At 62.1% G+C, this 57671-nt stretch carries 39 protein-coding genes, 1 tRNA gene and 1 CRISPR repeat array (1 of these 41 running past the window's edge); of the genes, 11 read left to right on the top strand and 29 right to left on the bottom strand.

Translation table 11 applies throughout. The annotated features are described in order from the left end of the window. Positions 1–29 precede the first annotated feature (29 nt). Positions 30–1766: direct repeats of the CRISPR family, unit length 29 nt; unit sequence CGGATCATCCCCGCACATGCGGGGCAAAC. Between the two features lie 142 nt (positions 1767–1908). Genes cas2e through OU02_RS06155 form a run of 8 tightly spaced genes read right to left on the bottom strand, consistent with a single transcriptional unit; the run spans position 1909 to position 11377 of the window. After that, a complete protein-coding gene (gene cas2e, locus OU02_RS08585) occupies positions 1909–2268 on the bottom strand; it encodes a type I-E CRISPR-associated endoribonuclease Cas2e (RefSeq protein WP_080720579.1) in 360 nt (119 codons plus the stop codon). Further along, a complete protein-coding gene (gene cas1e / locus OU02_RS08590; RefSeq protein WP_080720578.1) occupies positions 2268–3242 on the bottom strand; it encodes a type I-E CRISPR-associated endonuclease Cas1e in 975 nt (324 codons plus the stop codon). Before cas1e ends, cas2e begins: the two co-directional genes overlap by 1 nt. A 32-nt stretch (positions 3243–3274) precedes the next feature. Next, positions 3275–3961 (bottom strand): type I-E CRISPR-associated protein Cas6/Cse3/CasE, encoded by a 687-nt coding sequence (gene cas6e, locus OU02_RS06130; protein WP_033489392.1) that lies wholly within the window; start codon positions 3959–3961, stop codon positions 3275–3277. Beyond that, positions 3958–4713, bottom strand: coding sequence for a type I-E CRISPR-associated protein Cas5/CasD (gene cas5e, locus OU02_RS06135; RefSeq protein ID WP_051918387.1), 756 nt, complete (start codon positions 4711–4713; stop codon positions 3958–3960). The genes cas6e and cas5e overlap by 4 nt, the downstream gene beginning before the upstream one ends. 2 nt (positions 4714–4715) lie before the next feature. Next, complete coding sequence (gene cas7e / locus OU02_RS06140) at positions 4716–5897, bottom strand: type I-E CRISPR-associated protein Cas7/Cse4/CasC (RefSeq protein ID WP_033489394.1); 1182 nt, start codon at positions 5895–5897, stop codon at positions 4716–4718. 50 nt (positions 5898–5947) lie between these two features. Continuing rightward, positions 5948–6604 carry a type I-E CRISPR-associated protein Cse2/CasB gene (casB, locus tag OU02_RS06145; RefSeq protein ID WP_033489395.1) on the bottom strand — a complete coding sequence of 219 codons (657 nt, stop codon included), beginning with the start codon at positions 6602–6604 and terminating at the stop codon, positions 5948–5950. Beyond that, positions 6601–8286 (bottom strand): type I-E CRISPR-associated protein Cse1/CasA, encoded by a 1686-nt coding sequence (casA, locus tag OU02_RS06150; RefSeq protein WP_033489396.1) that lies wholly within the window; start codon positions 8284–8286, stop codon positions 6601–6603. Before casA ends, casB begins: the two co-directional genes overlap by 4 nt. Continuing rightward, a complete protein-coding gene (locus tag OU02_RS06155; RefSeq protein ID WP_033489398.1) occupies positions 8273–11377 on the bottom strand; it encodes a CRISPR-associated helicase/endonuclease Cas3 in 3105 nt (1034 codons plus the stop codon). The genes casA and OU02_RS06155 overlap by 14 nt, the downstream gene beginning before the upstream one ends. Before the next feature lie 367 nt (positions 11378–11744). Between OU02_RS06155 and OU02_RS09215 the strand changes: the two genes are divergently transcribed. Further along, a complete protein-coding gene (locus tag OU02_RS09215) occupies positions 11745–11915 on the top strand; it encodes a hypothetical protein (RefSeq protein WP_155270064.1) in 171 nt (56 codons plus the stop codon). 96 nt (positions 11916–12011) lie between these two features. Continuing rightward, positions 12012–12620 carry a Fic family protein gene (locus OU02_RS06160; protein ID WP_420796581.1) on the top strand — a complete coding sequence of 203 codons (609 nt, stop codon included), beginning with the start codon at positions 12012–12014 and terminating at the stop codon, positions 12618–12620. Between the two features lie 84 nt (positions 12621–12704). On the opposite strand, the gene OU02_RS06165 is transcribed toward OU02_RS06160, so the two are convergent. Both OU02_RS06165 and OU02_RS06170 read right to left on the bottom strand, forming a co-directional pair. Then, positions 12705–13976 carry a glutamate-cysteine ligase family protein gene (locus OU02_RS06165; RefSeq protein WP_033489399.1) on the bottom strand — a complete coding sequence of 424 codons (1272 nt, stop codon included), beginning with the start codon at positions 13974–13976 and terminating at the stop codon, positions 12705–12707. A 73-nt stretch (positions 13977–14049) separates the two neighbouring features. Then, positions 14050–18726: an acyl-CoA dehydratase activase-related protein gene (locus OU02_RS06170; RefSeq protein WP_033489435.1), complete on the bottom strand. Its 4677-nt coding sequence runs from the start codon at positions 18724–18726 to the stop codon at positions 14050–14052. A gap of 276 nt (positions 18727–19002) precedes the next feature. Here OU02_RS06170 and OU02_RS09065 point away from each other — a divergent pair, with 276 nt between their 5' ends. The 3 genes from OU02_RS09065 to OU02_RS06185 all read left to right on the top strand — a co-directional run bounded on the left by OU02_RS09065 (position 19003) and on the right by OU02_RS06185 (position 21093). Further along, the gene (locus OU02_RS09065) at positions 19003–19734 is read left to right on the top strand and encodes a TMEM175 family protein (protein WP_034883802.1); all 732 of its coding nucleotides are present in this window, start codon (positions 19003–19005) and stop codon (positions 19732–19734) included. Beyond that, entirely contained in the window at positions 19731–20132 is a 402-nt protein-coding gene (locus tag OU02_RS06180) for a DUF1304 domain-containing protein (RefSeq protein WP_004218228.1), read from the top strand. The genes OU02_RS09065 and OU02_RS06180 overlap by 4 nt, the downstream gene beginning before the upstream one ends. 262 nt (positions 20133–20394) lie before the next feature. Further along, positions 20395–21093, top strand: coding sequence for a hypothetical protein (locus OU02_RS06185; RefSeq protein WP_033489400.1), 699 nt, complete (start codon positions 20395–20397; stop codon positions 21091–21093). Here the strand turns inward: OU02_RS06185 and nrdG are convergent. Together nrdG and nrdD are read right to left on the bottom strand one after the other, a co-directional pair. Then, positions 21090–21791 carry an anaerobic ribonucleoside-triphosphate reductase activating protein gene (gene nrdG / locus OU02_RS06190; protein ID WP_080720576.1) on the bottom strand — a complete coding sequence of 234 codons (702 nt, stop codon included), beginning with the start codon at positions 21789–21791 and terminating at the stop codon, positions 21090–21092. The genes OU02_RS06185 and nrdG overlap by 4 nt on opposite strands. Positions 21792–21899: 108 nt before the next feature. Beyond that, complete coding sequence (gene nrdD, locus OU02_RS06195; protein ID WP_033489401.1) at positions 21900–24293, bottom strand: anaerobic ribonucleoside-triphosphate reductase; 2394 nt, start codon at positions 24291–24293, stop codon at positions 21900–21902. Positions 24294–24649: 356 nt separating this feature from the next. Here nrdD and xseA point away from each other — a divergent pair, with 356 nt between their 5' ends. After that, complete coding sequence (xseA, locus tag OU02_RS06200) at positions 24650–25939, top strand: exodeoxyribonuclease VII large subunit (protein WP_033489403.1); 1290 nt, start codon at positions 24650–24652, stop codon at positions 25937–25939. 67 nt (positions 25940–26006) lie between these two features. Further along, positions 26007–26357, top strand: coding sequence for an exodeoxyribonuclease VII small subunit (locus tag OU02_RS06205; RefSeq protein WP_051918385.1), 351 nt, complete (start codon positions 26007–26009; stop codon positions 26355–26357). A gap of 9 nt (positions 26358–26366) precedes the next feature. On the opposite strand, the gene OU02_RS06210 is transcribed toward OU02_RS06205, so the two are convergent. Then, positions 26367–27386: an endonuclease/exonuclease/phosphatase family protein gene (locus tag OU02_RS06210; RefSeq protein WP_033489405.1), complete on the bottom strand. Its 1020-nt coding sequence runs from the start codon at positions 27384–27386 to the stop codon at positions 26367–26369. 187 nt (positions 27387–27573) lie between these two features. Here OU02_RS06210 and OU02_RS06215 point away from each other — a divergent pair. After that, positions 27574–27649: transfer RNA gene (locus tag OU02_RS06215), tRNA-Arg, on the top strand. A gap of 393 nt (positions 27650–28042) precedes the next feature. Then, entirely contained in the window at positions 28043–28756 is a 714-nt protein-coding gene (locus OU02_RS06220) for a DUF4391 domain-containing protein (protein ID WP_033489407.1), read from the top strand. 8 nt (positions 28757–28764) lie between these two features. Here OU02_RS06220 and OU02_RS06225 read toward each other — a convergent pair whose 3' ends face one another. Then, positions 28765–29733, bottom strand: coding sequence for a Ppx/GppA phosphatase family protein (locus OU02_RS06225; protein WP_033489408.1), 969 nt, complete (start codon positions 29731–29733; stop codon positions 28765–28767). A 27-nt stretch (positions 29734–29760) separates the two neighbouring features. Continuing rightward, complete coding sequence (locus OU02_RS06230) at positions 29761–30984, bottom strand: pyridoxal phosphate-dependent aminotransferase (protein ID WP_033489409.1); 1224 nt, start codon at positions 30982–30984, stop codon at positions 29761–29763. Between the two features lie 164 nt (positions 30985–31148). Here OU02_RS06230 and OU02_RS06235 point away from each other — a divergent pair, with 164 nt between their 5' ends. Continuing rightward, a complete protein-coding gene (locus tag OU02_RS06235; protein WP_257467478.1) occupies positions 31149–32216 on the top strand; it encodes a Gfo/Idh/MocA family protein in 1068 nt (355 codons plus the stop codon). Positions 32217–32423: 207 nt separating this feature from the next. Beyond that, complete coding sequence (locus OU02_RS06240; RefSeq protein WP_033489410.1) at positions 32424–33872, top strand: hypothetical protein; 1449 nt, start codon at positions 32424–32426, stop codon at positions 33870–33872. Positions 33873–33887: 15 nt separating this feature from the next. On the opposite strand, the gene OU02_RS06245 is transcribed toward OU02_RS06240, so the two are convergent. From OU02_RS06245 to OU02_RS06310, 14 genes are all read right to left on the bottom strand, one after another. Continuing rightward, a complete protein-coding gene (locus OU02_RS06245) occupies positions 33888–35369 on the bottom strand; it encodes a S10 family peptidase (protein WP_033489411.1) in 1482 nt (493 codons plus the stop codon). Between the two features lie 29 nt (positions 35370–35398). Continuing rightward, the gene (locus OU02_RS06250; protein WP_033489412.1) at positions 35399–37507 is read right to left on the bottom strand and encodes an APC family permease; all 2109 of its coding nucleotides are present in this window, start codon (positions 37505–37507) and stop codon (positions 35399–35401) included. Between the two features lie 56 nt (positions 37508–37563). Continuing rightward, complete coding sequence (locus OU02_RS06255; protein WP_033489440.1) at positions 37564–38922, bottom strand: C1 family peptidase; 1359 nt, start codon at positions 38920–38922, stop codon at positions 37564–37566. Positions 38923–38969: 47 nt separating this feature from the next. Beyond that, positions 38970–40328 carry a C45 family autoproteolytic acyltransferase/hydrolase gene (locus tag OU02_RS06260; RefSeq protein ID WP_033489413.1) on the bottom strand — a complete coding sequence of 453 codons (1359 nt, stop codon included), beginning with the start codon at positions 40326–40328 and terminating at the stop codon, positions 38970–38972. 318 nt (positions 40329–40646) lie between these two features. After that, on the bottom strand, positions 40647–41294 hold the full coding sequence (locus OU02_RS06265; protein ID WP_033489414.1) for a peptide deformylase: 648 nt from the start codon (positions 41292–41294) through the stop codon (positions 40647–40649). 43 nt (positions 41295–41337) lie between these two features. Next, a complete protein-coding gene (gene glmM / locus OU02_RS06270) occupies positions 41338–42717 on the bottom strand; it encodes a phosphoglucosamine mutase (protein ID WP_033489415.1) in 1380 nt (459 codons plus the stop codon). Positions 42718–42903: 186 nt separating this feature from the next. Beyond that, positions 42904–45531: an aminopeptidase N gene (gene pepN / locus OU02_RS06275; RefSeq protein ID WP_033489417.1), complete on the bottom strand. Its 2628-nt coding sequence runs from the start codon at positions 45529–45531 to the stop codon at positions 42904–42906. Positions 45532–45651: 120 nt separating this feature from the next. Next, a complete protein-coding gene (locus tag OU02_RS06280) occupies positions 45652–47580 on the bottom strand; it encodes a ribonuclease J (RefSeq protein WP_033489418.1) in 1929 nt (642 codons plus the stop codon). Positions 47581–47665: 85 nt separating this feature from the next. Next, positions 47666–48571: a 4-hydroxy-tetrahydrodipicolinate synthase gene (gene dapA, locus OU02_RS06285; protein WP_033489421.1), complete on the bottom strand. Its 906-nt coding sequence runs from the start codon at positions 48569–48571 to the stop codon at positions 47666–47668. Between the two features lie 115 nt (positions 48572–48686). Continuing rightward, on the bottom strand, positions 48687–49439 hold the full coding sequence (gene dapB / locus OU02_RS06290; RefSeq protein ID WP_033489422.1) for a 4-hydroxy-tetrahydrodipicolinate reductase: 753 nt from the start codon (positions 49437–49439) through the stop codon (positions 48687–48689). Then, positions 49436–50839: an MFS transporter gene (locus OU02_RS06295; protein ID WP_051918383.1), complete on the bottom strand. Its 1404-nt coding sequence runs from the start codon at positions 50837–50839 to the stop codon at positions 49436–49438. The genes dapB and OU02_RS06295 overlap by 4 nt, the downstream gene beginning before the upstream one ends. Next, on the bottom strand, positions 50836–51600 hold the full coding sequence (locus OU02_RS06300) for a GNAT family N-acetyltransferase (protein ID WP_051918382.1): 765 nt from the start codon (positions 51598–51600) through the stop codon (positions 50836–50838). Before OU02_RS06300 ends, OU02_RS06295 begins: the two co-directional genes overlap by 4 nt. A 209-nt stretch (positions 51601–51809) precedes the next feature. After that, positions 51810–56300, bottom strand: a complete 4491-nt coding sequence (locus OU02_RS08370) for an ATP-dependent helicase (protein ID WP_051918381.1) — start codon at positions 56298–56300, stop codon at positions 51810–51812. Between the two features lie 2 nt (positions 56301–56302). Then, positions 56303–57671, bottom strand: the end of a protein-coding gene (locus OU02_RS06310; protein WP_033489424.1) for a PD-(D/E)XK nuclease family protein. Its footprint extends 3053 nt past the window's final position; 1369 of the gene's 4422 nt are visible here — the last part of the coding sequence; the start codon falls outside the window, past its right edge; it ends in the stop codon at positions 56303–56305.

Here is a 57671-nt window from a genome sequence, read left to right on the forward strand (position 1 = left end):
CACACACACCCAGTGACCACCTCATGCATCGGATTATCCCCGCACATGCGGGGCAAACCCAGTACGTAAAATTGCTCATACACATGAGATTGGATCATCCCCGCACATGCGGGGCAAACGCCGCCCGTGGCGCCGGCGTGGACTTCGAGGACGGATCATCCCCGCACATGCGGGGCAAACAAGAGGAACTCGACGCGAAGGCCGACGAGATCCGGATCATCCCCGCACATGCGGGGCAAACGCCTTGGGTCTGATGGCGCCCACCATCGAGGACGGATCATCCCCGCACATGCGGGGCAAACACAGTTGCTGGTCCATTTGCTAATTTCAATGCCGGATCATCCCCGCACATGCGGGGCAAACTCAATGGTGACAGTGCGCGCCGAGTAGAGGATCGGATCATCCCCGCACATGCGGGGCAAACAGGTCCTTGAGCCACGCGGCCGCATCCTGCGCCGGATCATCCCCGCACATGCGGGGCAAACATATTGACTACGGGCATACCGTGTTCGACGGCCGGATCATCCCCGCACATGCGGGGCAAACTTGTTATTATTATTGACCGCTTTACGCTTAGGCGGATCATCCCCGCACATGCGGGGCAAACCTGCTATACTAAAAATATCCAACAAGGAACAACGGATCATCCCCGCACATGCGGGGCAAACTGGCGCGTGCCTTTACGCGCAACGTGTCCGCGCGGATCATCCCCGCACATGCGGGGCAAACTCTTCCTTGGCTGCTCCGAGGATCTCGTCGGCCGGATCATCCCCGCACATGCGGGGCAAACCGTGTCGTCGCACATGCTGCTGGCTTGGTCGTCGGATCATCCCCGCACATGCGGGGCAAACCATTCAATAACGCATTATTGGAATTAGAGCGCCGGATCATCCCCGCACATGCGGGGCAAACGAACACGTTTGTTTTTTCATTGCCCGCCTGCACGGATCATCCCCGCACATGCGGGGCAAACGGCCCGTTCTGGTATGTGGTCATGTTCGTGTCCGGATCATCCCCGCACATGCGGGGCAAACTTGTGGTTCGCTCTGCCATCATCACTTCCCTGCGGATCATCCCCGCACATGCGGGGCAAACGCCGAACGCGTCCTTGAGGAGGTTCCAACCGACGGATCATCCCCGCACATGCGGGGCAAACCCCTCCATCGTCGCCGTGCTCGCGGCGGCCTCCGGATCATCCCCGCACATGCGGGGCAAACTTGCTTCCTGTCACTACGATGTCACGTTTCGCCGGATCATCCCCGCACATGCGGGGCAAACCGGGGGTAGGGTGCTGGGAGTGTTGACGGCCCCGGATCATCCCCGCACATGCGGGGCAAACGCGTCGCCGGTCACGTCGCGCGTGAACAGCGCCGGATCATCCCCGCACATGCGGGGCAAACCGCTTCCTCGAGATCCCCGGCAAGGGCCACTTCGGATCATCCCCGCACATGCGGGGCAAACTACGTGTTTTTGCGGTGACAGTGACTTGCATAAGGATCATCCCCGCACATGCGGGGCAAACAGCGAGACACAGAAACTGACCGTGCAAAATATCGGATCATCCCCGCACATGCGGGGCAAACATGCCGTCAGCATTATCCCACATGTCTGCGAACGGATCATCCCCGCACATGCGGGGCAAACCCCATAACGGTAGCGATTTTTTCACGCTGAGCCGGATCATCCCCGCACATGCGGGGCAAACCCACTACTCCCACTGCATATAAGTGTGACACTTGGATCATCCCCGCACATGCGGGGCAAACAGTCTGATTCCATTAGCAAAACGCACTCCGACAATACTCGAAAAATTCGATTTGCACAGTCGGTCACATTTCGCTAACGTCATCATGGTTCCAAACTTCCTCACGTCGGCACGCAATCCCCAGTTTAACATCGCAGCAACAACTATCTACCAAAACGACGATATCGCGATGCATTGCTCCAACCTTTTCTACGAGATGCGCCCTGAGATCTCCCGCTGGATTCGCCTTGATCATGAGGCCTCATAATCAGCTCAAGGCCCTCAAAATCAACAGGCGACCACTCCTGTCCGTAGGTTTTGAACTCCAGTCCCTGTTCATTATTCTCCGAATACACCATTACGGCGCGCCCATCTCGGATATTGTCAAGAATTTGCTCCCAAATCAACTCTCTAACACAGGCTGATACTTTTCCCACATACACACCTGGAGATATCTCAAACAACCATCGTGTGAGATGACCTCGTATCTTGGGAGGCGCAGCCGTCAGCACGATGACAATCATCACACATCATCTCCGTAATGGTCATTGGCAGAACCAGCGGAGAAGTTATGTCCGGCCTGCGAATAGTCTGCAGCACCAGCCCAGATTTGTGTGGTGATATCACAAGCTTCGGTCACAATATCATCTTCCTCTTCTTCAGAAAAAAGAAAACGGATATCATGCACACAGCGCGCAAGAAATTTACCATCTTTCATTTTATCCCGCAGTGCTTTTCGAGCCGCAGATGAGATATCTGCCACCTCAAGCGCCGCAAGATCAAATGCAAGAGGAATGGTGATGTCCACTTTGTATAAGTCCGCGATATCGTAGACGAAACTGCGTTCATCACGAGCGTGAACAAAACCCAATCCAGGAGAGCACCCTAGCGATACAATGACCGAATGGACCACTCCGTACAATGACGTATTCACCGCAGACAATGCTTTATTCACCAAATCCGCATCATCAAAATCTGTAGTCTTGTATGACCTGCCAGACCATGCCACCCCTGTTCGGGCAGATTCTCGTTCGTACGCCCTACGCACACGAGTTCCCTCTTTCCCAAGCAGCTGCTGCATGGTCAATCCGTCCGTCTTCTCTCCCGGAAAACGCATGGCATACATCTTCCGTGCGACTTTCAGGCGGCTTCGTTCCGAGGAAACGAGTCTAGCTTGTTTTTCCAACAATCTCGTGGAGTTGGCGAGCGAGGCGCCATGGCAATAGTAACGCACGCCTCGCTCTCCTACCCAGATACATGTGGATCGCGATTCCGCCAACAGACTGATGGCCGCATGCGTGACATTGCTGCCCGGGCCAAGCATCAGGACACTTAATGCGGCAGCGGGAACGTGCACGGTACCTCGTTTGTCGGTGATGGTGATCGCATTATCGGCACGGTTCACCACACAATGTTCTACGTACAGAAATGTCAATCTGTCTTGGATTCGGACCAAAGATTGCAATTCTGGCGGTTTCACCCCCGGTACGTTACCCATGCACGTCCTCCTTCTGCCCTGGCTTTCAGTTGTCAGATTGCGTCCATTGAACGCACCTGCAACGGTGCGAGCGTGAGCAATCCGCATCCGTATGCCTTCGCGGAACCTATTCCGTCCACGAGGGCTTGACGCAGGGTATTGGGATCATCCACGGAAAGGATGCCTTCAAACGTGACCTGAGTCAACACAACGGTAGTACCACGTTTGCGGAATGAGATTTGCTGCGTTCCACGAATGGCGACCTCAGGTTGATCCAACCTGTTGATGGTCATATGACAGCCAATTTTTCGGAACTTCCTGAACAGCCATTCAGCCTGCTCATCTCGCCGAACAATCGGTTGGCGTCGCCCTCGTGAAGCAAATCCTTCAGAGGGGACGGAATGCGTCGGATTGACTGTGACTCTGAAAGCCCATTCCTGTCCACTTTCCAAGTGCTCCAGAAATGGACCATAATCACAGCTCGAGCAATCCCTATCCGCATTCACACCCAGCTCCTCTTCGAAAACAGAGCGATCTGGTTCGGATGGCGATACAATATACAGACGCTGCATGGCACCATGGGATGCTTTGTCGAGTCGCCAAAGTACCCGATGCTGGTCACCCGACGCATCGGAATTTGTCGCACGAGCAACCACGGCGTGCAAACGCTCCAATGAACCGAAGACATACATCGCGCGTCTGTCCCTTGAATCAATCAGTATTCTGGAGAATACCGTCATTGTTGACCTCCCGCCTGGCTCACCGCACTGAACCAATCCTCATGTCCATAGCGATCATCGAATGCGGCTGGCACAATCCGTCGATAGCGTCGGCTCGCCCATTGTCGGTCATATGGACTGAAACTCCGCGGCTCATCATTGAGGGTTTCCGAGAACCCCTGATTTGTGTCATCGTCCGCCAATGGTTCCACAATGATTTCCGCAACATCCGGATGTGTGGGGGCCGTATCGCTCTTGCGAGCTCCCTCCCTGCTGCGAAGAATGCGTCGTTGATACCATTCCTCAGCTTGCCAGGGGGTGCTTTGCAGCGTCTCCTCCAACGTCAGGTCTGTCAGGAATGTGATGATCGGCCCATCCGGCACACAGGTGCGACGCCCGAGGAACAACGGATAATACGGCGCACGGAGTGCGTTCTGGAATTCCGCCAATCGTACCGGGTCCTCACTCTCCAGAGCAGCGAGAAAAACCGCATCCTGCAGGTAGAACCTGTGCGAGAGGGGAAGCATATCGCCTTTTTCCGTTTTCGCGGTCTGATAATCGTCGAGTAGGACACCCGGCTGATCCGCACGGACGCCGAAACGCAGCCCCTCAAAACGAGAAAGGGAATCTTCGCGCCCAATGCCCAAAGCCGCGGCAATCATGCCAATGACCCCGCTTTTCGTGGGTACTGGATTGGTGTCCCTTCGCGCGAACCGGCTGGACGATCCCCATGACTGCATGGGGCCTTTCAATACCATGGTCAAGACAGGCATTGTCACTCCTGACTCAAGCGGGACGAGACAGCCTCTTCCACACCATCGACGAGTTCGCGCAACGAAACCGCCTCCGCAAGCGCATCAGCGTCCTTCGTTGCGTCGCCGATACGGACGACCCATGTTTTCACAGGTGTCACACCGTAGACGTCATCCATATCCTTTGAGCGTCGCACCAAGGCCTTCGTCGCATTCTCCACATAATTCGGCTTGACCGGTGTGAGGAACGCACCACTCATATTCACTGCCTGTGTATCGCGAATATTCACAACAACCAAATCAGGCAAAGTTCCTTGCGCGAAGGTCGAGCTTTTCCCTTGCGGCATGCTCATGACGAATGCCTTCACCAATGCACCTATCGCCTTTGCGGTGGCTTCCACATCGCCCAACGTGTCATAAAGGCGATTCGCGTCGACATCCGCGAAACGGTAGTATGTGGCGGCATTGAATTCGATTTCGCCGAGCATGGCCGCCCCGCTGTCACCGCCGTTCTCGTCATCAGCGTCACCCGCATTACGTATATCATCCACTGCCGTGAAGAAGTCGGATTCCGTGTCCACCGCCTGTACACTGAACGCATTGGCGAACTGGGACGCGGCATCGATGTTCAGATCCGTGTCATCCGCAACCATGCGTCCAAACAGTGCAACATCAATCGACTTGTCATCTTTGATGATTTGTTTGATTTGCTTCTTCATCTTGCCGATGGCCGTCTGCGCTTCTTTGAGGCCCGAAGATTCCCTGCGTGCATCAACGGCAAGCTGGGCAAGCGCATCGTACTGTCGGTTGCCGAGGAACAACAGATACTGAGACTGGTTCAGGCGCTTGTCTTCCTGATCTTCGGCACCTTTTTTCTTTCGCGGTGCAGTGAGCTTGATTCCAGCGCCCTTGCTGAGCACCGCTTCGGCAAGATCTGGGGCTTCATCCGCAAAGGAATCGTCCAACGCCGCGATACGCTTGCTGAGGATTTCAACGACTTTTTTGCTGCGAATGCCGAGTTCCTGCGGATCGAGCAAATCATCGAACATCTGGCGGATTGGCCGTTTCCATGCTTGGCTTGAAACACGTGCGCGCGTGACCCCGCCATATTCCATGGTTTTCGGGCTGCCTGTATCATCGCGGTTCAGATTCGCCGCCGCCGTGGTCTCCAGTGCGTGCATTTCGACAATGGTTCGAGTGGACATTGTTGTTCCTTTCGATTGATGTTGGTTGTTGGTTGTTGATATTGGGATTGTCATGCGTTTTCTGGCTCGTTCTTCCCAGATGCATATGCGCTCAGATAGTCGCGTCCCCACCGGAGCCGAACGGCGTTCGCCTTGGTGCGGCTTTGTTGCAGCTGCATGAGATCTTGGGCGAACAGACCGTAGTTGATTGGTAGATCCTCTCGCTTGAGCAGAGCAATGAGGTGCCGTGCATGCCGGACCATCTCCGTCCAGCTTGAGGCTGTTTGCAGTTTGTCAAATGTCGAACGGATTCCTTTCTCGTTGAAATTGCCAACGGCCATACCTCCGACCGCCCTTCCCAGCGAGATATACGCATCCACGTGCATCGGCTGGTTGCGTTGGGATTGTTGATGGACCGCGAAAAGCGTAACTGCCGCATGGGCTGCGCGCTCTTCATCGGTGGGTCCGTCTGAGGGGCGAACACCATGGGGATAAATGTTGGTGTCATGCATATTCGGCACCGTCCATGCAATGATGGCGGGATCGGCACCAACTTCATGACCCACCGCATGCGCCAACTGCGCTATGGCCGCCACGGCTTGAGCATTGTCGTCAAGATATCCGTCTTTCCTGCCCTCGTGACCGTTGACAAGTAACCGCACTGTGTGCGAAACCCATTGTCCAAATGGACTGAGTTGCGATTCCTGTTCCTTGGTTGTCTGACTCACATTTCCTCCTTTGGAATTCGTTTGTTGAGTGATGCCTTGAACCAAATCTCTGCAAGCGCAACGCTGTAATGCTTCGCTTCCGCTTCCGGATTTTCCTTCACGTCACGCCCCACGATGGCGCGGGTGGATGCCTGTTGGGCGAGTTCGAACTCCAATGCGAGGAGAGTTTCCCTTGTACGCCACCTCCATTCGCGGAGCTTCGCTTCGCAGTTGTCAATAGTGACGCCTCGAAGCCATTCGCGAAATTCCCTGTCGAATGTCGAATACGCCAATTCACGTGCTTTCCGGCGAGGTGCCGTTGGATCAAGTCCTGCGGATTTCGCGACATTGCCTGCGAAATTCGCCAATATGGTGATGCCCTCATCGGTTATGTTGATGGCATCAGTGATGGACTGGCCAATGCGGGGGTCCTCCGCGGTCAATATGCATAGGTTCAAATCGAGTGAATCATCTACCGTGGCGTCGATGACGGCGTCATTGTTGCCATAGACAACCCCGTAGGCGTGAAGTCGTATCGGTTGATCCTGGACATGCATTTGTTCAAGCCAATCAAGGACGCGTGGACGCATGTTTTCGGGGGTAGTATTCGTCTCGTGTTCTTCCTGTGGCACCGTAAGCATTGGCAGGTTACGCCACAACGCCCGTGACGGATCATGTTTCCTCGGCATATACACCAACGGCATCTTCAAGGTTTTTTCTTGGTTGGGGCTGCGCCGCCACGCAGTCATCATCTCGTACCCTTGGGTGTTTTGGGGCTTGAGACGGTCGCCGTTACAGAGGAGTACGCCCGTCACCACCTCACCATCGTGTTGGAACAGGATGCGGCGGGATTGCCATGTGAGCAGCGCTGCAGGGCCATGGCAATATGATGCGATTCCAGTCGCATCTTCCGGTTGATTGTAGCCCTCTTCGGGCCGTTCGTTTGTTATGGGCCGCTCCCAGATCGGAGAATCATCGGACCAATCTACATCGGGTTCGCTGGTTCCCAACACATCGCGTCCAACATATTGGAACATCAGCGTTTTCCATAGATTGTCACCTTCAGCGATGACGATACCCAGATGCCCACTCCATGCAATACCCAAGGGATAGCCTTTACCTCCCTTGACACGTGGATCGCCCACAGCACCGGATTTGATTCCGGAGGGGTCGAACGCCTGCGTGGACACAAGCCAACGGGTCGCTTCAGCAGCGCTCATATGCTTTAAGGATTGCACACCTCGAATGGAGAAGAGTCGTGACCCCTCGTTCGAGGGAATGTCGGAGACTATCTTTTCCAGACCGGCGAATTCATTTTTAGCGGTGTGGAGTCCAGCGACTTGATAGAACGGAGCTTGTTCATCAAAGAGATCGAACCTCTCATGATACTTATCAAAATACTGTTCAAACAGGTTCCAAATCGCTGTGTCGCTTGACCCTAGTTTCAGTATCTGGCTCCACTGGTGTTGTGGGCAATCATTGCCGAATACCCCATACAACACCCCTACGGCCATACGCAGTATAGCTGCATCCTGTATTGGGTTGCCGGTTGAGATTCTGGCGATGTCCTCTGCTTGACAGAACAGGTCCCTCAATGAGACCTCACCGTCGGAACCGTTCTTCATGGAAACGGGTATCCAAGGCCGGTCAAGCAGATTGAAGGACGCTTGTTCCCTGCCATCTGATGATTCACTCTTCGACATGCGCTTCCCATCCTTTCTCCATTGAATAATGAATAAATATTTTTACAATTTTATTATATTTTTTATCGTAAACTTGTATTGTGGTATTTCCTGCAGCATCCAACACAATCGGCAGCTGCCCACTGAGTTCGCGATGCTGCTGCATGAGCGTGAACCATTCCTCGGGAACGTTCTGTGGGGATTCCAGAAAAGCTATAACAGCATCCAGATTCTGCCAGCATAACGAACTGGCGCCCAACGTAATAGAACAGGCCAGCGCTGCACGAACCTGTTCCGCAGTCATCGGCTCAAATCCGTTTGCAAGCATCCGCCGCGGGGAATCATCCACCCATGCCGGTAAGCACAGATTCCCTTCGTTGTCTTTTTGCAACAGCAAGACCTCGAATGAGTCATCACTGTCACGCACGGATGCGCGAGCCTGCCGGCTTGTGCAATCATGAGCCGTATCGGAATCGGGCATGCACTTCTTCAGCCAGTCACCGAGCGAATAAGGAGACCGCGCTTCATCCGGTCTGAAAATGCGGAACTGCGCAGCTTTTTTCTCGCTGTCCCACACATGCTTACGCAATTCCCCACGTGCATCCCGCTCATTTGGATGCCATGCATCCGGACAGCAATCACGATCCACGTCATACACGCCTTGCACTAATTGCGGTATGTCCTGCGGAAGACGCAGCATGACCGGTTCGCTATCGCATAACCCCATAAGTGCAGCGGTGCGCATCAAGAAAAACCGTTCATACACCGATTCGATGCTTTTGGCGAATACCGGTGGCTGCTCGATATCACAGGATTCCATGCCGCTGATATACAACTGGGCCTGACGCAATGGTTCCGGACGATTGCACTCGTCCTCTCCCCTGCAATGTCTATGCAGTCGTCCGGCGCGTTGCAGGATAAGATCAACCGGCGCGATATCAGTAACCATCAGATCGAAGTCGACGTCCAGCGACTGCTCCACGACTTGGGTGGCGACCACAATGCCCTGCCGGGTGGCGGGGGTGCTGTCTTTGCCAAAACGCTCCAGCAACCGAGTATCGATGGCAGAACGATCACACGCCATGTATCGCGCATGATCCAGCGACACATCCATCACATCACCGAACACCTTCTTGAGCACATCATAAGTGCGTTGGGCGCGCTGCACCGTATCCCTCACCACAACGGCGCAGCCACCAGCCGCGAGCTTGTCACGCAACAGCTGGACCAACGTCTCGTCATCGTCTGCAATTCGTTGGACCAGCACACTAGATTCACGCCCGGATGGCTTCGGCGCAATGGAACGAGGCTCCTCTCCGCCTGACGCATATGAGATGAGCGGGTATCGCGTATCCAGCACCTTGCCACAACGTCGTACGGCCTCCGAACCGGTATCGGAGCTTTGACGTCTGCTGCTGGATTCGGTTTGTATGACGGACTTGCGAGCAGTGAGAAAATCCATGAGGCTCTGTTCTGGCTCATGCTGCGCATCCGTTCGCGCGGCAGCGCCACGACGATATGCCTCAAGAAACGCCTCGCGTCTTGCCTGCGGAAGTGTTGCACTGAGCATGATGACGGGTGCTCCATAGGATCCCAGCCACGAAAGAGTGGTTTCCAAGTACACATTCATATACGCAGTATTCGAGTGCACTTCGTCAAGAATGACCACTTTGCCGGCAAACGCAAAATGACGCAAAACGAGATGCTTGCACTGCAAGGACATCATCAGAATCTGGTCAATGGTTCCAAGCACAAAATCAGAGAGGTTCCCCCGCTTGCGCCCAGAAAGCCACGAATTCACAACCGCTTCGATACTTGGTTCAAACCCATTCGACGCACCATCACCGCCAGTTCGATTTTCATCATCCACAATATATTCGCCATTACGCATCTCGAACACATTGGCAGCAGAGGTTCGCGCCGTCAAATTGAAGTATTCTTCGTTCTGCTCACGTTTTCCATGGGACAGGAACACTGATCCCAAGGTACCCTGTTCGGGGGCAGGTAAACGACCTATCCAACCCAAGGTACGATGAAACATGGCATTCGCTGTTGTCTGGGTGGGCAGGCCATAGTATACGCCGCCGCATCCAAAACGGCCGGCCAAGACCTCGGCTGACAACAAAGCGGCTTCGGTCTTCCCTTCGCCCATGTTCGCCTCGATGATCATGAGACCCGGTGATGGCATGGTCTGCGCGAGACGCACAGCCTCCCGCTGAACGGGGCGAAGGTGTGCCCCCGGAATGTCGAACCGCTCAGCGAACAATGCATCCGGCGTGGATTCCTCAAGGGAAACCTGCCATGGTCGAGGCAGATTTAGCTGCCACCATGCCTGGCGCGCACGTTCGAAAGCATCGAAGCATTGCTCATCGACCTCGCTCGAATTCAGCGGAAACAGCCAGCTATCGCTCGCGATCCAATCAGAGATGATAACAATGGCCGTCAGCAATATCTGTGTTCGGCACCGCAATGGACGATCGTCCAACAAATGTAGTGTCGTTTCGAAGTCGGTCTCCTCGGCAGCCCAGTTGATGATGTCCTGCCGGACATCATCCCAAGCTTGCCCACCAAGATAGTGTTTTGCCTCCGCTTTGCCGAGCAAGCGCTTCTTATCGGCTGTGACACATGTGCCATGATGGCCACCGACGACGTAGGCGACACCATTGGCCATACTCCCCTCATCGGTCTGGTACCCCCTACGGCTGAACCACTGGCATACAGACTGGTAGCCGACCAGCTCATGCCGGTACCCGGCACGTTCCTCCTTGTGGCATGCGAAAAACTGCTCATCCACCCTCAGACCGTGTTCTCGCACGCGGTCGCAAAGATAGTCACATTGCACTTCAAAAGCCGGCGATGCTTTGCCAACGTCATGAATCATCGCAAGGAAAGATATGAGCCCCACCGTCGCCCGTTCGCTTCCCAGATCGGCAACAAGTTCTTCTTTCACAGCGTCAGGGAGGAAGTCATTCCAGACGCGACGCGCCACAGCAGCACAATCCTGCAGATGCTGCCACAATAGGAGGTAACGATGGTCATTGGGGTCACCACGAAAGACACTCTTAGCCCAGATGGATTTGGACGCATTGGTGAGTTTCGTATTGATGCTCATTGCCCCCTCCCTCTTTGGCTGGTAAGAGACACATTAACCCCTTGTTTTTTATTTGTCAAATTGCGGCCCCAGACATGAATCCCCGCACATGCAGGGCACTTGTGAAGTACCACATAAACCCTGGATCACTCCCGCAATTGCAGGACACAGTAAGTATAACGGGAAGGCCATCACTCCAGCAAACAACTTAGAGCATTGAAATACTATGCGGGGGACTTTCGCTACCCATCTGTATCATGGTGAACTATCGACCTGCAGTCTGCGGGATTTTCCATCCAACCCAACGCCAAGACCCTCCTTCAAGATGGCTTGGCTTATCACCTCTATGTCGACTTATTCGGCATGAGCAAATCGGAGAACAGACTACATGGCCGAACATGCATCCCGTGCGGGATCGATGACACCCAACCCGCAACTGCTGCAGCGCATCCAGGACCTCCCCCTCACGCTGGACCGGTTGAAGCAAGAACATGGTATCCGCCAAATGCTGTCAACCATCGACAACACGAAAAAAGAACTTGAAGCCACACTCCCCTAGGACGGCATCGAGGAATCAGCCATCGATGACCACAGGCGCGACTGGCTGAGCCGCTACGTATACAACTCCAACGCGATTGAGGGATCAACGCTCACTTTGCTGGACACCGAGCTGGTACTCGAAGGAGAATTCGTCCCGTCCGATGGGCCGGCCAGAGACATCTTCGCAGCCAAAGGCGTTGGCGACGGCATGGATTACGTGCGCCGCTGGGCACAGGAACACGCACCCCTGAACGTGGATTTGATCAAGCGTCTGCATGAAGTCACCACACTGGATGCGCAGCGGGTCATGCGCGGACAATTCCGGCCATATGGCTACATCGCCCGCATCACCGCGACCACAGTGAAGACGGCGGATCCTTTGGAGATATACGAGGATGTTGAAGCGCTCATTGAGTCTCTCCGCTCCTCTACGGCGCATACCATATTGAAAGCCGCCGGATTCCATACGTTCTTCGAGAACATCCACCCCTTCGCCAACGGAAATGGGCGCACCGGGCGCCAGCTGCTCAATCTCATGCTGCTGGAGGCAGGCTACCCACCTGTGGCGATCAAACATGACGCCGGCAGGAACTACAGCCGCATCCTCGAACAATGGCAAATCCACGACAATGCCCACCCATTCCTGGAGATACTGGGATCGAGCATCCAGGACGAACAAAACGCCATGGCCACTATCATCATCAATCTCCGCAACCATAGGTAATCATTCCCGCACATGCGGGGCAAACGCCAACAATGATGATGCAGACGGTATCGTTCACGGAACTTCCAGCCGGTAATTACAGCCTTACCCCTGCCGCACCTCCGGCCACTTCGCGTCGCCCGGCACGTCGGCGAGCGCATCGCCCACACCCAGCACTTCGGCCCAGTAGTCCATCGGCTGGTCGTAGGGCTTCGCGTCTCCCCCGCGCGCCTGCAGCACGGCTTTTGCGGCGTGCACGTCTTCGCCGGTCAGTCCGCTGAAGTACGATTCGAGGCGTCCGCGGCGCTCCACATCGTAGAACAGGTTGCTCACGATCTGCGTGAGCAGTTCCGCGCGCTCGATCGGCAGTGAGTCCCAGTGCCGCATCTCGATGAAGTTCTTCAGGCGCACATCGTTGAAGTGCGTGGAGAGCACATGGTTGATCTCGTACGCGTTGAGCTCGCGGTCCGGGTATAGGTCGGCGGCCGTCGTGTAGAACGCCGTGAACTCAGTGCCGTGCACAGACGCTCCTTCCGCTTCCGGCGTGTGGGTCAGGTCGGCGAACATGAGCGGGGTGCTCAGCACGTCGGCTGCGTAATCCTCCCAGCTGAACCGCTCGTCGTACAGGCCCGGCGTCACGTTGGTGCGCTGCACGTCGAGGTAATCCCACATGCGCTGGCGGCACAACGGCCACGGGTTCGGCGCACCTTCGAAATACGGCGTATTGCGGAAGAACCATGCGAGGATCGGGCCGATCGCGGTGCCGAGGCGCATCTTGTCGATCGCGTCGCGCTCGCTCGTATAGTCGATGCTCACCTGCGTGGAGGCGGATGCGCGCATCATGCACGGTCCGAACTGCCCGATGCGCCCCAAGTACTCGTTCATCGCGGCGTAACGCAATTTGGGGTTGAGTGGAATGTCCGCGTACGAGCTCTTCGGCTGATAGCCGTAGTTCACCAAGCGAAAATCGAGTTCGTCGAGGATCGGCGTGGCTTCGCGCATGAACTGCCCGTGCAGTTCGAGCAGATCCTCGGGTTTGCGCAAAATGCCGATCGACGTCTCGATCTGCCCGCCCGGTTCGAGCGAGATGGCGATTCCCTCACGCGCGAGCCCGACGAGATGATCGTCCTGCCAGTACTCCTGCGCGGAGTCGTAGTACGGGCGCAGACGGCGCAGCAGTTCCTCCACGCCGTTCGGCTCACCGTACGTGACCGCCGTGTCGTCGGCGTTGTGCACGGGCAGATGTTCGATCTCCACGCCGAACCCCCCGGTCCCCGGCGCGGAGCACCCCTCCTCGAAGAAGCGGACAAGGCTGCGCACGTGCCGCGGGTTCGGCTGAACCAGCAGGTGCGCGTAGGAAACTCGTGGTGCTGTCATAAGTGCCCATACTAACGCGCGCGCATATGGACACGGCGCGCTTGTTCTAAAAAATCCCTATAACGTGCACAATTCACACACTGCTGCGTCCGGCTGCGGCGTTCTTCTTCGCCGCGGCGATCATCAGTTTGATGCGATTGAGCTGGTTCGCCTCACTCGCGCCGGGGTCGTAGTCGATCGAGACGATGTTCGCCTGCGGGTAGAGCCGGCGGATCTTGCCGAACATGCCACGGCCCGTGACATGGTTCGGCAGGCATGCGAACGGCTGTGCACAGATGATGTTGGGGCAGCCCGATTCGATGAGCTCCACGATCTCGCCCGTGAGCAGCCAGCCTTCGCCGGCTTGCACGCCGATCGAGGTGACGGTCTGCGCCTTGGCCACGAGCTGGTCCATCGGCAGGTCTTTCTCGAATTTGCCGCCGCTCGATTCAAGCGCATCGTTCACAGGTTTCATGTAAGTGTGGATCACACCTTTGAACGCCGTGTACAACGCTTTGTTGCGCCCCGTGCCCAGATTGTGCTCATTCCAGTCGTTGATGTACGGGCGCATCGTCATGAAGTCGATGATGCCGGGCACCACGGCCTCGCAATCCTGTGACTCGATCACTTCGACAACGTGGTTGTTGGCATCGGGCTGGTATTTCACCAGGATCTCGCCCACCACGCCGACGCGCACCTTGCGTTCGACGTCCCGCAGCGGCAGCGCGTCGAAGCTCTCCACGATCTTCGCCACGAGTTTCGCGTACGGCCAGTACGCGCGCCCGTACAGCATCTTCGCGGTCTTCGACATGCCGTGGTTGAGCAGTGTCTCGCGCACGATCACGTTCCACCGCTCGTACAGGCGGTTCGCGGAACCCGGATTCGCCTCATACGGGCGCACGCGGTACAGGCACTTCATGAGCAAGTCGCCGATGATGAGTGATTTCGCCGCACGGTGCAGCAGCGGGACGGTGGGGGTGAACCCGGGATTGTCCACGAATCCCTGCGTGGAGATCGCGATCACCGGGATCTGCGGATAGCCCGCGTCCACGAGCGCCTTGCGGATCAGGGCGAAGTAGTTCGTGGCGCGGCACATGCCGCCGGTCTGCGAAATCGCGAGCGCCGTGCTGTCGGGATCATACCGCCCTGATTTGATGGCTTCCACGAGCTGGCCCACGGTCATGATCGCCGGGTAGCAGGCGTCGTTGTTCACGTATTTGAGGCCGGTTTCCACGTCGGTTTTGCTGGCGTGTTCGAGCACGTCGAATTTGTATCCGGAGGCGCGTATGGCCGCTTCGACGAGCCGGAAGTGGATGGGGCTCATCTGCGGGGCCACGATGGTGTAGTCGCGGCGCATGTCCTTGCCGAAGGGCACGCGGTTGGCGTAGGCGCTCATGGTGGCGCTTTGCCGGTTCTGCTGGGCGCCGCCGGCTTGCCTCCCCATGACGGCGTCGAGCAGGATTTGCCGGCCGGGTGTGGGCGCTGCGGTGCCGGTGTGCCGGAAGGTGCCGGCGCTAGCTGCGGGCGTAGCGGCGCGCTGGGCGTTGCGTTCGCGTTCCTCGACGGCGGCTTTGAGTGAGCGCAGGCGGATTTTGGCGGCGCCGAGGTTGGAGACTTCGTCGATTTTGAGCATCGTGTAGACGTCCGCTTTGTCGGCGAGGATCTCGGACACCTGGTCGGTCGTCACGGCGTCAAGGCCGCAGCCGAACGAGTTGAGTTGCACGAGTTCGAGTCCGGGCCAGGAGGCCACGAACTGCGCGGCGCGGTAGAGGCGCGCGTGATAGGCCCATTGGTTCATCACGCGCAGTGGCATGGTGGTGAGCTTGCGGTCGTTGACGTGCCGGAACCCTTCGCTCGTGTGGGCGGCCGGGTCGGTTTCGTCTTCGGCGAGATATGCGGTGAGCGCGGGCACGTCGTTGGGGTCGAGCCAGCTGACGGAGTCTTCGGAGAGCACGACCATGCCGAGCGAGCAGATCGTCTCGGGGATGCCGTGGTTGACTTCGGGGTCCACGTGGTAGGGGCGCCCGGCGAGCACGATGCCGCGACAGTTGTGCTCCTTCATGTAGGCGAGCGCGCGCACGCCTTCCTGCTGCACGTCGTGTTTGAACACGGTGTCTTCGGCGTAGGCGGCGGCGACGGCTGCTTCGGCCTCCTCGCGTGTCACGCCGGCCCATGCGAATTCCTCGACGATGCGGTCGACCATGAGGCTGTGCTTGGAGAGGTTGAAGTAGGGGCGCATGAACCGTATGCCGTCTGCGCGCAGTTCGGGCATGTTGGCTCCAATGACCACCGGGTAGTTCGCCACGACCGGGCAGTTGTAGTGGTTGTCGGATTCCGGCACCAGATTGTCTTCGAACGAGACGCATGGGTAGAAGATCGTGCGGATGCCTTTGTTGAGGAGCCACTTGATGTGCCCGTGCACGAGTTTCGCCGGATAGCAGATGTTCTCGGAGGCGATGGATTCGATGCCGGTTTCGAACAGTTCGTGGTTGGAGCGTCCGGAGATGACGACTTTGAATCCGAGGCTCGTGAGCAGGGTGAACCAGAACGGGTAGTTCTCGTACATGTTGAGTACGCGGGGTATGCCGATTTCGCCGCGCGTGGCTTTTTTGTCGGTCAGACGGCGGTAGGCGAAGGCACGCTTGTATTTGAAATCGTACAGGTTGGGCCGGTCGCTGCGTTTGCGTTTGGCGTCGCCGCCGCGTTCGCACCGGTTGCCGGTCACATAGCGCGATCCGTCGTGGAATGTGGTGATGGTGAGCTTGCAGTGGTTCTGGCACAGTTTACACACGTCGCGTTCGGTCGTCATCGACAGCTCGTCGAGGGCGGTGCCGTGCAGGATGCTCGAGACGGTGTGGTCCACGCCGTCGATGCGCGCCACGTGCACGCCGGCGGCGTCGGTGTCGCCGTCCGTGTCGTCGGCGATGTCGTCGTAGTGCATGCGCGCGGTGAGCGCGGCGCCGTAGGCGCCCATGAGTCCGGCGATGTTGGGGCGCGTCACCTCGCGTTCGGTGAGCAGTTCGAACGCGCGCAGCACAGCGTCGTTGAGGAACGTGCCGCCCTGCACCACGACCGTGCTGCCGAGCTCGCCCGAATCGCGCAGTTTGATGACCTTGTACAGTGCGTTGCGCACGACGGAATAGCACAGGCCGGCGGCGATGTCTTCGATGCTCGCGCCTTCTTTCTGCGCCTGCTTGACGCTCGAGTTCATGAACACGGTGCATCGCGAGCCCAAATCCACAGGATGCTCGGAATTCAGGGCGGCCTGCGTGAACTCCTCGATCGTGAGCCCCATTGAGCGTGCGAAGGTCTGCAGGAAGGAGCCGCACCCCGACGAGCAGGCCTCGTTGACGGCGATCGAGTCAATCACGCCGTCGGTGACCGCCAGATACTTCATGTCCTGGCCGCCAATGTCGATGACGGCGGTGACGCCCGGGCTCACCATTTCGGCACCACGGTAGTGAGCCATCGTCTCAACCACACCCTCGTCGAGATGGAGACCGGTCGTGATCAGACCCTCGCCATAGCCGGTAGCGCAGGAACGTGCGATCCAGGCATCGCTCGGCAATTCGGACTGGATGCGTTTGACGATCTCGATCGCCGCAGTCAACGGGCTGCCATCGTTCGTCGCATACGACGACCACACGATCTCGCGGTCATCGTTGACCAAGGTCGCCTTGATCGTCGTGGAACCGGCGTCGATGCCCAGGAAGTGCGGGCCACGGGCTCCCTCGAGCGTGCCCACATGCACATGCTCACGGTGATGACGCGCATTGAACGCGTCACGGTCGGCCGCGGTGTCGAACAGCGGCGGCATCGTGGCCGTGTTCGACGGCAGGTTCTTCAGATCCTCCAATGCATTGATAATGTCGTCGAGCGACCGTGCCGGGTACTCGTCGGCATGTTCGATCTGGCCGGGCTCGCCAACGGCGAGCGCCGCACCGTAGGCGACATACAGGTGCGCGTCGGTTGGGGTGATGAACTCGTCCACCTTGCCATCGAGTGCACGGCGGAACGCCTCCCGCAGCTCACTCATGAAGAACAGCGGGCCTCCCAGGAACACAACGGTGCCGTGAATGGGACGGCCCGAAGCCAGGCCGGCAATCGTCTGCGTGGCCACGGCGGTGAAGATCGACGCGGCAAGATCGGGCTTGGCAGCACCGTCGTTGATGAGCGGCTGCAGGTCCGTCTTTGCGAACACACCACAACGCGATGCGATTGGGTACAGCGTCTGGTAATACTTCGCCATCTCGTTGAGACCGGCGGCATCGGTGTCGAGCAGCGTCGACATCTGGTCGATGAACGCGCCGGTGCCACCCGCACACGAGCCGTTCATGCGCTGTTCGGGGGTCGGCTTCAGGTACGTGATCTTCGCGTCCTCGCCACCGAGTTCGATGATCACATCCGCCTGCGGGATCGCCTCGTCGATTGCGCGCGTCTCCGCGATCACCTCCTGCACGAACGGCACATGCACGGCATCGGCGAGCGCCAAACCGCCCGAACCGGTGATGGCTAGGCGCACGGGCTCATCTGCGCGACCCAGTTCGGCGAGATGGGCACGGATGTCACGCAACAATCCCTCCATCGTCGCGCGCACGTTCGCATGATGACGACGGTAATCTGCGAACAGGGTGGCATCGAGGGAGTCGGAATCGTCTAGCACGACCGCCTTGACCGTGGTCGAGCCGATGTCCAGACCTATGCGCAGCGGGCGTGGTTCGGTGTTGAGGGTCTGAGAGATCGACGAAGGTTCTTGCACCAGAGAAGCCATCATTACCTCGTGTTTCGTGCGGTATTCAAGTTTGGTTGGCATGCCGGAAGCGGGAGCCCTGTTTTCTCGCGTGCTGGCAGCCATAATCTCACTATTCTACCGAATCGTCCCTACCGATAGTCACGACATTCGGCATGGTTTGTCGGTTTTCCACACCGTGTGTGCAGGTGTGGAAATCTGCGTGGAAATAAGCAGTGAGAATAGTCAGGAGCGGGCCGCGGGAGGATAGGCTAAGATGGAGAGATGATAGGTAGTCGCAGGGTCTGAGAGTGTGCGATGAGCAAGGAACGAGTAGTGGCGTTCACCGATGCGGTGCTGGCCATCATCATGACGATTCTCGTGTTGGATTTGGATAAACCGGATCCGCTGACGTGGTCGGGATTCGGGAAGTTGTGGCCGCAGTTTCTGGCCTACGCGTTCTCGTTCTTCTGGCTGGGATCGATGTGGGTGCACCTGCACATCGAATGGAGCGGCGTTAAGCTCGTCGACCAGCCGGTGTTGTGGACGAGCATCACACTATTGTTCTTCTGCTCGCTCATCCCGTATTCGACGAGCTTGGTGGCTGGCAATTTCTATAGCAGCACCGCGCAAGCGTTCTACGGCATCGACGTCATCGTGCTCACGATCACGAACATCGCGTTGAGCTGGCGTCTGGAGCGGGCGAATCTCAAGGTAATCAGCAAGGATTACGCGGCGTTGATGAAAGTACGCCTCAATGTGTTGTCCTGGGACCTCGCAATCAAGATCGTGGGCATAATGATCACACTGACCATTTGGCCGCCGGCCATGCTGGTGTTCACACTGGCCGCCGCCATGTTCCTATTCCTCAAAAGCACCTCGGCCGAGCGCCGCATGCAGGTGAAAATCAAGAAGGACGCGCTGGCGAACAACGGCATGGCCACGCCAGACGACGTCGCCGCCGTAGGGGGTTCAGCGGAAGAGTATTTGGCCGCCATAGAAGCTGCGAAGCAAGCCGCAAAGGAAGCCGACGAAGGAGACAAGCAATGAACACCGCATTGATCACGGCCTCCATCTTCGCTATGCTGGCGGGCCTGCTGCATGTCTACATCTTCGTGATGGAATCGTTCCTGTGGACGTCACGCAGCACCCGAGAGACCTTCTCGATGGGTGCCGACGAAGCTGAACAGACCAAGGAAATGGCTTTCAACCAAGGCTTCTACAACCTGTTTCTGGCCATCATGTCCATTGGCGGCGCCATCGTCCTATGGTGCGGCGTGACCGTGGTAGGCGTGACACTCATGACCGCCGGCTCCGCCTCGATGTTCTGCGCCGCGCTCGTGCTGCTGTGCACCGCGCCAGACAAGCATTCGGCTGCCATCAAGCAAATCTTCTTCCCCGCCCTCACGCTCATCGCCTTGCTCGTGGCCCTCATCCTGTTCGCGTGAGTCTCCCACACTCGTTGCGGCGTAGGAATCTGCACATCTGATTATAGGTAAGATGATTGCAGATTCTTCGACTGAAACGAGGTGCACGATGAGCGATTCCAACGTCGAGCGACCGACGCAGCGGATTGACATGCCCACCACGCAGATTCCAATGCAGCAGGGGTATGCGCCGCCGAGTTATCAGGCGCCCTCCTATCAGCAGGCGAATTATCAACCAGAGAGCGGGGATGGAGGCAAGCGTAGGAGGAGGTGGCCTGTAGTCGTGGCAATCATCACCGTGGTGGCGATCGTGGGCGGCGTGGGCGGCGTGGTCGGCGGCATCATCTACAAGAACAAGCATGACGAGGCGTATGCGCGCTGCCAGACGGCGGTCAGCGAGTTCAGCGAGGCACGCAAGGCGCTGCTTGACACGACGAGCGATTCGCCGGCGTTGCAGAAGCTGGTGCGTAATGCGCTCGGCGTCGACAAGATTCTCGACGCGGCAGCCGATGCGGCGAGCGCGGCGGAGGGCACCGTGGCACAGCAGGGGTGTGCGGCGAACGCGACGATCATACAGCTCAATCTCGTGGCGAACACGCTGAACAGTGCAACCGAATCATTGCGCAAATCGACCGCGCAGATCGTGCGCGGTGCCTCTGCAGACACAGATAACACTGGCGACGAGTCGGAATCTGCGGCGTCTTCCGATACCGAGGACGTCGCGCAGGCCAAGAGGAATCTGCAGGAGGCCATAGACCAGGGGCGCGCGCTGCTCGACACGCTCAAGCAGCGGTATGCGGATTCCGCGGTCGGTAGGCAGCTCACCGCAGGATTCGAAGCGGCGCTCGACCTCGCCCAGGAGAAATTCGACGAGTCGGGCATCAAGGATTCTCGCTATTACAAGGCGGCGCAGGCCACGCTCGACGAGGCGACGAACGCGGTGAACGCGTGGATTGACCGGCAGGCGCAGAAAGCGGACTAGCTGGCGTCGCCTTCGCCGGCGGCACGCTCCTTGCCGTAGATTTCGGGAATGAAACGCTCCTGGTCGTGCAGTTTCGCCCACACCACCGGCTTGCCCTGCCTGAACGACTCCTGCACGTCGAGAATGCGCTGGTTGCGCGAACCGCGGAACTGCAGCAGTGAATCGTGCAACGTCTTGATATAGCGGCCGTCAACGAGAATGTCGATTTCATGAAGCAGGTCGAGCTTGTCTTGCGTCTCGCCGTCGCGCATGAGCTCCTCCCATGTGTAGCCGGTCCAGCACCAGATGTCTTTCGTATGGCCGAAACGCTCGCGGATCTTGCGCGCGAGCGGCAGCAGCACACCGGTGTTGAGCAGCGGTTCGCCACCAAGGAACGTGATGCCCTGCACGAAGCTCTGCGCAAGGTCGTCCATGATCTGCGCCTCGAGCCTTTCGTTGTATTCATGCCCCGCCTGGAAATCCCAGATCGATGAGTTGTAGCAGCCTTCGCAGTGGAACGGGCAGCCCGAGACATACAACGAACAGCGAATGCCCTCGCCGTCGGTCATGAGGAACCGCTTGTAGTCGGCGATCATGTTGTGGCTCATCGCATTCGTCCACTGCCCCGCGCGCGGGTTGTTCGTCAACGGGCTTGGGACCGACGGCCCCCGGTATTCCTTGGTCTTGACAAAATCGTGGCGTGTGCCTGCCTGTACCATGCGTTCCTGCTCTTTCTACCCGATCTGCATCCATCATGACGCAGGGCGGCGCATCCCGCGTTTACCGCGGATGCGCCGCCCTGCCGGTCGCGCTATGCGCTGCGTGTATTACTTGGTCTCCTCGAACCATTCGCGCGTTTCGCCGTTGTCGAGCGTGACGCGGCCCGTCTCGCCGGCCATGTGCTTGACGCGGTGGGCGATCTCCTCATGGCGGCCGTGCACCATCGGGCGCTGCACCGGGTTGCCCAGATAGCCGCATGTGCGCTTCGTCACGTTGCACTTGTCCGGGTCGGAATTGCCGCACTCAGGGCACTTGAAGCCCTCTTCGGTCGGCTCGAAGTCGCCTTCGAAGCCGCATTCGAAGCAGTGGTCGATCGGCGTGTTCGTGCCGAGGTAGCCGATGCCGATGTTGTACGCGTAATCCCACACGGCTTCGAGCGCCTTCGGGTTGGCCTGCAGGCATGGGAACTCGCAGTAGTTGATGAAGCCGCCCGAAGCGTAGTACGGGAAGTCCTTCTCGTAGTCGAGCTTCTCCATCGGCGTGGGCTGCAGCCACACCGGGTAGTGGAACGAGTTCGTGTAGAAGTCGTGGTCGGTCACGCCTTCGACCTCGCCGAACTTATCGCGGTCCATGCGGTTGAAGCGGTCGGTGAGCGATTCGGCCGGCGTGGAGTACACCGAATAGTGGTAGCCTTCGGCGGCGGACCAGTCCTTGCACAGCTGGTTCATGCGGCGCACAATCTCGAGCGCGAACTCCTTGCCCTGCGGATCCCAGCCGTGGTCGCGCATCCAGTTCTTGCCGTAGAAGACGGCGGTCGCCTCATACAGGCCGATGTAACCGAGTGACACGGTGGCGCGCTCGTTGCGGAACAGCTGGTCCACATTGTCGTTCGCGTCGAGACGGCCGAACGCGCCGTAGCGGAAGAGCGTCGGCGCATTGACCGGCGTGGCCTGCTTGCAGCGCATGATGCGGAACTGCAGCGCCTGGTGCGCGGTCTCCATGCGTTCGTCGAACAAGCGCCAGAAGCGGTCCACATCGCCGTGCGATTCGAGCGCGATGCGCGGCACGTTAACCGTGACGACACCGAGGTTCATGCGGCCGTCTTCCACATCTTCACCGGTCTTCGGATCGATCCAGCCCTGCAGGAACGAGCGGCAGCCCATCGGCGCCTTGAACGAGCCGGTGATCTTCACGATGTTGTCGTAGAACACCACGTCCGGGTACATGCGCTTCGTCGAGCATTCGAGCGCAAGCTGCTTCAAGTCGTAGTTCGGGTCGCCCTCGTCGGCGTTGATGCCGTGCTTGATTGTGAACACGAGCTTGGGGAAAATCGCCGTGTGGCGGTCCTTGCCCAGGCCACGGATGCGGTTGAGCAGGATCGCGCGCTGGATCTCGCGGGCGAACCAGCTCGTGCCGAGGCCGAAGCCGACGGTGACGAACGGCGTCTGGCCGTTCGAGACGCGGTTCGAGTTGATCTGGTATTCCATCGTCTGCATCGCGTCGTAGATGGCCTTGCGCGTCATGATCTTCGCATAGACCTCACGCAGCTGGTCGAGTTCGGGCAGGTCCTTGTCGAACGCCTCGTCCATCGGCAGCGGCTCGCGGTTCTCGAAATGCAGCCAGCGCGGCTCCTGCGCCTTGAGGCCGCGCACCATGTCTTCGGCCACGGCGATCGGCGTGGAATCGGGAATCATGGCGCGGGCCATGTCCATGTTCTTCGCATAGTCGCGCTTGGCGTAGTCCTCGAGCATCTCGTCGGCGCGGTTGACGGTCTGGCCGCCGTACTGCGCGCCGGCGATGTCCTTGATGATCTGCGTGATCTGCGTGGCGGCGGTGCCGATGGACTTCGGCGAATCCATCATCGCGTTGCCGAGTGCGAAGCCATGGCGCAGCATGTCGCCGAAATCAGGCAGCGAACAGTTGTTCATCGATGTGAACGGCGAATAGTCGGCGTCATGGAAGTGGATGTCGCCCTTCATGTGCGCGTTCGCGACCGCGTCGGGCAGCATGGAGAACGCGGACGCCTTGGAGACGGCGCCGGCGAGCAGGTCGCGCTGCGTGGCGTAGACGTTCGAGTCCTTGTTCGCGTTTTCGCGCACAAGCGATTCGTCACGGTTGACGAGGCGCTTGACGGCCTCGTTGATGTCGGTGGCCTTGGCGCGTTCGATGTCTTTGTTCAGACGGTAATTGGTGTAGGTGCGCGCCACTTCGTACAGGTGGTCCTCGATGAGCGCGTGCTCCACGAGGTTCTGGATGTCTTCAATCTTGGCGGGACCGTTGTAACGTTCCTTGATTTCGCCTTCCACCTGGCTGGCCAGGTCACGGATCATGCGCTCCTCTTCGGGCCCGACTTCTTTGTCTAGGTCTGCGAATGCGGACTTGACGGCCTCGACGATGTTGATGGGGTCGAAATCCACGATGCGACCATCGCGCTTCTCGACCAACACCGTGGCCGCGTTCCTTGTCTGTGTCCGCGGGGCGTCCATGATCTGAGCTTCCATTCGCTTTCCTGTTCTCGAGGGACCGGTGCCACCGGCCGTGTTGTCGAAGCGCCCGCAGCAGTGGGGCGCCGTACTTGCCTGACAGAACTGTACGCCAAAGTCACCCCCCATATCTAGTACAACTCGCCGTCGAGTGACCTATATCTTGGGGTTTTTGTTGAAATTCCGCCACAAATTACATGCGTGTGATACTCGTCACGACCCGCCGTGTTCGCCGTGCGGAAATCCGCGCAGACCTATGGTATCGGAGCGCCCGGCCGAGGCGTGCGCAAGAGTGTTCGCCGGCCGGGAAAACCAACCGACACGCCGCATCACACGCCTTGACGATGTCCGTTCGCTGATGGAATCTAGTCAGTATGGTTTGGAACAACAATGGCGCGGGCAGCGCCGGCTCGCCGCTCGACAGGCCGCGCACGCCCGACGAACTGCCCCGGTTCGCGCGCGACACGACCCCCGAAAACCCGTGGCCGGTCTCGCTGTTGAGCCAGCATTTCCACGACGCCGTGGAACGCTGGCCCGCCGCGTGGATCGAAGGGCAGATCATCGAGATCAACGCGCGGCGCACCGGCACCGTATATCTGACGCTGCGCGACAGCTTCCAAGAGGTGTCGATCTCCGCACTCGGCTTCGGCGCGTTCGCGCAGAAAGCGCGCGCGTTCCAGCAGGGCGACCGCGTGGTCATGCACGGCCAGGCCGACCTGTGGGTGAAATCCACGCGCCTGAGCTTCCGCGCCGACGACATCCGGCGCATCGGATCCGGCGGCCTCAAGGAACAGATCGACGAACTGCGCAAGAAGCTCAAAGGCGAAGGCCTGTTCGACGAATCCAACAAAGTGCCGATCCCCGAATTCCCCACGACGATCGGCATTGTGTGCGCCCCCGGCGCGCGCGCGGAAGGCGACATCATCACGAACGTCAACCTGCGCTGGCCCATCGTGAACTTCGCCGTCAAACACGCGCATGTGCAGGGGCCGCAATGCCCCCCTGAAGTGGTGCAGGCCATCCAGGAGCTCGACGCGGACCCGGCGGTGGATGTGATCATCGTGGCGCGCGGCGGCGGCAGTTTCGAAGACCTCATCGGTTTCTCCGACGAACGCGTGGTGCGCGCCACCGCAGCCTGCGTGACGCCGATCATCTCGGCGGTCGGGCACGAGGACGACTGGACGCTCATCGACCTGGCGTCCGACATGCGCGCATCCACCCCCACCGACGCCGCCAAACGCGTGGTGCCCGACGTGCGCGAGCAACAGCAGCTCGTCGAAAGCGCAATCGGCACGATGAGCATGCGCATGCGCGCGATGGTGGACAACGAGTCGCGACTGATCGAAGGGTACGTGAACCGCCCGAGCCTGACCCACCCGCAGACGATGGTCGAATCGCACGAGCGCGACATCGCCGACGCCGTGCGCGCGATGCGCATCGGACTGACACGCATCGTGGACGACGCGCAGATGCGTGTGGAGAAACTCAAAGCCACACTGACCGCGCTGAGCCCACAGTCGACGCTCGACCGCGGTTACGCGGTGCTGCAGAACGCCAGCGGCCATGTGGTCGACGACGCCACCAACGTGCAGGTGGGCGACGAGCTCACCATCACCCTGCGCCACGGCACTGTGGTGGCGCAGGCCCAGGCCACGCACGTCTGACGCGTCCGTACGCACCATCGCACCCCAATCCAATCCATATTCATCCACCCCACGTCAAGGAGAACTCATGGCAGAAGAAATCGACATCATGCAGACTGAAGAGACCGTCACGGGCGGGGAAACCGCCGACACCGCACAACAGGCCCCACAGGCGGCTACAAGCCTGACGCAGGAAGAGCGCGACCTCATCGCCGCCATGCCGTACGAGGAAGCGCGTGACAAGCTCGTGCAGGCCGTACGCGCACTGGAGAACGGCGGCCTGAGCCTCGACCAGTCGATGCGCCAGTGGGAAATCGGCGAAGCGCTTGCCCAGCGCGCCGAATCACTGCTCGCCGATGTGCGCGCGCGTCTCGACGCCGCACAGGCACAGCAGGCGCAGACCGCGAGCACGGCCGGCACGCAGGAGAACCTGCAGTAACCGGCCCACTTAGCGGCGTGTGAAGTCGAGCGTGGCGAGCAGCGCGCGGTGGTCGGATCCGCCGATACGCACCGTGGAAACCTGGCCGGCGACCACACCGCGCTCGGTCACGATGTGGTCGATTCCCGAGAACGCGGGCAGCCACGGCTTGTCCACGGGCCAGCTGAACACAAGTCCGTGTCCGCTTGCGCGCGCCGCGTCCTGGAACCGCGTGCCGAGCAGATTGCGGAACACCGCATGGTCATAGGTGGCGTTGAAATCGCCCATCAACACGTATTGCGTGCCGGTGCGTTTGGTCAGCTGCTGCATCTCGGTGAGCGATTTGCGCCACAGGTCCCATGATTGCGGCGTGGGCGACGTGGTGTGCACGCTGACGAACCGCACCGGCAGTGCACCGTTGTCAAAGCGGATCGTGCCGGCGGGCATGTTTGATGCGCTCGACGCGAACTCCGCGTCCACGGGCTGCTGCAACGGCTGCGCGGACCACAGCCCGTTGCCATACCCACTGCCTGACGACGCGCTGACCGCGTAGGGCAGGTAATCCGCAATGCCCGCCTGCTCGAGCCGCTGCACGAACTGCGGCGTGGCCTCCTGCAATGCGAGCACCTCCACATGCTGGTCGCGCACCGTGTCAACAATTGCTTGGGGATCGGCGGCGCCTTTGTACACATTGCACGTCATCACGCGCGCGAAGGCGTCATCCGTGACGGGATTGGACTGCCCCACCGCGGTGATCGCCTGTGCGCCAAGCGGCTCGCCGTTGCGGTAGAACGGCAGCTGCCAATACCCCTGCAGCACAATGCAAGCCACCGCCACCGCCGCGGTGAACCAGCGGTGCGAGATGCACGCGCAGATGAGCGATGCCACGGCGGCGAGCGCGAACCACGGGCTCAACGCGATCACATACGGCACATATGACAGTGCCTGCATATCTTCGGGAAGCAGACGCGCCGCGCAGCCGAGCAATGAGACGAGGGCCAGCAATGCGCCCACGGAAGCCAGGACCGGGTGTCTACGCGATGCCGCCATATGGTGCCTCCTTACGGCAAAAATCGGGATGATGCGTGCAAGCACGCGGGTGGCATGCCCACAACCGACATCCACGGTACCCGCGGCTCCCCCACTGTGGCTATCCTCCCCGCGAACGATTTTCAGTACGCCGACAACCACGGAGTTGGCCACAGGCCGAGGCGCTGTGTATAATGGCAGCTTGTTTGCCCTGGTAGCTCAGTGGATAGAGCACCGCTCTCCTAAAGCGGGTGTCGTCGGTTCGAATCCGATCTGGGGCACCATAGGAATCAGGAATGTGGCGGGAAGCGGCCCCAAGCCGCTGCCCGCCCCTCAGACGCCCATTTGGCCGCTAACCCCACATATTGACCTGTACTCCCATGTTGGCCGATACCCCACCCTTCCCTTCCGCATCCGAAAACACTTGCCCCACCAGTGATTTGAGACAGTTGCCCGGCGTAATTGTCCGAAATGACGCGGCAACCATAGTATTCAAGACAGTTGGCTCCTCCTCGCGTCCGAAATCACGCGGCCTACACGTGTTATGCGACATCTGGGATGGACGCATCTGCACTTCCCATAGAGGTCATGTGCCATAGTTGAGGAACAAGGTCGAACATGGTTGAGCAACAACGGTCGAAAGACCCGACAACGACACAGTGGAAAGAAGGCCGACGATGACGATGGCGAATTGCGGGACCTTGACCGCAGAAACCATGGGATTACCAGCTTCATGCGCCGTGCGCGCCGAAAAGGGCCCGCTGCCCAAAGGACTGTTCGCATCCAAAGCGCCGCTTTCGGCGAAGACGAAACAGCATCTGGTGCATGACGTGGCATCAATCACGATGCTCGCAATCCTGCGCCCCGGGAACACCGGACTGGATGCTGATTCACGCATGGGCGAAATCCTCGTATTGGGGTTGCGGCTCGCCGAAAAAGCGCATGAAGTGCCCCATGACATCGTGGAGCTCATCGCCTCCCAGCGCAAGTCGGGCATCGTGTTCGCCGTCGTGCGCACCGCCGAGCACGACGGCACAACACGGGAGGAATGCTCCTTCGCCGTACGCCGCGCCGATGCCGGGCGCACAGGCCACACGCCGACGTTCCACGTGTTCCACACGCCATGGCTCCCAATCGGCGAGGCGCAGCTGGCGACCAACGGTTCCACAATGGGCGAGCTGTGGGATTCCTTGTGCTCGCAGATCATCCTTGGCACCGATGATTTCGCCGATCTCGACGCGCGCATCGCCCGCACGGAGCGCATCCGCACGCTGGAGGCGGCGGTCGCGAAGCTCACCGCCGACCACAAGCGCGCGAAGAACCCGGCGCAGCGCAATGAGATCTACGCGAAACTGCACAAGGCGAAGAACGAGCTCGCCGCACTGCAGTAACGCCCCGATCAGAACCCAAAGCGCGTGCGCCCGTACTGGTCGAGCCAGCGCAGGATCGCGCCTTCGCGCAACGCCCATGGGCACACTTCGATTTCGTTGATGCCGAGCGCGCGCATGATTTCAACGGCGATGATGCCAGCGCCCACGATTGTCATGGCGCGGTCCTGCGTGATGCCGGGCAGTGCGGCGCGCTGGGCCGGTTCGATCGCGGCGAGGCGCGGGATCCAATCCTCGAGCTGCCCGCGCCCCACGCACAGCGCGTCCTCGCGCCCCGGCTGGTGGATCACGGTGCCGGCGAGGCGCGCGAGCGAACGGATCGCCTTCGACGTGCCGACGGCGTGGCTCGAATAATCCTCGGCGGGCACGGCGTCGACGACCGGCGCGATCATCTTGCGCACTTTCTTGTATGCTGCGTCGAGATCTTTCGCCGACGCCATGCCGTCGGGAAGCATGTCGCGCGTCACCACTCTCGCACCGGCGTTCACGGCGGCGGCTATGGTGGGCTCCTCGTCGGAGCCGAGCGCGACTTCAAGCGAGCCGCCGCCGATGTCGATCATCAGCAAGCGGCCGGCGTCCCACCCGTACCAACGGCGTGCGGCGAGGAACGTCAGGCGTGCCTCGTCTTCGCCCGAAAGCACGGTGACGCGCTGGCCGATGACCTCTTCGACGCGGTGCAGGATCTTGTTGCCGTTCGGCGCCTCATGCATCGCCGACGTGGCGAGCGCAAGCAGTTGCGAGACCTTGTATTGTTCGGCGAGCCGCATCGCGTCGTCGACGGCGGCGAGCAGCGCGTCGACCGCCTGCTTCTTGATGCTGCCGTCGTCTTTGAGATGGTCCATGAGCCGCACAGTGGTCTTCGAGCTCGCCTCCGGTTCGGGGCGCGCGCCGACGGCCGCATCGACGACGAGCATGTGCACGGTGTTCGACCCGATGTCGAGCACGCCCAAGCGGGTGGACCGCAGTTTCAGATTTGCCATGGAGGGTTCCTCTTATGTCGTTGTTCTTCAGTCCTGCCGCGTGCCGGCGAGCCCATGCACGAAGGCGCCGAGCCGCGTCAATCCTTCGCGTAGGTCGTGGCGTGAGGCCGCGTACGACAGGCGCACGTGCGTGTCGGCGGTCGCCTCACCGAAGTCGGCGCCCGGGGTGAGCGCCACATGCGCCTCACGCAGGGCGCGCTCGCAGAATGCTGTGGCGCTCAGGCCGGTGGAGCTCACGTCGAAATACGCATAGAACGCGCCGTTCGGCTCCACGTCGACCGGCAGGCCCAGATCACGCAGGCCGTCGATCACAATCGCGCGCCGGGCGAGCAGTTCGAGCCGGCGCTTCTCACTGACCGCGAGCGCCTCGTCGCCGAACGCCTCGACTGCGGCGATCTGGGTGGGCGTGTGCGCGCTGAGGAAGAAGTTCGCCGCGAGGTTGTCCACCGCGTCGGCGGCGGCGGGCGGCACGACGATCCAGCCGAGGCGCCAGCCGGTCATGCCGAAGTATTTCGAGAAGCTGCTGCAGACAATCGCGTCGGGGTCAATCGAGAGCACGGATGGCACACGCGAACCGTCGGGCTCGACATCGGCCAGGTCGAGGTAGGTTTCGTCGACGATGCGCCATGCGTCGTGCGCACGCGCGGCGTCGCAGACCGCGCGCAACGTGTCCGGGGTGATCGTGGTGCCGGTGGGGTTCGACGGCGAGGTGATCATGACGGCGCGCGTGCGCTCCGACCAGTATTCGTCGAGCAGTTCGGGCGTCAGGTGGAAGCGTGTGGCGGCGCTCGTCGGCACGTCCACGACGACGCCTTCGAACGCGCGCACGAGCTCGCGGTTGGTGGGGTATGACGGGTCGGCGATGAGCACTTCACTGCCCGCGTCCACGGTGAGCGCCACGGCGAGCAGCAGGGCGGTCGAACCGCCCGCCGTGATGACGATGCGCCCGGGGTCCACGTTCACCTGGTGTTGCGTGGCGTAGAATTCACTGATCTTGCGGCGCAGTTCGGGCAGCCCCTTCGCTTCGGTGTAGGGCAGCGCGCGCCCGTCATACAGGTCGCGCATGGCCGTGCGCACCGGTTCGGGGGCGTCGTAGTCCGGCTGGCCCAGATTGAGTTTGATCACGTCGACGCCCGCCGCGATCATCATGTCCGCCTGCGCGCCGATGCGCATCGCGCGGAACGGGTGCACCGCGCCGGCGCGCGTGGCGAGCGGCGGCAGCGAGCGCAGATTATGGGATTCGTCCATCATGTCTCCTTTGTGGGGCGCACATGCGCGCCCTGATGCACAATTCATGCTCCGTGGTTCATACTACGCGTTGGGCGTCATGTGGCGGCGCGCGCACGGCGAAGTGTCTACGGTGGGAATAGTGCGGCCGCGCGCCGCACTGGAATGTTTCCATAAGAAAGGCGGCCATGATGACCGATTCCACCCAATCCCAACCCGAGTCCACAACCGGAGGGACCGACACGGCACGCCCGCTCAATGTGGCGATCCTGGGCGCGGGCCGCATTGCCCAGACGATGGCCAAGACCCTCACGATGATGGCCGGTTCCCCCACGTACAGTGCGATGGTCACGCCGTATGCGATCGCCTCGCGCTCGCAGGACAAGGCGGACAAGTTCGCCGCCACCTACCATCTGCCGCACGCCTATGGCTCATATGAGGCGATGCTCGCCGACCCGGCGGTGGACCTGGTGTACATCGCCACCCCGCACAGCCTGCACGCCGAACAGGCGATCGCCTGCATGCGGGCGGGCAAGCCCGTGCTCGTGGAGAAGGCGTTCGCCGCGAACCTCGAGCAGGCGCGCGCGGTCATCGACGAATCCGACAAGACCGGCCTGTATTGCGGCGAGGCGATCTGGACGCGCTACATGCCGTCGCGCGCGGTCATCGACCGGATCATCGATTCCGGGCGCATCGGCGCGGTGACCGGCATCAACGCCAACCTGTGCTACCCGATGACGCACAAGGCGCGCCTGACCGACCCGAATCTCGCCGGCGGCGCGCTGCTTGACGTCGGCATCTACCCGCTCACGTTCATCGACATGGTCATGGGCGCCCAGGAGATCGACCACTTGGCCACCTCGATGCAGCCCTACCCCACCGGTGTGGACGCGCAAAGCACGACGACGCTCTACTACGCCGACACGACGATGGCCACGGCGCTCAGTTCGATGCTGTGCGTCTCGGACCGCGAGGGCATGGTATACGGCACCGAAGGCTACCTGGTGTGCCACAACGTCAACAATGTCTCCGCGGTCGACATCTACAACACCGACCATGCGCGCGTCGACCACATCGACATGCCCGAACAGCTCACCGGTTACGAATACGAAGTGGCGGCAAGCGTGCAGGCGATCCGCGCAGGCAAGCGCGACACCATCGAGATGCCGCACGCGGACACCTTGCGCATGATGGCGCTGCTCGACCAGATTCGCGACGAATGGGGCCTCGTGTTCCCATTCGAGCATCAGGACTGAGCACCCGCGCGCACCGGCCGCCATGTGAACCGTGTGCGCGACACACTCTGAGACGGGCGCGTACACATCGTAGAACCATGCCGGTGCCGCACCCAGGAAACTGCTAGCGTGAACCGTGTGCGCACCGGACCGGCACGCCCGACAGGCCCCGCGCCGCGCGCACAGCCACACGAGGCCGCCGACGGCGCCGGGGCAAGGGGACAACACATGACAATGCGAGCTGACAGTTCAAACATCGCGCAGTACCGCGAACTGACGCAGATGGTGGATTTCGTGGAAACCGAATGGGGATTCGACGAGGAATTCGACGCCCCCACATTCCTATGGGACCCCACCATATCGTCATGCTCGCAACACGAGGACCCGCGGCGCAACCCCACACCGGTGGCACAGCCCGATACGGCACGGCTCGTCATGGCCCAGCCGATGCAATGGTATTTCGATGGCATCGCCGCCATCACCCCAAGCGCCACCCCCACGCCCGAAGGCGGCATGGACGTGCCGTGCAAGGACATGCCGTCGTTCCGCATGGAATCGCAGGCGCTCGCCGGCGTGGAGGCGGTCGTGGCCAACGCGCTCGCGAGCACCCAGTGGCTCGACGCCACGCGCAACCTGTGCCTGGCGGTCGAACTGACCGCGCGGTTCATCGGATCGTGCGAGGACCGCCACCAGGAATGCCTGGAATACCTCAAGGAACTCATCCAGCTTGTGCGCATCTACATGGATTCGGTGGCGCGCAACGCGGACCCCGAGACGAGCGCGCAGGCGCTGCGCATGGTGACCGACGTGGCGTGCAACGAGGACTTCCGCATCAACCCGATGCCGATGGTGGAGCTGCTCTCCTGCTGCCTGTCGTTCGCGCAGTGGGACGACACGCGCGTCTTTGCGTATGAGGCGCTGGACAACGCGGTGGCCAGCATGGACGACATGGCGCGCCAGTACGGCGACGACGCGATCGCCGACGCCCGATTCCGCGAAATGGTGACCGGCGAATACGCGCATGAATTCGCCGATCTGGACGGGTTCGAAGGATTCGACGACGAACCGGACCCCGACACCTGCACGGACCGGCGCGAGCTGGAGCTGCACGCGCACTTCCACTTCAAGCAGACGATGCTGCTCATGCGGCACGACCTGATGCGCATGAGCGGTGATGCGGACGGAGCCGACGCGCTGCTGCGCGAACACTGCACGATTGCGCCGCTCGCCGACGCCTATGCGGCGCGGCTGATCCATGCACGCCGATGGCGCGACCTGCTCGAGTTCATCGACGATGTGGAAGCGCACCGCCCCGAACAGTTCACGATCATGTTCCCCGAAGACCTTGTGCCCTACGACTGGGAGTCGCTGCGCGAAATCGCGTTGCAAGGCCTCGACGAGCGCGGGCAGTTGCAGGAGATCTACCGCGCGCGCGTGCTCGGCGCCTTCGACATGGATGAGTTGGCGGCGCTGACGAACCTGCGGCGCCTGTGCGACGACCGCACGTGGGACGAGCAGTCTGCGCGGATCGTGGACGACTACCACCGTGAAGGCCCGCATCTGGCGCGCAACCCCGTCTACGAGCACATGCTCGTGATGCGCGCCATGCGCAACGAGGCCATGCGCTACCTGGAGGATTTCCCAGACGCATGGCCCGATCTTGCGGCTATTCTCTAGCGGTCAGCCAACCGCTCACTGCTCGTGGCGCTTCTCGTAGAACGCCTTGAGCTCGGGGCCGGCGGCCTCAAGCGCCATCTGGTCGCAGTACAGCATGTGGCCGTTGGAATGCACATGGTATTCGATGCGGTCCTTGAGCGCCTGCGGCAGGAACAGCTTGCCCATGTCGTGGCGCACGTTCCAGTACGGCGTGGCGGCGTCGTGGATGCCACCGAAGAACAGGATGCGGCTCGTGGGGTTGCGGCGCAACGCCGTGGCGATGTCGAACGCGACGTTCGGCGTCTGCGGCGAGCCCATCGTGCCCGGGGCCTGATGGTTCCAGTTCCACGACTCGTTGACCTTCATCGATAGGCCTTCGTAGTTGGCGTAGCCCTTGAACCCGATGTCGCCGAGCATCTTCATGTAGACGTCCAGATAGGCGGCGTTGATCGCGTCGTACGAGGGGTCCTCTCCCGCGAAGAACTCGTTGTCGCCCTGCACGTCCGGGTAGCCGAACGTCGTGAAGCGCGTGTCGTAGCGGCCGGTGGTCTTGCCTTCGTCGGCGAGCAGCGTCTTGCGGAACGTGTCGAGCTCGATGCGCAGCCCCTTCGCCTTGATGAAGTCCTTCGGCAGGCCGATGAGTTCGCTCATCTGGCCGGCGATCTCGTCCATCCTGTCGGCGGGCAGCTCATCGCCGAGGACGAGCGCGCCGGCGAGCGTGGAGTTCACGAAGTCGAACGCCTTGTTGTACCACTCGTACTGATTGACACCCTTGCCGGCCTTGCCGAAGTAGTTCGCGGTGGCGGCGTACACCGGCACCATGCCCATGTAGTACGCGTCGTTGCCCGAAAGCGTGGGTGCGTAGTCCAGGATCGTGGACTGCTCGACCACACCGGTCACGCCAATGCCATGCTCGCCGAGCAGGCGGTACACCACGGCGTTGCGCATGGTGCCATAGGATTCGCCATACAGGTAAATGGGGCTGTTGAAGCGCTTGTGTTCGGTGAGCCATGCGATGATGCCACGGGTGAACGCGTCACCATCGCCATCCACGCCCCACACCTTCTTGGCGTCGAAGCCGGGCGCGATGTGCGAATAGCCGGTGCCGAACGCATCGATGAACACGAGATCCGAGCTCGGCAACAGCGTGTCGGGGTTGTCTTCCACCTCGCCCACGCCGGTCAGGTGCGCCATGCCGTCGGTCTTGACGCGCACGGCGCCCATGCCGCCGATGTTGACCATGTACGATGCGCCGCCGGGGCCGCCGTTCCAGCAGAACGTGACTGGACGGTCGGACTTGTCGGATGCGTCCGAAACCTGCGAGAGCATGAACATGTGTCCGATGAGCGTGCCGTCGTCCTCGCGCACCGGCACCATTTCCGCGGTGGCCGTGTAGTTGATGGTGGCGCCGTCGGGGCCGGTCCAGACATAGTCCTTGGCGGCGGTGGCCGGAACCGGTTCGAGCGGTTCCTTCTTGTCTTCCTTCGCGCTGGATGCAGCGTTGGTTTCGTCAGTCATAGTGACTCCTTAGATTGAAAATATGTGCATCAGTTGGATGAGGGACCCGCGGGCTTGGACGGCGTGGACGCGCCGCCGGAAAGCGTGGGTTTGGCCGTCTTGGCGGCAGCCTCGCTGGCTTCGGCCTCGTCGACCTGCACACGGTGCTCGGCCTTGGCGAGCGCGGCGTCGTCCTTGGCTTCGTCTTCGAGCGCATGCGCCTCGTCGATGTAGCCTTGCACGTCGGCTTCAAGCGCCTGCGCACGGGCTTGGGCGCGCTTGGCGTCGGCGGAGGCGTCGGTCGGGACGGCTGCGGCCTTGACGTCCGCGGCGGCGGGCGCAGGCAGCATGTTGCCGTCGTCGTCGGTGTGCACCGGTTCGGGCTCATATGCGATCATCTTCATGCCGGCGTTCGGATCGCCCACAAGCGCGACCTTGGCGGGCTCGCCCGGTTCGGTGATGCCGTGCTTCTTGAGCAGCGCGGCGGCTGCGGCGGCTTGGGCGCCCGAATCCTTGGAGCTCGGCAGGTCGATCATCTCGTTGGGGTCGTACAGGTGCCTGATCGGCTGGCCCATCGGGTTCTGGCCTTCGCTGAGCAGCGCGGTCGGGATGTTCGACAGGGCCTTGCCCGGCTTCTTGAGGCCTTCGATCTGCCACGTGAACGGGGCGAACTGGTTCGTCGGATCGGACCAGTTGTGCTTGCGCGACGCGCGGTAGATGAGGATGCAGGCGATCAGCACGAACGCCAGCAGGCCGATGATGATCAGGTCGTAGGTCATGCCCGAGCCGACTTCGGCCTCAAGCTGCGCAGGCGGATAGAACGCCAGGACGATGCCGAAGATGCAGGCGATGATGCCCACACCGGCCACGATCCAGGCGCCGGCCATGCCGCCGGGCACTTTGAAGCCACGTGGACGGTTCGGCTGCTGGTAACGCAGGCGCAGGAACGCGACGAACATGAGCACGTAGTAGGTCAGGTACAGGATCGTGATGGCCTGCGTGATCAGGGCCACGAAGCCTTCAACGTTCGGCAGCAGGAACACGATGAACGCGATCACGGTCATGAGGGCCATCTGCGTGTACATCAGGCGGCTCGGCATGCCGTGCTTGTTGTTGTTCTGCAGGAACTTGGGCAGGAAGCCCGAGCGGCCGGCCTGGCCGAGCATGTACGAAGGACCGGCGAGATTGGTGATCAGCGCGGCGAAGCTGTTGAGCATGCCGAGCCAGCAGAACACCAGGTACAGGTCGGGGAATCCGATCGTGGCGCCAAGCGCGCGGTACGTGGCGAACAGCGTGTACAGCAGGTTGATCTGCTTGTTCGGGATGACCATGGCGATGATCAACGTGCCAATGATGAAGATGAGCAGGGCGAGGATCATCGAGACGAAAATCGCGAGCGGGAACTGCCTGTTCGGCTTCTTCAGGTCCTTGATGTGCGCGGCGTTCATGTCGATGCCGGCGAACGAGAAGAACACGCCTGCGGCCAACGCCAGTGTGGACATGCCCTCCCACTTCGGCACGAGGTTGCTCGGTGCCATGTCGATGGCCGGCGCATTGCCCTGGCACAGCCAGACGACCGCGAGGATCGTCATGACGCCCAATGGCAGGAACGTGCCCAGGATCACACCGTACTTGGCGATGTTGCTGAAGGTCTTGACGCCCTTGGTGGCAAGCCAGCAGCAGAACCAGTAATAGGCGAGCCAGCCGATCATGATCGGCAGCGTGACCTTCCAGCTATGCGAGTTCTTGGCGAAGTCCACCGCCCAATCGTATTTGGTGGTGAAGAAGCCGATGGTCGCCGACATCGAGGGGATGCCGGAGCCGAAGGTGAAGGTCGTCTGGAACCAGAGGATCAACAGACAGGCGATGGCCGGGAATGTGCCGATGCCCTCGCCGACCCAACGGAAGATGCCGCCGCGTTGGCTCCAACCGGAGGCGAGTTCGGCTGCGACCAGACCGGTCGGCAGGAAGAACAGCAACCCGCCGAGAAGGAACAATGTGACGGAGGACAGACCATAGAACGACTGCTGCACGTCGTTCGCCAGGCCGGCGATGACCGTGACGTTCATCATGATCAACGCGATGGTGGTGAGGTTGCCTGCGCCCCCCTTGGCGCCTTTGACTACGGCACCGGATTTTGATTTGGTATTTGCACTCATGATTTCCTGCTTATCTTGCACAACGACGAAGCGGGGCCGAAGCCCCGCGTCTCATATCACGGTTCCGGGTTGAAGGTGTTCCAGTATGGCAGCACTTCGGGCTCGGCGTCGTACGCCTTGACCACGTCGTCAGGCAGGTATTCCCTGCGCACGGCGACCTCATAGTTGTATTCGGTGAACCACGAGTCATCCATGATGAAGTAGCCTTGGTGGCCGACCGGCTTGCCATGCGCGGTGGTGCCCCACGAGTTCTCGACCTTCCAGCGAATCGGGTTGCCGTCCTCGTCGAGGTCGACGCCCGCGATCATCATCGCGTGGGTGGGCAGGCTCTGGTTATATTGGAAGCGCTCGCCCTTGTTGAGCTTGAACTCAAGGCCCATCATCTTCTGCACGTCGTACAGGTTGAGGGACATGATGCCCTTCGCGAAGTCGGAGTCCTGCAGCACATCGCAGCCGAACCAGACCGGTTCGCCCGCCTTGAGCTGCTTGATCGTGGCCTGCTTCATCACGTCGATCGGCACGTTGACGTAACGGCAGCGGCGCTTGGCGCCGAGCACTTCGCCCGTCATGTCGATCTCATAGGCCTTGTTGTACGCCATGCCTTCCACCGGCAGATTGATGACACCGATGCAATCGTCGAGCTTGACATCGCCCAGGTACTTCTTGTAGAACTCGAGCGGGGTCAGGCCGCGGTCCGCATGGTATTTCTTGTCGGTGTCGCGGTAGACGAAGTCGACCGTCTGTGGCGGTTCGCCGAAGCTCACACACAGCACGCGGTAGATGTCGGACAGCATGCTCTTGCGCGCTTCCTCGATGTCCGCCTCCGACTTGCCTTCGGCGACGAGCTTGCGCAGCGCATACGCGTCTTCGCGCAGCATGCGGTTGAGCAGCGCGTCGAGCTCGGACGAGTTCTTGGTCACCGCGGTCTCCGGCATGGCCTCCTCTGGCACAACGCCGTACTTCTCAACGAGCGCGACGATCGGGTCGAAATCGCCACCGTCCTGCTGCGGGGTGGCCAGCAGGAAGTCGATGCGGCGGTCGTTGAGGTCGCTGCCCGCGTACTTGATGATGTTCTCCATGAAGAAGTTCGACTTTTCGAGCTTGTCATAGAAGAAGTTGTATGCCTGCGACAGTTCGAAGCTCCCCTTGGGCAGCTTGAGCTTCTTTTCCATATGGAAGCGCAGGAAGTTGAGCGCGGAATACATCCAGCAACGGCCCGACTGGCGCTGGTTCGCCACGGCTTCGTCATCCACGTCCACCGAGAACACGAAATTGTTCTTGGTGACGACGACGCTCTCACGCTCGCTCGACGCGTGGATGCCGTTGTTCTTCACGGCCTGCTCCACTATCTGCTGGGCGGCGTCCTTCTTGTAGGCCTGGGCCATGCGCGCCAGATCCTCTGTGGTCAATTCCATGATCAATGCCTTTCCTTATGCGGTAATCCCGGATTGTTGTATGGCGTTCAGTCGAACAGCGTCCACGGCTGGCTCGGGCGGTCATACAGGTAACCGCGCTGCCAGTTCCATTGCGGGTGCTGGGCCATGAACTCATCCGCGTCGAACGACTCGCCGTCCGCGCGTCCGAAGATGCCCCACATGCGCAGTGCCTCGATGTCTTCGGCACTGGCGCATTTGCCGTCGCACGAGCCGCCCGGGAAGAACGGCACATTCCACACACCGTGCGGATCGTCGGCGTAGTATTGCGGATCAACGTCGTAATGCGCGCAGATGTTGCGCGAGCATGCGTTGATGTACCCCAGATAGGGGTCGAATTTGTCCGCCAGGATGCGCTTGGCCACATCGTCGTCGATGGTGCCCGCAAGCTGCGGCATGAGTTGTTCGAACCGGGCGCGGCGCGCACCGGTCTGCTGGCGCACGTCGTTGTAGCCGTTGTCGACGCATTCGAGGTTGCGGATGCGCGGGTTGTGGCACGCGTTGCAGCCATAGTAGAAGCCGTCGGTCGTGCGCAGCAGCTCCTGATGCTTGAGACCCTGCTCATAGCGCGCGATCTCGCCATTCTTGGTGTCGGCGAGCAGCCAGATGTTGGCGTAGCCGCCGTTGTTGCCCTGATTCGCAAGGTCGACCCATTCGTCGATCGAATTGGCGTATTGCGTGGCCTTGCGCGAGCGCACGTATTCGGGTATGCCGTTGACGTCGTAGCCCACAAAGCCGGCGATCGTGGTCTCGGTGATGCCCAAGCCGGCGGAGGTGACGTAGAAGTCGGTCATCGAATCGATGTAGCCCGGCACGGTCTGCATCTTGAAGCGGTTGCCGTGGGCCGGCACCACTTCTTCGCACACGTTGAAGTACTGGCCGCTCCAGAAATCGTCGAAGCTTTCATGGGCGATGACGGGCCGGCCGTCCGCCGTGGCGGAGCCGGTGGCCACGAAGCCCGAGCAATGGGAGCCCTTGGGACCCGCCGGCGGGTTGTTGGAGTACTGCGCAGCGACCTGCGGCCACCAGTAGCCGGTCAGTTCCATCCATGCGTTCCAGCCGATGATGTCGCCGAGCGTCGTGGGGAACCCACCGGCGGTGAATCCGTCAGCCATGCCCTGCATCTCATCGAGGTATTCCTGCTCGATGTGCGCCTGATGGAGCTTCACGGCTTGTTCCACAAAGAACGAGTAGTCCATGCCGAGCGTTTCGAGCGTCATGTGTGTGTAGACGCGGATGGCGTCACGGAACTCGTCGGTGAGTAGGTAGCCGTGCTGGAACCCGATTTCGTAGGGTTCGCCTTCCACGTGCAGGTAATGCCAACCATTGATGTCGTCGCGGCTCGCCTTGTCCACAATGGCACGCTGCTGATCCGTAAGTTCTGTCATGACCGGTCCTTAGTGCCTCTTATCGGATACGCTTTCACGATAGAACCGTAAAAAATGCGGACCTTAATGTTTCAATCAAGGCATAATACGCTACAGGCGTTGTGGAAAAACCGTAAATTCATGCTCTTATGCGAGAAATGTGAATGTTTTTCACCCTACAAACAAACTCCGCCGTCGGTATCCGGTTGGTTGTGGCACCTCTGACCAATAAGCGACGCGGTGGCCACGGGAATATACGCGCCTTGACCGACATTTTCCGGCCCAAACATAACAGAATCCCTCCTGCCGCCATATGGCGGCAGGAGGGATTTACAGCGATCAGAGGTCGAATCCGAGCTCCTTCGCGGCTTGCGTGGGCACCGGGTCTTCGCACCAGAAGTCTTCGAGGTTCTCCACGGTCGTCAACGAGCGGATCTCCGCCTTGTCGATATACAACTCGCCGCTCAAATGGTCGGTCTCGTGCTGGAAGATGCGCGCAGGCCAGCCATGCAGGCGTTCCTCATGGCGGTTGCCTTCCTCGTCATGCCAGTGGGCCACAATGTCGAGCCAGCGCTTGCGCACCGCCTGGTAGCCTTCCACGCTGAGGCAGCCCTCGTAGAACGAGCGCGTCTCCTCTCCCACCGGCTCATAGGCGGGGTTGATGATCACATGGAACGGGAACTCTGCGATCTCACGCGGGTCGTCGTCACCGTCGGCATGGTCCTCCACCACGGCGAGCGCAAGGTTCAGCCCAATCTGCGGGCCCGCCAGCCCGACGCCCGGTGCGGCGAGCATCGTGGTGCGCATCGCCTCGATGAGTTTGTGCAGCGTGTGCTTGCTCAACTGGCCGTCGTACTGCACGCATTGTGCGCGCAGCACCGGCTCGCCGGCCTCGACGATCGGCAATACGCCGTGGTCGGCGGATTTGAGCAGCCGTTCCACGTCCCTGTTGAGCGCCATGTCGACGCGCTTGTGCGATCCGAACATCCGTATCCTTCTCTCTTCTATATAAGGTATGTCTACTGTGCGCTCACAGCCCGAGCTCGTCGGCCACGACCTGCGCCAGACGCGCGGTCACGGCGTCCGCCTGTTCCTGCGTGGCGGCCTCGGCCATGACGCGCACGAGCGGTTCGGTGCCGGAGGGGCGCAGCAGCACGCGGCCGGTGTCTCCGAGCAGATCCTCCTCGCGCGCGACGGCCGCGAGCACCGCCTCGTTGGTTTTTGCGGCCATCTTGTCCACGTTCGGCACGTTGATGAGCTGCTGCGGCAGCTGGGGGAAGTCCGCGGCGAGGCTCTTGAGGCTGCGCCCGGAATCGACGACCTCCTTGCACAGGGTGAGCGCGGTGAGCGTGCCGTCGCCTGTCGTGGCGAATTCGCGGTTGATGACGTGGCCGGACTGCTCGCCGCCGAGCGAGTAGTCGCCCTTGAGCATCTCCTCGAGCACATAGCGGTCGCCGACATTGGTCTGCACGGTGGTGATGCCCATCTCCTTGAGCGCGAGCTTGAGGCCGAGGTTGCTCATCACGGTCACGACGAGCGTGTTGTGGTTGAGCTTGCCTTCGCGTTGCTTGGCGCGCGCGAGGATGCCCATGATCTGGTCGCCGTTGACGAGTGTGCCGTCTTCGTCGACCGCAAGGCACCGGTCGGCGTCGCCGTCGAAGGCCACACCCAGATCGGCGTTCGACGCCTTGACCATCGCCTGCAGCTGCTCGGGGTGTGTGGATCCGGCGTTCTTGTTGATATTGTAGCCGTCCGGCGACGCGTTGATCACGACGACGTCCGCGCCCGCACGACGCAACGCCTCGGGCGCCACGACCGAGGTCGCGCCGTTCGCGCAGTCGGCCACGACGCGCAGGCCCTTGAGCGGCTTGGTCTGCGTGCCGTCAACGATCGGCGCAATGGTGGCCACGAGGTGATCGATGTACATGTTGGTCGCGGTGTTCGAGTCATGGCTCACACGGCCTACCCCCGCGCCGGTGGGGCGTTCCCAGTCCTGGCCGAGCACGGCCTCGATCTCGTCCTCCTTGCTGTCGGGCAGTTTGAAGCCGCCGCGCGCGAAGAACTTGATGCCGTTGTCTGGCATCGGGTTGTGTGAGGCGGAGATGACCGCGCCCATCTCCACGTTGAGCACGCTCGTCAGATACGCGACGCCGGGGGTGGGGATGATGCCCGCGTCGATGACGTCGAAACCGCCGGCCGACATGCCCGCGGCGAGCGCATTGGACAGGAAATCGCCGGAGACGCGCGTGTCACGGCCAATCAGCGCGCGGCGGCGGCCTGTCGGCTGATTGGATTTCGCTTCGTCACCGAGCACACGCACCGCCGCGTCCCCCAGATCGAGCGCCAACTGCGCGGTCAGATCACGGTTGGCAAGACCACGAACACCATCAGTTCCAAACATACGCGGCATATTGTCCTCACTTATGCATCAAACAGGCCCTGCCATACCATGCGGCCGGACCACACGTGCACGATTCTACTGCACCGTTCAGCCTTTGCGATGGCGAGCGAAACGGCGGTGGATGCAGTTGGGGCCTGTGTCGTCATGGACGGCACAGGCCCCAACATCGGTAGCGCTTGTGACTATCGCCTTTCGTCACTCATCGATGTCGTCGTTGAGCGAAGCATTGAAGTCGGCGACCATCTTGGTGCGGTGCGAGCTTTCCACGTTGGCGCTGATCAGGCGGCGCAGCGCATTGTCGGCATCCGCATGCGAGGCGAGCCACTTGTCGCCCAGCTCGACGAGCGTTGCCGGATCCGCATAGCGCGGGTACAGGCCTTCGAGCAGCGCTTCGGCCATGTGGAAGGTCTTGTGGTTCCAGATCCATTCCGCGCTGTCGAAATACTCCTTGACATACGGCTCGGCGAGTTCCGGGCTCGGGGTCGAGGCGAACCCGCTGGCCACCGATTCGAGCTGGCTGTTGGTGAGCACCTCATCGTGGAGCGCCTCGTTCCATGCCCATGCCTTCGCGTCGGCGGTCGCACGCGCCGCGCGCGCCGCAAGCGCGAACTCGCGGTTCTCGGTCGTGTCTTTCCTCTCGAGCTCCTGCTGGATGTCCTCTTCGTCGATCGCGTTGATCGACGAGAGGGCGCGCACAAGCGACCAGCGGAAGTTGTTGTCGAGCTCAAGGCCTTCGAGCACGCGCGAACCACTGAGCAGGCCGCGCACGGTGTCCGCGAACGCGCTGTCACCTTCGACGCCGTACGTCAGGTAGGCGCTGATGAGCTGGAACTGCATGTCCGAGCCGGCGGGTGCCTGCTTGGCCAGGTCGAGCAGCGCCTGCGCCGTGTGCTGTGCGATCGCGGCGCGCTTGGTGCGGTCGGTGTAGTGCCACACGGTCGTGGACAGGCACGCGAGCGCATAGCGGAACGTGGTGGACTCCGTCTCGGTGGAGAGCAGCTTGAGCGTCGTGCCGATGAAGTCGGAGGCGGCGAGCTCGCCGTCGCGCGTCATGTCCCACAGCGCGAGCCAGATCACGGCGCGGGCGAGCGCGTCGTCGAACCGGTACAGGTTCGCGGTGGCGAACGCGAGCGACTCGTCGTCGAAGCGCAGCTTCGTGTACGTCAGGTCGTCGTCGTTCGTGAGCAGGAACTGCGGGCGCGGCTTGCCTGCGGCCCCGGTGACGGTGGTCGCCTCACCAGCGACGTCGAGTTCGATGCGGTCGGTGCGCACGACCTTGCCGCTCTCCTCGTCCACGTTGTAGAAACCGACGGCGAGGCGGTGCTCGCGCAGCACGGGGTGGTCGGTGGGGGCGAACTGGTGCAGCGTGAGCTCGCTGATCGTGCCGTCCTGCGCGGTGTGCAGGTCGGTGGCGATCGTGTTGATGCCCGCCTGTTCGAGCCACTGCGCGCTCCACGTCTTGAGGTCGCGGCCCGACGTGCCTTCGAGCTCGGTGAGCAGGTCGTTGAGCGTCGCGTTCGAGTACGCGTGGCGGTACAGGTAGTGGTTGATGCCTTCGAAGAACTCGCTGCGCCCCACGTAGGCCACGAGCTGCTTCAGGACGGACGCGCCCTTGGCGTAGGTGATGCCGTCGAAGTTCACATAGGTGTCGTTGAGGTCGTTGATCGGCGCCACGATCGGGTGCGTGGTGCTCAGCTGGTCCTGGTTGAGCGCCCAGCTCTTCTCGCCCGAGCAGAACGTGGCCCATGCGTCGTGCCATTCGGTGGCTTCGGCGGTGGCGAGCGTGGAGGTGAACTCGGCGAAGGATTCGTTGAGCCACAGGTCGTTCCACCACTTCATCGTCACATAGTCGCCGAACCACATGTGCGCGAGCTCGTGCAGCACGGTCACGACGCGGCGTTCGGCGAGCGCGTCGGTCACCTTCGACGAGAAGACGTACGAGTCGCGGATCGTGACCATGCCGATGTTTTCCATGGCGCCGGCGTTGTATTCCGGCACGTAGATCTGGTCGTACTTCGCGTACGGGTACGGCACGCCCCACGTCTTCGCGTAGAACGCGAAGCCCTTCTTCGTGATGTCGAACAGGTAGTCCACATCTTTCGCGAAGTCGTCTTTGAGCGACTGGCGGCAATACTGCGCCATAGGGATCGTGCGGCCGTCCTCATTCTGGTACGTGGTGCGCCATTCGGCGTACGGACCGGCGCAGATCGCCGTCAGGTACGAGCTCATCGTGGGCGTGGGCGCGAAGGTCCAGCGCTTGGCGTGCTCGGCGGGCTTGGTGCCGAGCGTGCCGTCGAGCGTCATCTGGTCGGTGTCTTCGGTGCGTTCGACCGGCATGTTCGACGTGACGATCCACGAGCACGGCGCGAGCACGGAGAACGTGAAGACGGCCTTGAGGTCGGGCTGGTCGAAGACAGCGTAGACGCGGCGCGCGTCCGGCACTTCGAACTGCGAATACAGGTACACGTTGCCGTCAGAGGGGTCCACGCTGCGGTGCAGGCCCTCGCCGGTCGTCGAATAGCGGCACAGCGCGGTGACGACGACTTCGTTGCGCTCGCGCAGGTTGTTGAGGGCGATACGGCTGTCCGCGAACACTTCGCTCGGTTCCACGGATTCGCCGTTGACCGTGACCGCGGTCACTTCGTCGGCGATGAGGTCGAGGAACGTGCTCTCCCCCGCCTTGGCGCCGAATTGGATCGTGGATGTGGAGACGAAGGTCGTGTCGCCCTGCGTCAGGTCCAGGTCCACACTGTACTGGATGGGGTATTGCACGATGGATTTGCGTTCTTCCGCTTCGACGCGGGTCAGATTCGCTCCCGGCATGGTTGGCTCCTCACTGTCTTGGTGTCTTCTGTTCTGGTTCCGGATGTTCTGTGTGATGATGGTGTACGCAATGCACCGGCGCGCACGGTTGAACGACCTATGCGCGCCGGTGTGCCGCCCTCACTTGGCGTAGGTTTCCATGGCGTCCATGTCGACTGCGATATCCGCAACGACGGGCACGATCATCGGCTTGCGGTGCAGTTCGCGCGCCACCCAACTGCCGAGTGTGCGCCGCATGATCTGCTGCAGCCTGTGCACGTCCTTCGTGCCGCCCATCATCGCGTCCTGCAACTGCTCGATGATCTGGTGGCGCACCTTCTCGAACGACTTCTCGTCTTCCGCAACGGCGTTGAGATATACCTTGGGCCCGGAGACGACGTCCTTGGCGTCGGTGTCGACGACCGCAAAGCACGAGACGAAGCCTTCGGATCCGAGGATGCGGCGCTTTTCCAGCTCGTCATCGGTCAGTTCGCCGACCGAGTCGCCATCCACGTAGATGTACCCGCAGGGCACAGAGCCGACGATCGCCGCCTTGCCATGGTAGAGGTCGACCACGTCGCCGTCTTCGGCGAGCACGACGTTCTCCGGTTCGATGCCCGTTTTGACGGCGATCAGGCCGTTGGCCACCAAGTGGCGGTTCTCGCCGTGGATCGGCATCGCGTTCTTCGGCTTGACGATGTTGTACATGTACAGCAACTCGCCCTCGTTGCAATGGCCCGAGACGTGCACCGCCGCATTGTCGCGGTTGACGACGCGCGCGCCGAGCTGCACGAGCTTGTTGATCACCTTGTACACGCCGTGCTCGTTGCCGGGGATGAGCGAACTCGCGAGGATCACCGTGTCGAACTCGTTGATCGTGATGTCACGGTGGTTGCCGTCGGCGATGCGGCCGAGCGCGGCCATCGGCTCGCCCTGCGAACCGGTGCACATGTACACGAGCTTGTTGTCGGGGTAATCCTTGGCCTTCTTCAGGTCGATCACCGTGTCCTCCGGCAGGTGCAGGTAGCCCAGGTCGGCGGCGATGGCCATGTTGCGCACCATCGAACGGCCGACGAACACGACTTTGCGGCCGTACTTGTGCGCGGCGTCCACCACCTGCTGCACGCGGTGCACATGGCTCGAGAAGCTCGCCACGATGATCTTGCGCGTGGCGGTGGCGAACACCTGGTCGAGCGCCGGGCCGATCGAGGTCTCGGGCTTGACGAAGCCGGGCACTTCGGCGTTCGTCGAATCCATCATGAGCAGATCGACGCCCTGTTCGCCAAGCTTGCCGAACTCCACCAGATCGGTGACGCGGTGGTCGAGCGGCAGCTGGTCGAGTTTGATGTCGCCGGTGTCGATGAGCGAGCCGGCGGGCGTGCGCACGCACACGGCGAGCGCGTCGGGGATCGAATGGGTCACCGTCACGAATTCGAGGTTGAACGGGCCCACCTTGAGCTTGTCGCGGCCTTCGACCTGGATTGTCTCCGGTTCGATGTGGTGCTCCTTGCACTTGGCCTCCACAAAGCCCAGCGTGAGCTTGGAGCCGATGAGCGGGATGTCCTTGCGCAGTTTGAGCAGGTAGGGCACGCCGCCGATGTGGTCTTCGTGGCCGTGCGTGAGCACGAGCGCATCCACCTTGTCGAGGCGGTCCTTGATGTAGTTGAAGTCGGGCAGAATCAGGTCGACGCCCGGCTGCTCCTCTTCGGGGAAGAGCACGCCGCAGTCGATGAGCAGAATGTGGCCGTTGTATTCGATCACGTTCATGTTGCGGCCGATTTCGCCAAGGCCACCGAGCGGCACGATGCGCATCGAGCCCTTGCGGTACTTCGGCGGGGCGATGCGGTTGGTGTCGTTGGTGTCCGACGTGGCGAGCTTCTTGCCCTTGGCGGCGTTTTCGCCGTACTGCGGCGTGGTGTTGGCGCCCTTGCCGGCGCGCTTGCGCGTGGCGGTTGCCTTGGCACCCGACTTGGCCATCTTCGCGGTGGTCTTGGCGCTTGCCTTGGCGGCCGTCTTCTTCTTCGATCCGCGCACGTGTTTGCGCGGCGTTTGTTCTTGTGTTTCTGTCATGGTGTTTCGTTTTCTTCAATAAGTGCCGTCCGCCTGTGCGGACGGCAAGGAACCAGGTTGGCCGCGGGCGCGCACGGCCGTGGCGTCACAGCAGTCCGGACGCTTCGAGCCCCGCCTTGACCACGCCGATCTGCTCGGCGCTCGGGCCCACATTCGGCAGACGCATCTCGGTGCATTCGAGCAGACCGCGCACGTTGAGCGCCGCCTTGGCCATCACGGCCTGGAAGCCGGTGCCGTTCATCGCGTCGATCGCGGGGGCGATGCGGTTGGCGAGCGCCTGGGCGCGGTGCACATCGCCGCGGTCGAAGGCGTTGGCCAGATCGCGCAGCGGGCCGGCGGCGGCATGGGCCACGACCGAGATGATGCCGACGGCGCCGATCGAGAGGAACGGCAGGAAGAGCGCGTCGTCGCCCGAATACCATGTGAGGCCGGTTTCGAGACGTTTGCGCACGGCGCCGGCGATGTCACCGGTCGCGTCCTTGACGGCGCACACATGGTCGAGTTCGGAGATGTGGCAGTAGGTGTCGAGCGAGATGCGCACGCCGGTGCGCCCGGGCACGTCGTAGACGATGATCGGCTTGTCCGCCGACTCGTTGACGGCGCGGTAATGGTAGAAAATCCCCTGCTGTGAGGGGCGCGAGTAGTACGGGCAGACGACGAGCACCGCGTCGGCGCCCGCTTCCTGCGTCTGCTCGACCATGCGCACGGTGTGCGCGGTGTCGTTGGAACCGGCGCCGGAGATGACCGGCACATCCACTGCATCCTTGACGGCGCGCACCAGTTCGACTTTCTCGTCCATGTGCGTGGTGGGCGATTCACCGGTCGTGCCGTTGACGACGATGCCGTCCGCGCCGTCGGCCACCAGCTGGCGCGCGATCGTCTGCGCGGCGCGGTAATCCACCGCCCCGTCGGACTTCATCGGGGTGACCATTGCGGGCAGGATGCGCCCGAAGGGGGCTGGGTCAAGAAGGTGCATGGTTCCGTCAGTCATACGTGCAACGGTACTGTTGGGTTAGGACGCCGAAAACGTCTCTTCAGCGTTGGGGAAAGTGCGCAAGTTGAGCGTATGCGCATCAACTTACGCACCGGTGCGGAGCACGGATCGATCACAGGTCGAGGAACTTGTCGAGCCCGACCGTCAGGCCCGGGTGGCCGGCGCCCTCCACATTGCGCACGGCGAGCAGCACGCCGGGCATGAACGAGATGCGGTCGAAGCTGTCGGCGCGGATCGTGAGCTGTTCGCCGGCGTTGCCGAACAGCACCTCTTCGTGCGCGTTGAGGCCGCGCAGGCGCACGGCGTGCACATGCACACCGTCGATGACCTGGCCACGCGAGCCGCCGTCGGTCTCAGTCGCGTCGGGCACCGGGCCCAGACCGGCCGCGGCGCGCGCCTCGGCGATGCCCTGCGCGGTGTGGATCGCGGTGCCGCTCGGCGCGTCCACCTTGTTCGGGTGGTGCAATTCCACGACCTCGGCGGATTCGAAATACGGGGCGGCCACGCGCGCGAAGTGGTCGGCGAGCACGGCGGAGATCGCGAAGTTCGGCGCGATGAACACGCTCTGGTCCGGGTTGCCGGCTTCGGTGAGCGCCGCCGAGACCTGGTTGAGCTTGTCTTCGGTCCAGCCCGTGGTGCCGACGACGACGTTGACGCCCTGCTTGACGAGCGCGAGCACATTGCCGAGCGCGACCGACGGCACGGTGAACTCGACGACGACGTCGGTGTTCTGCGGGCTGATCGCCGTCAGGTCGTCGCCCGCGTCAAGCGCGAGCGCGAGCTGCATGTCCGCGGCGCCTTCCACCGCGGCCACGACGTGCGATCCCATGCGGCCCTTGGCCCCTACCACCGAAACTCGAATCATGATGCATGCCTTTCTGTTGTATGCGTGGGTGCGTCTTGTTCCACGTCCAGTGTAGCGGTCTTGCGCGTGAAGACCCACCAGCCAAGCAAGGCGAAGGGGATCGCGGCGGCCGTGTAGACCCACGTCATCATGACGCCGGCGTGGGCGTCGATATGGTCGAGGATCATGCCGCCAAGCAGCGAACCGAGCGAGGCGCCGATCTGGCCGGCGGTCGTGAGCCACGAAAGGCCTTCGGTGAGCGACTGCTCCGGCACCGTCTCCTTGACGATGAGGTTGCCGGTGGCGAACAGCGGCGAGACGACAAGGCCCGACAGCAGTTCGACGGCACCGAGCACGAAGTAGTTGTCCATCGTCCAGCGCATGCACGCGAAGCCGACGGCGAGGATCGCCAGGCACACAATCATGCGGCGCCAATGCGGGTCGCGGTGCTGGCGCGAGCCGAAGTACAGCGCGCCGATGCACGAGCCGACGGCGATCATCGCGAGCTGCAGGCCCAGGAACCGGTCGAGATGGTCGTGTTCCATCGCCGCCGTGATCGAGACGTCGAATGTCGTGAAACTCATGTTGAAGCAGATGAATGTGAGCATGAGCGGCAGGATGCCTGCGTACAGCAGCACGTTGCGCGTCGCCTTGCGCGACGGCGCGGCGAGCGAGTTGCGTTTGCGCAAGGTGTCCTGCGGCGCTGCGCCCTGCCGCGCGCCGGCGTCGAATTCGCCGCGCGCGAGGCGCAGCTCCATGTCGTTGGCAGCAACCGGGGTCGTTTCCACGGTGCGCAGCACGGGCGGTTCGGAACGTTTGAGCGAGAAGAAGACCGTGCCGCCGAGCGCGCACGCGGCGGTCGGCACGAACAGCTGCGAGACCGGATGCACCGACGTGGCGAGCGTGGCCGCGAGGATCGGCCCGAAGATGAACACGATCTCGTCGATCGCCGATTCGAGCGCGTACGCCGTGTTGAGCAGGTCCATGTTGCCGGTGCGTTCGAGCAGGTACGTCCAGCGTGTGCGCACGAGCGCGCCGAACGAAAACTGTGTGGCGCCCATGACAAGCGCGAGCACGAACAGCAGCGGGATCGGCACGCGTGCGAGCGCGCTGAACGCGAACACGAGCATCGCCACGACCTGCACGGTGAGCGCCACACGGCCCACCTTGCGTTGGCCGAAACGGTCGAACAGGCGCGCGTAGAACGGCGTGACGGCGGCGACGGCGAGGATGTACGCGCCGCTCATCGAACCGGCGACCGTCCAGTTGTCGTACAGGTGGTTGAGCGCGAGCACGATGCCCAGGCTCATCATGCTCATCGGCAGGCGCGCGAGGGCCGCTGCCGCGCAGAACGCCTTGGCGCCGGGCAGCGTGAACATGCGCGCGTACGGCGAACGTTTCGCTGTGGCTGTCGCACTCATGCGCCGCACACCTCGCCCTGCGCGCCGTCGAACGCGCCACCGAGCGCGGTGCCGGCAAGGTCGGCGCGGTAGATGAACTGGTCGTCGGTATTCATGCCAGGGGCAAGATTGGCGTCTTCCGGGTGGTCGGCGGCAATGCGCTCGGCCACGCGGATAAGACCCTTGTGGTCGTAGAAGCCATAGTCGCAGCTCGAGTCGGTGTGCAGGAAGAACGCGCGCACATCCACCGACCGCAGGGCGGCGAGCAGCTGGCGCCACAGCGCGCCACCGACGCCAGCCCCGCGCACACCGGGATTGACCATGAACAGTTCGAGTTCCGCCTGCGTGGTGGCGGTGATGTCGCTGTCCTCTTCGAGGATGCCTTCGCGCACGAAGAACCCGTCTTCGAGCGTTTCGATGACGCGCGCGCCACGCGGGTCGGTAAGCAGTCCCGCGCGTACGCTCATAAGCGCCCCGTGCGCCTGCGGGAACAGCGCCGGCCGCCCCACCACGCGGGCGAGCGTGATGCCCACGAATTCGCCGGCGGAGGTCTGAGCCACGTTCGACCATGTGCTTTGCTCAAGGTAGTGCAATGTCAGGTAGCGGGCGATGAGCGGTGCCACCGGCGTGCCGGCGATGCCCTCCTGCTGCGGCCAGACGCGGTCGAAACAGGTGGCCACGGCGTCGAGGTCGCTCCATTCCATCGGTCGGTAGCTTACGGCAGGCGTGCCTGCGGTGCGTGCCGGAGTGGGGTTGGTGTGGGGTTGGCTGTTCGCGCCCATGTGCATTGCTCCTTACAGATTCGCATTGCGCATGTGTGCCCGCCCACGCATGCCGGTGTGGCTCCGATCACACGCATCGGCGCAGTGCGTTCCCCTGCGCCGGGCGGAGGACCGCCCCGATACGCGTGTGCCGCCGGGGGTCCCAGCGGCTTGTGCCCATGCTTCAGCGCATCAGTGTAGCAGCTGTGCCGCCGCCCATGCGACTCTCGCTACCGGCTGACGTTGCCGTCGTCGTCCTCGAACGCGATGCCTTCGTGGATTTCGCGGATGATCGCGGCCTCGTCCTTTGGTTCCGCGGCGATCTGCCGCTTCCCCTCGTCCTCCTCCGACACGTAGTAGAGCGCGCCGTCGACCGCGTCAAGGGGCACGCCGTGCTCCTTCGCGAGCATGAGCCGGTAGAAGTCGAGCTGCTTGAGCTTTTCGGCGATGTCTTCCGGTGTGCGCGGGCGGTGCCCGGTCTTCCAATCGACGACGGTGAACAGTTTCGACGGATCCGCCGGATCGATGCCACCGACGAACACGGCGTCGAGTTTGCCTTGCACGAGGTTGCTCACGCCGTCGATGGCGACGACGATCGACTGTTCCGCGCCTTGCGGTGTGCGCGACGCCCATGGCGAATCGATGAGCCGCCGCTGCCAGACGGCGAGGCGGTGGTCGGCCGATGATGCGTCTCCTGCTGTTTCCTTGAGCGCGGCCTCCGTCTCGCCGATCATCCGCTCGCGCGAACCGTTGTCGGCGATGCCAGCGTTGACGAACGCCTCGGCCCACGCGTGGAACCGTGTGCCCTCCTCCGCGTGCGGCGACGACATCACGGGGACCGGCCGCAGCACACCGGCGATGACGTTGAGGCGGCGGCGCTCCTCCTTCTTCTTCGCGTCGTCCTTGCTGTCTTTGTCATCGTTGCCGTCACCACCGTGGGCGCCGAGCGCGCGGCCCTGCTGCAGCGACGTCGCGTTCATGCGCTGTTGCCGCAATGCGCGGCGCGCCTTGTCGCCGAGTATGCGCAGGAGGTCGCTGGGAGGCATGTCGGGCAACGCGCCGAAGCTCGGATCCTTGATCAGGGTGAGCGCACGCGCATAGAGCGAATCGCGGTCCACGTCATCCGCCGATGGCCTCTCTCCGCTTTCGAGGTACTTGCACACCGTGTCGCCGATCGCGTCCGCGCCTGTACGCAGCCGCGTATAGAGGCCTTCGCTCAGTTTGAACGGCCATGGGCGGCTCGTCGTGCCGCCGCGCTCTTCGACCGGCGTGTTCCAGGCGTCCCCGACGACGGCGTTCGCGAAGTCCGGCGCATGTTCGCCGATGAAATACCCGAAGGGGCGCGGTTCGGCGATTTCATCGAGCGTCCATGACTGCGGCGCATCGTGGGGGATCTCGCTCGCGTCGATGGTGAACGCGTGTTCCCTCGCCTGTTCCTTGAGATTGTCAAGCGTTTCCATGAGCGCGTCGAGCTCGTCTTTGCCCGCGCCCGCCTCGCGCGCGGCGACGAGCCTCGCCTGCATCTGTTCGACCTGTTCGCGTGCCGCGCGCGCCATGTTGTATCGGGCGATGAATCCGGGCAGGTGCATCGCGTGCTTCCACTGCTCGTCGAGCACATCGGCCTGCGTGGCGGCATGCGGCGTGCGTTGCGCGGCATGGGCTTCGGCGTGTGGGGAGACGACCATGCCGGCCATCATCGACATATGGACCTCGTTCCAGAACACGGAGGAACTGCGCGGTTCCACGACGTTGTCTTCATCCGTGGCCGTCCAATCGTCATATCCGGCGGCGCAGGCCACCGCGCGCGTGGCGGCGCGTGAGCGCGCGGGGATGGCGTTGTCCGCCGTGCGCGCGAGCGACGCGTCCTCGCTGTAGGTGAGGAGCGCCTCGTCGCGGGCGCGGGTGAGCGCGACATACATGAGCCGGCGTTCGTCCGCGTAGAGCCTGCGCCCGAATTCCTCGGTCTGCGGCATCGTCCATAGCTCGGCCTCGCCCCACAGCGCCTGCGCCTGTTGCGGGAATCCCTCGTCATTGACGATCGTGTATTCGCGCAAGGATCCGAAGACGTCGTCGTCGAGCAGTTCCAGCTCATCGTCATTCTTGAGCGACGCGATCGGATCGTACTCGTTCGACCCCGCGATCTTGCGCGCGTTGCCCGGGAACGCCGGCAGGATCGACGCGTCGGTGCGCACCGGCACCGGCACGGCGGCCGGGTCGGTGATCCATGTGTGCGCGCGCGCCGTGTACCGCGGCGGCGCCCACTTGCCGAGCGCGTCGAGCGGATCCCACTGCGTGTCGACGCCCGGCAGATTGGTGACCTCGACGCTGAGGCGTTCGCCCTGGTTCGACGGGAACCCGCCGTTCTTGAGCCCCACGACGGCCACGGCGTCCCATTCGAGGCCCTTCGACTGGTGCACGGTCATCAGCACGACGTCGACGGGCGTGTCCGGCATCGGCGCCGCCCCTTCGTCGATCGTGCGCTGCGCGTCGATCCACGAAAGGTAGCCGCGCAGCGTGGGCGCCAGCGTTGTGGAGATCTCCTGGACATACGTCTGCACAGTGCGCAGCAACGCGTCGATCGATGCGCGCACGGCCGACGGATTGTTGTCGGGAAGGCCGGCCGCGGCATGCGTCGCCGCACTGGCGCGACGGCGTTCATTGGCCGCGATGAGCATGTCGATGTCCAGATTGAGCGCTTCCACGGAAGCGCGCATGACCTCTTCGATCGGCCCGTAGGCGGCCTGGCGCACCTGCCGCAGCACGGCGCCGGCATGGTGCAATGCGCGCTTGCCCTGTTCCGAGATCGGGGATTGCTCGATGATCGCGTCGGCGTCGTCGTCCATCAGCAGGTCGGCCGCGAACACGGCGTTCGGCACCTCACGCGCGTGGTCGCGCACGATTCTGCGGCGCGCGGCCTCGTCTTCGGCCGCCCCGGCGTCCATCACGCCCGCCTCGACAAGCGCGCGGTAGCGGTATTCGGTGTTGCGTTCGTCCGCCATGTGCGCGAGCCGCCGCAGATCGGCCGCCTCAAGCCCGAAGCGCGGCGTCGACAGCAGGCGCATGAGCGACGCGGCGTCGGAACGATCGGCGACGACGTGCATGAGCGCGAGGACATCGAGCACTTCGGGTTGTTCGAGCAACGACGACGTGCCGACCGCGAACGTCGTCAATCCGGCCTCCTCGAGCGCCGCCTGGAAATACGGGATCTGCGCCTTGCCGCGGAACAGCACCGCCACATGCGGGCTCGTGCCCTGGGGCTTCTCCCCCCGCTCCGCGCGTTCGGCGTTCTCTCGTTCGTGTTTCGCGATCGCGTGTTTGGCGAAGCGCACGACACCGTCGATCTCCTGCCCGCGCGTCGCGTAGCCGAGGACGCCGAGTGTGCCCTCATGCACGGGCGTCTTGCCGTCGCGGGGAATCGACAAGGTGCGCACATCCACTTCACGCACATCGGCGCTGCTGCCGCTGTCACCCTGGTCGCGCAACGCGGCCGTCAGGTTGTTCGCGGCCTCGAGCACGACGACCGAGTTGCGCCGCGTTTCCGACAGTTCGTACGGCTCATAGTCGTCCGGCAGGCCGAACGAACGCTGGAACAGGCGGAACGCGCCCGGGCTCGCACCACGCCACGCGTAGATCGACTGGAACGGGTCGCCGACGGCGCTCACCGCGGACCTGCCGCTGGCGCCCGAGAACAGCCGCGCGAGCAGCATCGCCTGCGTGGTGGACGTGTCCTGGTATTCGTCGAGCAGCACATGCGTGTAACGCGCGCGGTACCGTTCGCCGATCGACGGGAAGCGTGTGACGAGCTGGTACGCGGCGACGGTGAAGTCACTGAATTCGGCCATGTGGTTGCGCTGCTTCGCGTCTGTGTACAACTGCACGAGCGTGAGCAGCAGTTCGCGCCGGCGCGTCGCGTCGCGCATCTGTTTGACGTGGAACTGCTGGATGGTGTCACGCCAATGATCGATCGTCTTGTTCGTGCGCGCGGCCTGCGCGTACGGCTCGCCGTTCGCCTTCGTCCTGCCGTCGTACTGGTATTTGCTCAGCCGCTTGGAGGCCGGGCTCAGATTGGGCACGGTGGGCGCTTCGTCCGGCACGACGTCGAAATCCACGTCCATCGCCTCGATGATGTCGAGGAACGCCGCGTCCCATGCGCGGATCTTCTCGATCGCTTTCGTGACGCTGTCGCAATCGCCGCCGATCATCGCACTGGCGATGTTGGCGCTGAGGGCGTAGACGCCGTCGACGATCGCGTTGAAATTCGTGAATTCGATGCCGCTTTCCCTCACGGTGGCGATGTGCTCGCCGACCGTCGTCGCGATGAGCTGACGCGCGCCGGCCTCGCTCAGCGGCTGCGTCTGCTGGTCGAATCCGACGAGCAGGCCGTATTGGCGCACGATCGTCTGGAAGAACGCGTCGTAGGTGTAGACGTCGGGTTTCATGAACATCGACGCCTTCGACGCCGCCCGTCGCGACACTTCCGACGAGACGCGCGTGAGCAGCTCGGACGCGGCCTTCTTCGTGAAGGTCAGGCCGAGGATGCGCTCGGGCGGCACGTTGTTCGGCGGCTCGATCAGCGCGATGATGCGTTCGGTCATCGTGAAGGTCTTGCCGGAACCGGCGCCCGCGACAACGAGCAGGTCGTCCTGTTGCGGCGCGTCGATGATCTTCCGCTGTTGCCTGCTCGGCGTCCTCTTCGGCTGCGGTGCTTGCTCCCCGGCCATCGTCACATCCCCTTCGTTTCGTATACGGTCTGCAGTTTTTCGGCGCACGCCGGGCATATCGGCTTGTCGCCGCAGAACCTGAGGTGGTCCGCCGTCGGATGCGCGTCGATCGTCGACGCCATGCTCGCGGCGGCCGCATAGAACACGCGCGCGATCATCGTCAGGGACCAGATGAGCGTGCCCGAGTCGCCATGCGCACGCGCCGCCAGCATGTCCCAGACGGCCTCGTCCACGTCCGGCGTCTTCAGGTCGTCGAACGACTTGATGTCCGGGAACAGCACCTGCAGGCTCGATATCGCATAGGTGCCCGCCGGATCCGCGCGTTTGTGCACAGCGCCCGCGTTGAGGGCCTCGCCGTCGAACAACGGCTCCTGGTAGTGCATCTCGGCCTTGGATTTCCTTGCCGCCGGATAGGCGACCTGCGAGACGTCGAACAGCGCTGCGCGCGCGATCGGCAACCGTTCGGGGGTCCCGCCCTCTTCGATGTGCGGGAAGCGCATCGCGAGCTGGTAGCACACGAGCTGCAGGTCGTTGAAGTTCTCGGAACGGCCATGCACATGGCCGGTCTTGTAGTCGATGAGCCTCCACGTGAGCACGCCGGCTTCGTCGCGGCGCGTCTCACGGCGGTCGATGCGCCCCGTCAGGCGGATGCGCATGCGCCGGTCCCATGCGCACGGCCAGCCTCCGACGAGCGCGCCCATGATTGCGGCGAGCTGCTCGCGGTCCACTTGCATGCCGGTCGCCTTGTTGAACGCAGCCGTCACATCGGCGAGCGTGAACCGCGCGTCGAAGGATATCTCCGAGCGCGCGTCGACGAGCGCGCCGATCGTCGGCAGGCTCGCATGCGTGTACCGGCGTGGGCGCTGTTGTTTCTGCGGCTTGCGCTGGCGGCCTGTCGGCGGCACGAGGACCGTTTCGGTCGAATCGGGCCCCTGCTCGTAGATCGGCATGTTCGATCGGACGAAGTAGTCGGCGGCGTTGAGCAGCGTCCGCTCCGTGCGCTCGTCCCGCAGTCCCGCGTTGTACCGTTCGGCGTCGTCGCGCAAGGTGTCGGGGTCGATGCGCAGCGTGCGGTAGTACTCGATCATCTGCGCGGCGATGGCTTCGGCGCGCCGCGCGGCGACGGCGTCCCACGTCGCGTAGTCCGGGGATGGCCCGCGGAAACGCTCGGCGAGCTCCTCGTCCCCGAGGTCGATCCCCTCCTGGTATTCGGGCGTGTCCCAGCCGAGTTCGGTCGCGTGTTCGAGCACGGCATGCACGATCGACCCGTAGTTGAGCGTGAACGGCTGCACGGTGGGCCCGAAGAACTCACGACTCATGCGGGCGCACACCGGGCACCCCCACAGCGCGTCTACCGTCGACGGGGACAGG

This window comes from Bifidobacterium pseudolongum subsp. pseudolongum DSM 20099 (assembly GCF_000771225.1).
GTDB lineage: Bacteria > Actinomycetota > Actinomycetes > Actinomycetales > Bifidobacteriaceae > Bifidobacterium > Bifidobacterium pseudolongum.

Excerpts from the sequence above, each read along its gene's own strand:
- cas2e (WP_080720579.1), bottom strand. The coding sequence starts at position 2,268 with ATGATTGTCATCGTGCTGACGGCTGCGCCTCCCAAGATACGAGGTCAT.
- cas1e (WP_080720578.1), bottom strand. The coding sequence starts at position 3,242 with ATGGGTAACGTACCGGGGGTGAAACCGCCAGAATTGCAATCTTTGGTC.
- cas6e (WP_033489392.1), bottom strand. The coding sequence starts at position 3,961 with ATGACGGTATTCTCCAGAATACTGATTGATTCAAGGGACAGACGCGCG.
- cas5e (WP_051918387.1), bottom strand. The coding sequence starts at position 4,713 with ATGCCTGTCTTGACCATGGTATTGAAAGGCCCCATGCAGTCATGGGGA.
- cas7e (WP_033489394.1), bottom strand. The coding sequence starts at position 5,897 with ATGTCCACTCGAACCATTGTCGAAATGCACGCACTGGAGACCACGGCG.
- casA (WP_033489396.1), bottom strand. The coding sequence starts at position 8,286 with ATGTCGAAGAGTGAATCATCAGATGGCAGGGAACAAGCGTCCTTCAAT.
- OU02_RS06155 (WP_033489398.1), bottom strand. The coding sequence starts at position 11,377 with ATGAGCATCAATACGAAACTCACCAATGCGTCCAAATCCATCTGGGCT.
- OU02_RS09215 (WP_155270064.1), top strand. The coding sequence starts at position 11,745 with ATGGCCGAACATGCATCCCGTGCGGGATCGATGACACCCAACCCGCAA.
- OU02_RS06165 (WP_033489399.1), bottom strand. The coding sequence starts at position 13,976 with ATGACAGCACCACGAGTTTCCTACGCGCACCTGCTGGTTCAGCCGAAC.
- OU02_RS06170 (WP_033489435.1), bottom strand. The coding sequence starts at position 18,726 with ATGGCTTCTCTGGTGCAAGAACCTTCGTCGATCTCTCAGACCCTCAAC.
- OU02_RS09065 (WP_034883802.1), top strand. The coding sequence starts at position 19,003 with ATGAGCAAGGAACGAGTAGTGGCGTTCACCGATGCGGTGCTGGCCATC.
- OU02_RS06180 (WP_004218228.1), top strand. The coding sequence starts at position 19,731 with ATGAACACCGCATTGATCACGGCCTCCATCTTCGCTATGCTGGCGGGC.
- nrdG (WP_080720576.1), bottom strand. The coding sequence starts at position 21,791 with ATGGTACAGGCAGGCACACGCCACGATTTTGTCAAGACCAAGGAATAC.
- nrdD (WP_033489401.1), bottom strand. The coding sequence starts at position 24,293 with ATGGAAGCTCAGATCATGGACGCCCCGCGGACACAGACAAGGAACGCG.
- xseA (WP_033489403.1), top strand. The coding sequence starts at position 24,650 with ATGGTTTGGAACAACAATGGCGCGGGCAGCGCCGGCTCGCCGCTCGAC.
- OU02_RS06205 (WP_051918385.1), top strand. The coding sequence starts at position 26,007 with ATGGCAGAAGAAATCGACATCATGCAGACTGAAGAGACCGTCACGGGC.
- OU02_RS06210 (WP_033489405.1), bottom strand. The coding sequence starts at position 27,386 with ATGGCGGCATCGCGTAGACACCCGGTCCTGGCTTCCGTGGGCGCATTG.
- OU02_RS06220 (WP_033489407.1), top strand. The coding sequence starts at position 28,043 with ATGACGATGGCGAATTGCGGGACCTTGACCGCAGAAACCATGGGATTA.
- OU02_RS06225 (WP_033489408.1), bottom strand. The coding sequence starts at position 29,733 with ATGGCAAATCTGAAACTGCGGTCCACCCGCTTGGGCGTGCTCGACATC.
- OU02_RS06230 (WP_033489409.1), bottom strand. The coding sequence starts at position 30,984 with ATGATGGACGAATCCCATAATCTGCGCTCGCTGCCGCCGCTCGCCACG.
- OU02_RS06235 (WP_257467478.1), top strand. The coding sequence starts at position 31,149 with ATGATGACCGATTCCACCCAATCCCAACCCGAGTCCACAACCGGAGGG.
- OU02_RS06240 (WP_033489410.1), top strand. The coding sequence starts at position 32,424 with ATGACAATGCGAGCTGACAGTTCAAACATCGCGCAGTACCGCGAACTG.
- OU02_RS06245 (WP_033489411.1), bottom strand. The coding sequence starts at position 35,369 with ATGACTGACGAAACCAACGCTGCATCCAGCGCGAAGGAAGACAAGAAG.
- OU02_RS06250 (WP_033489412.1), bottom strand. The coding sequence starts at position 37,507 with ATGAGTGCAAATACCAAATCAAAATCCGGTGCCGTAGTCAAAGGCGCC.
- OU02_RS06255 (WP_033489440.1), bottom strand. The coding sequence starts at position 38,922 with ATGGAATTGACCACAGAGGATCTGGCGCGCATGGCCCAGGCCTACAAG.
- OU02_RS06260 (WP_033489413.1), bottom strand. The coding sequence starts at position 40,328 with ATGACAGAACTTACGGATCAGCAGCGTGCCATTGTGGACAAGGCGAGC.
- OU02_RS06265 (WP_033489414.1), bottom strand. The coding sequence starts at position 41,294 with ATGTTCGGATCGCACAAGCGCGTCGACATGGCGCTCAACAGGGACGTG.
- glmM (WP_033489415.1), bottom strand. The coding sequence starts at position 42,717 with ATGCCGCGTATGTTTGGAACTGATGGTGTTCGTGGTCTTGCCAACCGT.
- pepN (WP_033489417.1), bottom strand. The coding sequence starts at position 45,531 with ATGCCGGGAGCGAATCTGACCCGCGTCGAAGCGGAAGAACGCAAATCC.
- OU02_RS06280 (WP_033489418.1), bottom strand. The coding sequence starts at position 47,580 with ATGACAGAAACACAAGAACAAACGCCGCGCAAACACGTGCGCGGATCG.
- dapA (WP_033489421.1), bottom strand. The coding sequence starts at position 48,571 with ATGACTGACGGAACCATGCACCTTCTTGACCCAGCCCCCTTCGGGCGC.
- dapB (WP_033489422.1), bottom strand. The coding sequence starts at position 49,439 with ATGATTCGAGTTTCGGTGGTAGGGGCCAAGGGCCGCATGGGATCGCAC.
- OU02_RS06295 (WP_051918383.1), bottom strand. The coding sequence starts at position 50,839 with ATGAGTGCGACAGCCACAGCGAAACGTTCGCCGTACGCGCGCATGTTC.
- OU02_RS06300 (WP_051918382.1), bottom strand. The coding sequence starts at position 51,600 with ATGGGCGCGAACAGCCAACCCCACACCAACCCCACTCCGGCACGCACC.
- OU02_RS08370 (WP_051918381.1), bottom strand. The coding sequence starts at position 56,300 with ATGGCCGGGGAGCAAGCACCGCAGCCGAAGAGGACGCCGAGCAGGCAA.